The organism is Streptomyces sp. TS71-3 (assembly GCF_018327685.1).
In the GTDB taxonomy this organism is placed as follows: domain Bacteria; phylum Actinomycetota; class Actinomycetes; order Streptomycetales; family Streptomycetaceae; genus Streptomyces.
Genome location: NZ_BNEL01000001.1, coordinates 168150 through 225820, shown reverse-complemented (window position 1 = coordinate 225820; position 57671 = coordinate 168150). Strand labels below are relative to the sequence as shown.

44 protein-coding genes, 1 tRNA gene and 4 pseudogenes (1 of these 49 only partly in view) are annotated in these 57671 nt (G+C 72.7%); 26 read left to right on the top strand and 23 right to left on the bottom strand.

The genetic code is table 11. The features are described from left to right. The 7 genes and pseudogenes from Sm713_RS01055 to ssd form a co-directional block, all read right to left on the bottom strand. Positions 1–180, bottom strand: a pseudogene (locus Sm713_RS01055) (Rv3654c family TadE-like protein) (its annotated part extends 30 nt beyond the left edge of the window); the annotation flags it as partial. A 341-nt stretch (positions 181–521) separates the two neighbouring features. Next, the gene (locus tag Sm713_RS01050) at positions 522–971 is read right to left on the bottom strand and encodes a TadE family type IV pilus minor pilin (RefSeq protein WP_212907822.1); all 450 of its coding nucleotides are present in this window, start codon (positions 969–971) and stop codon (positions 522–524) included. Positions 972–1122: 151 nt separating this feature from the next. Then, complete coding sequence (locus Sm713_RS01045) at positions 1123–1329, bottom strand: DUF4244 domain-containing protein (RefSeq protein WP_249416028.1); 207 nt, start codon at positions 1327–1329, stop codon at positions 1123–1125. A 495-nt stretch (positions 1330–1824) separates the two neighbouring features. Continuing rightward, positions 1825–2724 (bottom strand): type II secretion system F family protein, encoded by a 900-nt coding sequence (locus Sm713_RS01040; protein WP_249416027.1) that lies wholly within the window; start codon positions 2722–2724, stop codon positions 1825–1827. A 13-nt stretch (positions 2725–2737) separates the two neighbouring features. Further along, positions 2738–3703 (bottom strand): type II secretion system F family protein, encoded by a 966-nt coding sequence (locus tag Sm713_RS01035; RefSeq protein WP_212911693.1) that lies wholly within the window; start codon positions 3701–3703, stop codon positions 2738–2740. Positions 3704–3771: 68 nt separating this feature from the next. After that, complete coding sequence (locus Sm713_RS01030) at positions 3772–4935, bottom strand: TadA family conjugal transfer-associated ATPase (RefSeq protein ID WP_212907821.1); 1164 nt, start codon at positions 4933–4935, stop codon at positions 3772–3774. 314 nt (positions 4936–5249) lie between these two features. After that, positions 5250–6356 carry a septum site-determining protein Ssd gene (gene ssd / locus Sm713_RS01025; RefSeq protein ID WP_249416026.1) on the bottom strand — a complete coding sequence of 369 codons (1107 nt, stop codon included), beginning with the start codon at positions 6354–6356 and terminating at the stop codon, positions 5250–5252. A gap of 600 nt (positions 6357–6956) precedes the next feature. On the opposite strand from ssd, the gene Sm713_RS01020 reads away from it, so the two are divergent. After that, the gene (locus Sm713_RS01020; RefSeq protein ID WP_212907820.1) at positions 6957–7790 is read left to right on the top strand and encodes an HAD family phosphatase; all 834 of its coding nucleotides are present in this window, start codon (positions 6957–6959) and stop codon (positions 7788–7790) included. 546 nt (positions 7791–8336) lie between these two features. On the opposite strand, the gene Sm713_RS01015 is transcribed toward Sm713_RS01020, so the two are convergent. Beyond that, a complete protein-coding gene (locus Sm713_RS01015) occupies positions 8337–9233 on the bottom strand; it encodes an oxidoreductase (protein ID WP_212907819.1) in 897 nt (298 codons plus the stop codon). Between the two features lie 115 nt (positions 9234–9348). Between Sm713_RS01015 and Sm713_RS01010 the strand changes: the two are divergent. From Sm713_RS01010 to Sm713_RS40025, 7 genes and pseudogenes are all read left to right on the top strand, one after another. Then, a pseudogene (locus tag Sm713_RS01010) lies at positions 9349–10332 on the top strand (ATP-binding protein); the annotation flags it as partial. A gap of 609 nt (positions 10333–10941) precedes the next feature. Then, positions 10942–13029, top strand: coding sequence for a carbonic anhydrase (locus Sm713_RS01005; RefSeq protein WP_212907818.1), 2088 nt, complete (start codon positions 10942–10944; stop codon positions 13027–13029). Positions 13030–13404: 375 nt separating this feature from the next. Further along, the gene (gene acs, locus Sm713_RS01000) at positions 13405–15402 is read left to right on the top strand and encodes an acetate--CoA ligase (protein WP_212907817.1); all 1998 of its coding nucleotides are present in this window, start codon (positions 13405–13407) and stop codon (positions 15400–15402) included. A gap of 373 nt (positions 15403–15775) precedes the next feature. After that, complete coding sequence (nhaA, locus tag Sm713_RS00995) at positions 15776–17053, top strand: Na+/H+ antiporter NhaA (protein ID WP_212907816.1); 1278 nt, start codon at positions 15776–15778, stop codon at positions 17051–17053. A 386-nt stretch (positions 17054–17439) separates the two neighbouring features. Then, positions 17440–17940 carry a phage holin family protein gene (locus Sm713_RS00990; RefSeq protein ID WP_212907815.1) on the top strand — a complete coding sequence of 167 codons (501 nt, stop codon included), beginning with the start codon at positions 17440–17442 and terminating at the stop codon, positions 17938–17940. After that, positions 17937–18875 (top strand): alpha/beta fold hydrolase, encoded by a 939-nt coding sequence (locus Sm713_RS00985; protein ID WP_212907814.1) that lies wholly within the window; start codon positions 17937–17939, stop codon positions 18873–18875. Before Sm713_RS00990 ends, Sm713_RS00985 begins: the two co-directional genes overlap by 4 nt. Positions 18876–19265: 390 nt before the next feature. Then, on the top strand, positions 19266–19457 hold the full coding sequence (locus tag Sm713_RS40025) for a hypothetical protein (RefSeq protein ID WP_249416025.1): 192 nt from the start codon (positions 19266–19268) through the stop codon (positions 19455–19457). Positions 19458–19554: 97 nt separating this feature from the next. On the opposite strand, the gene Sm713_RS00980 is transcribed toward Sm713_RS40025, so the two are convergent. The 3 genes from Sm713_RS00980 to nth form a co-directional block, all read right to left on the bottom strand. Next, complete coding sequence (locus Sm713_RS00980; protein ID WP_212907813.1) at positions 19555–20754, bottom strand: MarP family serine protease; 1200 nt, start codon at positions 20752–20754, stop codon at positions 19555–19557. Between the two features lie 232 nt (positions 20755–20986). Then, entirely contained in the window at positions 20987–21595 is a 609-nt protein-coding gene (locus Sm713_RS00975; protein ID WP_308293175.1) for a CoA pyrophosphatase, read from the bottom strand. Positions 21596–21819: 224 nt separating this feature from the next. Next, the gene (gene nth, locus Sm713_RS00970; protein WP_212907811.1) at positions 21820–22881 is read right to left on the bottom strand and encodes an endonuclease III; all 1062 of its coding nucleotides are present in this window, start codon (positions 22879–22881) and stop codon (positions 21820–21822) included. A 397-nt stretch (positions 22882–23278) separates the two neighbouring features. Here nth and Sm713_RS00965 point away from each other — a divergent pair, with 397 nt between their 5' ends. Then, positions 23279–23953 carry a Crp/Fnr family transcriptional regulator gene (locus Sm713_RS00965; RefSeq protein ID WP_212907810.1) on the top strand — a complete coding sequence of 225 codons (675 nt, stop codon included), beginning with the start codon at positions 23279–23281 and terminating at the stop codon, positions 23951–23953. 125 nt (positions 23954–24078) lie between these two features. On the opposite strand, the gene Sm713_RS00960 is transcribed toward Sm713_RS00965, so the two are convergent. The 4 genes from Sm713_RS00960 to Sm713_RS00945 all read right to left on the bottom strand — a co-directional run bounded on the left by Sm713_RS00960 (position 24079) and on the right by Sm713_RS00945 (position 26731). After that, positions 24079–24915 (bottom strand): MBL fold metallo-hydrolase, encoded by an 837-nt coding sequence (locus Sm713_RS00960; protein WP_212907809.1) that lies wholly within the window; start codon positions 24913–24915, stop codon positions 24079–24081. Next, positions 24912–25955, bottom strand: coding sequence for an NUDIX hydrolase (locus tag Sm713_RS00955; protein WP_212907808.1), 1044 nt, complete (start codon positions 25953–25955; stop codon positions 24912–24914). Before Sm713_RS00955 ends, Sm713_RS00960 begins: the two co-directional genes overlap by 4 nt. 150 nt (positions 25956–26105) lie before the next feature. Further along, on the bottom strand, positions 26106–26576 hold the full coding sequence (locus tag Sm713_RS00950; protein WP_212907807.1) for a RidA family protein: 471 nt from the start codon (positions 26574–26576) through the stop codon (positions 26106–26108). After that, complete coding sequence (locus Sm713_RS00945; RefSeq protein WP_212907806.1) at positions 26573–26731, bottom strand: DUF4177 domain-containing protein; 159 nt, start codon at positions 26729–26731, stop codon at positions 26573–26575. The genes Sm713_RS00950 and Sm713_RS00945 overlap by 4 nt, the downstream gene beginning before the upstream one ends. A gap of 362 nt (positions 26732–27093) precedes the next feature. Here Sm713_RS00945 and Sm713_RS00940 point away from each other — a divergent pair, with 362 nt between their 5' ends. Together Sm713_RS00940 and Sm713_RS00935 are read left to right on the top strand one after the other, a co-directional pair. Next, positions 27094–28074: an ArsA-related P-loop ATPase gene (locus tag Sm713_RS00940; RefSeq protein ID WP_212907805.1), complete on the top strand. Its 981-nt coding sequence runs from the start codon at positions 27094–27096 to the stop codon at positions 28072–28074. Then, positions 28071–29426 (top strand): ArsA family ATPase, encoded by a 1356-nt coding sequence (locus Sm713_RS00935; protein WP_212907804.1) that lies wholly within the window; start codon positions 28071–28073, stop codon positions 29424–29426. Before Sm713_RS00940 ends, Sm713_RS00935 begins: the two co-directional genes overlap by 4 nt. Before the next feature lie 378 nt (positions 29427–29804). Here the strand turns inward: Sm713_RS00935 and Sm713_RS00930 are convergent, their stop codons facing one another. Then, entirely contained in the window at positions 29805–30158 is a 354-nt protein-coding gene (locus Sm713_RS00930) for a WhiB family transcriptional regulator (protein WP_212911691.1), read from the bottom strand. Positions 30159–30841: 683 nt separating this feature from the next. Between Sm713_RS00930 and Sm713_RS00925 the strand changes: the two genes are divergently transcribed. Continuing rightward, complete coding sequence (locus tag Sm713_RS00925) at positions 30842–33187, top strand: transglycosylase domain-containing protein (RefSeq protein WP_212907803.1); 2346 nt, start codon at positions 30842–30844, stop codon at positions 33185–33187. Between the two features lie 225 nt (positions 33188–33412). Here Sm713_RS00925 and Sm713_RS00920 read toward each other — a convergent pair whose 3' ends face one another. Then, positions 33413–33880 (bottom strand): GatB/YqeY domain-containing protein, encoded by a 468-nt coding sequence (locus Sm713_RS00920; protein ID WP_212907802.1) that lies wholly within the window; start codon positions 33878–33880, stop codon positions 33413–33415. Positions 33881–34204: 324 nt separating this feature from the next. Here Sm713_RS00920 and Sm713_RS00915 point away from each other — a divergent pair, with 324 nt between their 5' ends. From Sm713_RS00915 to Sm713_RS00905, 3 genes are all read left to right on the top strand, one after another. Next, entirely contained in the window at positions 34205–35134 is a 930-nt protein-coding gene (locus tag Sm713_RS00915; RefSeq protein WP_212907801.1) for a metallophosphoesterase, read from the top strand. Between the two features lie 109 nt (positions 35135–35243). Next, a tRNA-Pro gene (locus Sm713_RS00910) sits at positions 35244–35317 on the top strand. Between the two features lie 460 nt (positions 35318–35777). After that, positions 35778–36914: a sorbosone dehydrogenase family protein gene (locus Sm713_RS00905; RefSeq protein WP_212907800.1), complete on the top strand. Its 1137-nt coding sequence runs from the start codon at positions 35778–35780 to the stop codon at positions 36912–36914. Between the two features lie 269 nt (positions 36915–37183). On the opposite strand, the gene Sm713_RS00900 is transcribed toward Sm713_RS00905, so the two are convergent. Beyond that, positions 37184–39445 (bottom strand): glycogen debranching N-terminal domain-containing protein, encoded by a 2262-nt coding sequence (locus Sm713_RS00900; protein WP_212907799.1) that lies wholly within the window; start codon positions 39443–39445, stop codon positions 37184–37186. Positions 39446–39648: 203 nt separating this feature from the next. Here Sm713_RS00900 and Sm713_RS00895 point away from each other — a divergent pair, with 203 nt between their 5' ends. The 4 genes from Sm713_RS00895 (at position 39649) to Sm713_RS00880 (ending at position 44204) form a co-directional block, all read left to right on the top strand. Further along, positions 39649–40722: a LacI family DNA-binding transcriptional regulator gene (locus Sm713_RS00895; RefSeq protein WP_212907798.1), complete on the top strand. Its 1074-nt coding sequence runs from the start codon at positions 39649–39651 to the stop codon at positions 40720–40722. A 135-nt stretch (positions 40723–40857) separates the two neighbouring features. After that, on the top strand, positions 40858–42102 hold the full coding sequence (locus Sm713_RS00890) for an extracellular solute-binding protein (RefSeq protein ID WP_212907797.1): 1245 nt from the start codon (positions 40858–40860) through the stop codon (positions 42100–42102). A gap of 219 nt (positions 42103–42321) precedes the next feature. Then, positions 42322–43308, top strand: a complete 987-nt coding sequence (locus tag Sm713_RS00885) for a carbohydrate ABC transporter permease (RefSeq protein ID WP_212911690.1) — start codon at positions 42322–42324, stop codon at positions 43306–43308. Next, on the top strand, positions 43305–44204 hold the full coding sequence (locus Sm713_RS00880) for a carbohydrate ABC transporter permease (RefSeq protein ID WP_212907796.1): 900 nt from the start codon (positions 43305–43307) through the stop codon (positions 44202–44204). The genes Sm713_RS00885 and Sm713_RS00880 overlap by 4 nt, the downstream gene beginning before the upstream one ends. Positions 44205–44303: 99 nt before the next feature. On the opposite strand, the pseudogene Sm713_RS00875 reads toward Sm713_RS00880, so the two are convergent. Continuing rightward, positions 44304–45035 (bottom strand): annotated as a pseudogene (locus Sm713_RS00875) (ferritin-like domain-containing protein). A gap of 221 nt (positions 45036–45256) precedes the next feature. Between Sm713_RS00875 and Sm713_RS00870 the strand changes: the two are divergent. From Sm713_RS00870 to Sm713_RS00855, 4 genes and pseudogenes are all read left to right on the top strand, one after another. Next, the gene (locus tag Sm713_RS00870) at positions 45257–45763 is read left to right on the top strand and encodes a hypothetical protein (protein WP_212911689.1); all 507 of its coding nucleotides are present in this window, start codon (positions 45257–45259) and stop codon (positions 45761–45763) included. A gap of 165 nt (positions 45764–45928) precedes the next feature. Next, positions 45929–46354: a DUF3592 domain-containing protein gene (locus Sm713_RS00865; RefSeq protein ID WP_212907795.1), complete on the top strand. Its 426-nt coding sequence runs from the start codon at positions 45929–45931 to the stop codon at positions 46352–46354. A gap of 334 nt (positions 46355–46688) precedes the next feature. Further along, the gene (locus Sm713_RS00860) at positions 46689–47690 is read left to right on the top strand and encodes a hypothetical protein (protein WP_249416022.1); all 1002 of its coding nucleotides are present in this window, start codon (positions 46689–46691) and stop codon (positions 47688–47690) included. 66 nt (positions 47691–47756) lie between these two features. Next, positions 47757–48203, top strand: a pseudogene (locus Sm713_RS00855) (YciI family protein); the annotation flags it as partial. Between the two features lie 1436 nt (positions 48204–49639). On the opposite strand, the gene Sm713_RS00850 reads toward Sm713_RS00855, so the two are convergent. Further along, positions 49640–52045, bottom strand: a complete 2406-nt coding sequence (locus Sm713_RS00850) for a SpoIIE family protein phosphatase (protein WP_212907794.1) — start codon at positions 52043–52045, stop codon at positions 49640–49642. Between the two features lie 394 nt (positions 52046–52439). Between Sm713_RS00850 and Sm713_RS00845 the strand changes: the two genes are divergently transcribed. Both Sm713_RS00845 and Sm713_RS00840 read left to right on the top strand, forming a co-directional pair. After that, positions 52440–53297, top strand: a complete 858-nt coding sequence (locus Sm713_RS00845) for an NAD-dependent epimerase/dehydratase family protein (RefSeq protein ID WP_212907793.1) — start codon at positions 52440–52442, stop codon at positions 53295–53297. Positions 53298–53453: 156 nt separating this feature from the next. Beyond that, entirely contained in the window at positions 53454–54329 is an 876-nt protein-coding gene (locus Sm713_RS00840; RefSeq protein ID WP_212907792.1) for a LysR family transcriptional regulator, read from the top strand. A gap of 115 nt (positions 54330–54444) precedes the next feature. On the opposite strand, the gene Sm713_RS00835 is transcribed toward Sm713_RS00840, so the two are convergent. From Sm713_RS00835 to Sm713_RS00825, 3 genes are all read right to left on the bottom strand, one after another. Continuing rightward, on the bottom strand, positions 54445–55275 hold the full coding sequence (locus Sm713_RS00835; protein ID WP_212907791.1) for a bifunctional 2-polyprenyl-6-hydroxyphenol methylase/3-demethylubiquinol 3-O-methyltransferase UbiG: 831 nt from the start codon (positions 55273–55275) through the stop codon (positions 54445–54447). 240 nt (positions 55276–55515) lie between these two features. Beyond that, complete coding sequence (locus Sm713_RS00830) at positions 55516–55995, bottom strand: hypothetical protein (protein WP_212907790.1); 480 nt, start codon at positions 55993–55995, stop codon at positions 55516–55518. A gap of 84 nt (positions 55996–56079) precedes the next feature. Continuing rightward, entirely contained in the window at positions 56080–56757 is a 678-nt protein-coding gene (locus Sm713_RS00825; protein ID WP_212907789.1) for a CGNR zinc finger domain-containing protein, read from the bottom strand. A 155-nt stretch (positions 56758–56912) separates the two neighbouring features. Here Sm713_RS00825 and Sm713_RS00820 point away from each other — a divergent pair, with 155 nt between their 5' ends. Further along, positions 56913–57617, top strand: coding sequence for an SDR family NAD(P)-dependent oxidoreductase (locus tag Sm713_RS00820; RefSeq protein WP_212907788.1), 705 nt, complete (start codon positions 56913–56915; stop codon positions 57615–57617). The last annotated feature ends 54 nt before the right edge of the window (positions 57618–57671 follow it).

Genomic DNA, 57671 nt, shown 5'->3' with positions numbered 1-57671 from the left:
CAACCGGACGCCCTGTGCCCCGGCCACCCGCGCCGCCTTGGCACAGGCCGCCGTGCGGCCCTCGGCCCAGTGGTCGGCGACGGCGAGCGCCGCGAGGTCGGCGGCCCCGCCCGCCCTGTGCCGGGCCAGCACGGTCTGGGCCATGCCCAGCAGCGCGGCGAACACCACGGCGATCGCCATCATCACCGCGACGCTGAACACGGTGGCCGAGCCACGGTCCCGGCGGACGGGGCGGCAGCGGGGGGCTCGGTGGGTCGAAGGTCTGGCGGCGGCGGGCCGCCAGGTGGGCGACGACGGCATGGCGGGGGTGGACGGATCGGCGGAGGTGGACGGATCGGCGTGGGCCCCGGCTCTGCCGGGAGCGGCGGGCCCGTCATCGAGGGCAGCGGGCGGTGCGGGGGCGTTTCCGGGGGCGGGAGCCCTTCCGGGAGCAGGAGCCCTTCCGGGAGCAGGACCCCTCCCGGGAGCAGGACCCCTTCCGGGAGCGCGAGCCCGGACCGTGTGAAGAGCCTGCCACGGGTTCATGACGCACCCGCCCCCACGGTCTCCTCGGCCAGCGCCACGGCCTCCTGGTGCAGGTGCAGGACGAGCGCGCCAGGGCCGGGAGAGTCGGCGTCCACCCGGACGCGCACCAGATCCCCTTCGCGCCGCACGGTCACCTGCGCGCCCTTCGGGGCCGCCTGCTCGGCCGCCGCCACCGCCGCGGCGTCCGGGTCCTGGCGGGCGGCCACCCTCGCCCCGGCCCTGGCCGCGTCCACGCACTGGATCTGCGCGGCCGCGACCAGCAGGGCCCAGACCAGGCCCATCACGAACAGCACCAGCGCGGGCAACACCACCGCGGCCTCCGCGCTCACCGAGCCGGCGTCGGAGCGGCGGGTGACGGTGGGTCGGGAGGGCCCGCTCGGGGCTGCTCCGGTGCGGGCCGTTGCTCCCGTCCGGTCCCTCCCTCCGGTCCCGGCGGCACCTCCCATCCGGCTGGCTCCTCCCGTCCGGACGGCACCTCCCATCCGGGCCGCTCCTCCGGATCCGGCGGCTCCCCGGGGCCACGCCGCGAACCGTTCCGGTGCACATCTGGCAGCCGACGCCGGCCGGGGCCTCTCCCCGGCCGGCGTGGCACGCCCGTCAGAACTGGCCATTGAGCGCCCGTTCCACGACCCCCTGGAGCATTCGGCTCACCGGAGGGCTGGTCACCACCTTGTAGAGCACCCCGGCCAACGCGACCGCCACGATCATGCCCATGGCGTACTCGGCCGTGGTCATCCCCGCGTCCCGCACCGGGATGCGGGCGATCGTGACCCGGTGCAGCAGCCCAACCGTCCGGCGGAGCACGGAGGCGCCCGGTACCGGGCGACGATGCCCCGTGGCACCCGCGCACGCGACATCGGTGCACACCGCGCCGCCGCACCCGCGTCCCGTGGAAGCCACGCGCTTCGAGCCCTCAGGTCGCGTCGAACCGACACGCCTGATCCCGTCTCCCGTGGCGCTCCTCAGCCCGTCCCCTGTGCTGTTCCTCAGGCCCTCCCCCGTGCTGCTCCTCAGCCCGTCCCTCGTGGCGCTCCTCAGTCTCTCCCCCGCGCCACTCCTCAGCCCCTCCCCCGTGCCGCTCCGCACCTCGTGCGCCGTGTCGTCGCTCGTTCCGTGGGCCGTGTGATTGCCCATCTGGTCCCCCGTGTGGTCGTTCACTTCGTTCTCCGTCTCTCCGTGTCGTTCGTCGCGTGCGCCCGTCTCTCCGTGTCGTTCGTCGTGTGCGCCCGTCAGACCCACCTGCGGCTCCGGCCCGCAGGCCGCCCGGCCCCCGTGCGTGCGGTCCCCCGCCCCGACCGCCTAGCGGCCCAACACCCCGCCCAGCAGCCCGCGCGCCAGACCGATGACGACCGGCAGCACGCCGACCGTGATGAACGCGGGCAGGAAGCAGAGCCCCACCGGGGCCGTGATCAGGACGCCCGCATGGCGCGCCACCTCCAGGGCGACCCGGCCCCGTTCCGCTCTGGCCTCGGCGGCGAGTCGGGCGACCGGTGCGGCGGCGGGGGTGCCGGAGTCGCCCGCACGCTCCAGGAGCCGGGCCAGGGGGCCTGCGCCGGGGATCCGGGCCAGCCGCCGCCACGCCTCCGCGGGCTCGCCCCCGAGGCGTATCTCCGCCGCGCCCCACGCCAGGCGTACGCCGACCGGGCCGCCCAAGGACTCCCCCACCACGCGGGCGGCCGTGACGGGATCGGAGCCCGCGGCGATGCAGGCCGCCAAGAGATCGGCCGCCAGGGGGAGTTCGCGTACGGCGCGGGCGGTGTCGAACTCCTCCGACGGTGCCGGTCTGCGCTGCCACCACCACACCGCGCCGCCGCCCAGCACGCCCAGTGCGATCCCGAGAGCCCCGCCCACCAGGAGGTGTGCCGTGCCGATCGCCCCGAGCACCGGGGCCCATCTGCGCACCGCGGTGCGGGCACGCCGGCGTAGTCGCACGGCGTGAGGGCCACCGGGCTCCGCCTTCGCCGTCTGGGGCGTTCCTTCGGGCTCGTTGCCGGGTCGCCGGCCGCCTCGCCCACCCGCGCGCCCACGAGTGCCCGAGCCCGGCTCGCGGCCGGTGTCTGCGGTCCGGCCGAGGAGCGCGGCGGCTCTGCGCAGCTCCCTCTGCCGCTGCCGCCGTGCGCTGATCGCACCGAGGGCCAGCAGGACGCCGGCCACGGCCCACACCACCGCCCCCAGCCTGTGGACAACCTCCCCGTTCATCCTCGTTCCCCCTTCATCCCCGCTCTCCGTTCCGCACGATCCGCAGCGCCCACCACAGACCGGTGCCTTCCAGTACGCCGCCCACCAGCAGGCAGCCAAGGCCGGCGCCCGTGTGCAGCAGGACGTGCAGGGGACGGGCGCCCAGGGCACCGCCCAGCAGGAGCCCGAACACGGGCAGCACCGCGAGCAGCGCCGCCGTCGAGCGGGGTCCCGACAACTGGGCTCGCAGGTCCGCACGCTGGCTCTGCTCGGCTCGGAGAGCCGCCTCCAGGCGGTCGAGTCCGGCCGCCAGGCCCGCGCCGCTGTCCACGGCGACCCGCCAGCAGGCGGCGAGCCCCAGCAGACCTTCCGCTCCCGGATCCCGGGCGGCCGCCGCCAGGGCTCTGGGCACATCGCCGCCGAAGCGCGCGGCGGCCATCAGGGGTGCCTGTGCGGTGGCCAGGCCGCCCGACGCCCGTGCCGCGGCGAGCAGTGCCTCGCCGGGATGCCGCCCGGCCCGTACCTCGCCGGCCAGGGCGCCGCAGAGGGCGATCACGTCGTCGGCCCGTCGATCCCGCGCACGCCGCGCCCTGCGCGCCCTCGCCGCCCGGCGGGCCGGGGGCAGGACCGCCAGGCCGACCAGCAGCGGCAGGAGGGAGCGGCCGAGGGCGGCTACGCAGGCCGCCGCCACGAGGCACACCGTCTCGGGCCGCACCGCGAGGCGCGCCGCGGCGGCCGTCCACCGCCCTGGATCCCGGGCGGAACCGGGCCCGGCTTGTGCGACGGCCCCCCGCCCTCGTACGACGCCATCTGCGAGCTCCCGGAGGCCGAGCCCCCGAAGCCGCCCTGCGTCCGGAGCCGCGCCACCCGCCGGGAACAGCGACCGAACGCGACGCGCCCCTCCGTCCCCCGGGCACAACAGCCATGCGGCGGCGCCGGCACAGGCCATCGCCGCACCGATGCAGAGCAGTCCGATGAGCCGGCCCGCGCCGGACAGCATGAGTGCCGGCGCGGCCGGCGCGCCCGCGGCGGTCTGCCCGGCGACCAGCCCGCCGATCATCCGTACCGTCATGGCCGGCCTCCCCCGCCCCCGAGCAACCGCTCCAGGTGCTGCCAGCCCGTCTCGTAGACGAAGGCCGTGCTGCCCCAGCGGAGCGCCGGGACGGTCACCACGAGCCCTGAGGCGTCCCTCCGCAGGACATGCACTTCGGCGATGCGGCGCCGTCCGCCGCGGTCCCGCACCAGGTGGAGCACCACGGAGAGGGCTGCCGCGAGCTGGCTGTGGAGCGCGGCGCGGTCCAGGCCCGCGGCCGTACCCAGCGCTTCCAGCCGGGCCGGTACGTCGGCCGCGGCGTTGGCGTGCACCGTGCCGCAGCCGCCCTCGTGGCCGGTGTTGAGCGCGGCCAGCAGGTGGACGACCTCCGGGCCGCGGACCTCGCCGACCACGAGCCGGTCGGGCCGCATGCGCAGTGCCTGGCGCACCAGGTCCTGGAGCGTGACGAGCCCGGCCCCCTCCTGGTTGGCGGGTCTGGTCTCCAGGCGGACCACATGGGGGTGGTCGGGCCGCAGCTCCGCCGAGTCCTCGGCCAGCACGATCCGCTCGTCGGGCTCGACGAGGCCGAGGAGGGCGCTGAGCAGCGTCGTCTTCCCGGAGCCGGTGCCGCCGCTGATCAGGAACGACAGCCGGGCGTCGAGCAGGGCGCGCAGGATGCGGTCGCCGCCGGGCGGGACGGTGCCCGCCGCGACCAGCTCGCGCAGGGTGAAGGCGCGGGGCCGGACGACCCGCAGGGACAGGCAGGTGCATCCGACGGCCACCGGAGGAAGCACCGCGTGCAGCCGGGTGCCGTCGGGAAGGCGGGCGTCCACCCAGGGGTGCGCGTCGTCCAGCCTGCGGCCGGCGACCCCCGCCAGGCGCTGCGCGAGGCGGCGCACGGCCGCGGCATCGGTGAAGCGGACGCCGGTCAGTTCCAGGCCGCCGCCCCGGTCGAGCCAGACGCGGTCGGGTGCGGAGACCAGGACGTCCGTGACGGTCGGGTCGGCGAGCAAGGGTTCCAGCGGGCCCGTGCCGACGAGTTCGGAGCGCAGGTGGGTGGTCGCGGCCAGGACGTCGGCGTCGCCCAGGACCCTGCCCTGGGCGCGCAGCGCCTCGGCGACCCGCGCCGGTGTGGGGTCGTGGCCCCGTTCGGCGAGAAACTGGCGCACCCCGTCGAGCAGCCCGCGACCACTCGCCATCGGATCCTCCGGCCTCCGACGGCCGCCCGCGGCCCCCGGAGGCGATACGGGCACGCCATACGCCGAGGAGGACGGCAACGGTGACGGAGGCCGCGGCGGGGCCGGGGGCGGCGGTCCCGCGTCGGCTCCCGGCATCCCGGACCCGACCGTGCTCCACAGCGGCCCCACCACGGGCGCCGGCGCACCCCCACGCCCCTCGGACAGCCTCACCGGCTCCGTGGACAGCACCAGCCGCCTTCCGTACCGCCCGGCACCGGCCCCGTCGCCGCCACCGACACCCGTACCGCCACTGGTCGCAGCACCGCCGCCCCCGTTCATCGCGCACCCCCCGCGTCCGGCAGCCGGTCCCACAGGGCCGTGCAGAAGCGGGCCAGCGGGCCCTTGTGGTCGCGGCCCGGTGGGGCCCCGGCCTGCTGGGCGGACGTCAGGCCGGGGTCCTGGGGCAGTTCGCCCGCGAGGGGGAGGCCGAGGAGGCGGGCCACCTCGTCGGGGGCGAGGGAGCCCGGTGGGCGGCCCGAGGCCGGTGGGCGTACGACGATCCGCAGGTCGCGCAGGACCATGCCGGCCGCGGAGGCCACCTTGCCCGCGGCGGCCACCGCGCGCAGCTCCGCGGGCACCAGCAGCAGCCCCAGGTCGATCTGGGCGAGGGCCTCGGCCACGCCCTCGTCCACCCGCCGGGGCAAATCCACGACGACCGCGCCGCCACGCCGCCGGGCCGCCGCGAGGACCGCGCGCATGGCTTCCGGGGCGACCACGACGGTGTCCCCGCGGTCCCAGCTGAGGAGCCTCAGCGAGTGCAGCTCGGGCAGCGACTCCTCCAGGGCGCCGCCGCCGACCCGGCCCCGGGAGGCGGCCAGGTCGGGCCAGCGCAGGCCCTCGGCCGACTCGCCGCCGAGCAGGACGTCGAGACCGCCGCCGAGTGGATCGGCGTCGACGAGCATGGTGCGGCGTCCTGCACGGGCGGCCGTGACGGCCAGCGCGCAGGCCAGAGTGGAGGCGCCCGCGCCCCCTCGGCCGCCGATCACGCCGACCGTGACAGCGGGCCGGCCCACCCCCTCGGCGACGTCCGCGATGCGGTCGACCAGCCACTGCTCGCCGTCCGGCAGCACCAGCACGTGGTCGGCACCGATCTCGACGCCGCGGCGCCACACCCCCGGATCGTCCTGGTCGCGCCCGACGAGCACCACGCCGCCGCGGCGGGCGGCGCCGCGCAGCCGCGGCACGGCGTCGTCGCCCACCAGGACCAGCGGCGCCTTCTCCCAGCCGCCCCGGCGTCCGGGGACGCCGTGGTGCACCTCCGGGCGTGCGCCCGCCGCCGCGCACAGGCGCAGCAGATCGTCCAGGAGGTCGATGTCCTCGGTGATGATCAGGGGCGCGCGGCCGCTCGTCTCCGCCGTTTCCCCCAGATCGTTGGAGAGCACTCCAACCACTATTTCCAGCCCCCTTCGCCACGCATCCCGCGAGGCCCCCCGCGGGCCCGCGAATGCCCTTCACGCGAAGAACCGGCCACTGGACGGCTAACGGGTGTCGATAAGAACCGGCCAATGGAACCGGTCCCAAACCGAAGCACCCACGAACTTCGCAAGCAGGGCGTGCCGAATCACCGTGCCGCGAACCTGGAAATCGTGTGGATCTTGGTCGATAACTGTGGACGACCGGGCGGATGTGAATATCGTCGTCACCCACACAAGTGACGCGCGGAGACCCCCGACAGCCCTCGGGACGGCGCCTCCAGGGCAGCCCGGAAGTTACGCAGAGTGACGATTCAGGAGAGGGCTGGGCGCGGCACCATCGGCCGCCGCCCGGCTCCGAAGAGCGGGTCCGGAGGGGCAAAAACCCGTCCGGACATGCGACGACCCCCGCCGGGGGGGAGAGCGGGGGTCGTCCCCACGGCCGACTCGGGGGGGGAGGAGTCGGGCCGGGTTAGCACGGTCGCGAACGATCCGTGACTTCCATGGTGTACCCGAGAGCCTTCTCAGGCAAACCCACGCGCCACAGCTTACGCCGAATGGCGGGCGCATATGCTCGGGCTCGTGGAAAACCACTCCTTGCCTCGGACAGCAGCCTTCTTTGACCTGGACAAGACGGTCATTGCGAAGTCGAGCACGCTCACCTTCAGCAAGTCGTTCTACCAAGGCGGACTCATCGGACGCAGGGACGTACTGCGCACCGCCTATGCGCAGTTCGTCTTCCTTGCGGGCGGCGCAGACCATGACCAGATGGAACGCATGCGGGCGTACCTGTCAGCCTTGTGCCGCGGATGGAACGTCCGGCAGGTCAAGGAGATCGTGGCCGAGACCCTGCACGGCCTCATCGATCCGATCATCTACGACGAGGCCGCCTCGCTCATCGAGGAGCACCACTCCGCGGGCCGCGATGTGGTGATCGTCTCCACCTCGGGCGCCGAGGTGGTCGAACCCATCGGCGAGCTGCTGGGCGCGGACCGCGTGGTCGCCACCCGGATGGTGGTGGGCGACGACGGATGTTTCACCGGCGAGATCGAGTACTACGCCTACGGGCCCACGAAGGCCGAGGCGATCAGGGAGCTGGCCGAGTCCGAGGGGTACGACCTGTCACGCTGCCACGCCTACAGCGACTCGGCGACGGACCTGCCGATGCTGGAGGCCGTCGGGCACCCCTGCGCCGTCAACCCCGACCGGGCGCTGCGGCGGGAGGCCTTGGCTCGACAGTGGCCGATTCTCGACTTCCACCGCCCGGTCCGGCTCAAGCAGCGGCTGCCCTCGCTGTCCGTGCCGCCGCGGCCCGCGCTCATGGCCGCGGCGGCGGTCGGAGCGGCGGCGGCGACGGCGGGACTCGTCTGGTACGCCAGCCGGCGGCGCGCCGCGACGGCCTGACGCGACGCCACGGCGCCCTGCCGTCGGACCTGCGCCGGTGCGACGACGGGGCGCGCAGGGCGCACACGGCGCACACCGGCGAAGAGGTGCCAGTCCCGATCACCCCGAACGAAGAGGCACGGGCCCGATCGATCCGATCGAAGAGGCGCGAGTCCCGATCGATCCGATCGAAGAGGCGCAGGCCCGATCCCCTCAGGCACAGAAATGCGGCGGTACGACAACTACTCGTACCGCCGCTGGCACGGACACGTGGTTACCATGCGTCCTTTTTTAGCGCCCACCGAGTCGGAACCAGGTCCCGTTGCCCGGTGCGGCTGGCCCGTATTCGACGGGTCGGCGTTGCGTGGGTGCCATGTGCCCGTGCTCGGTCCGTGGGGCCGGTGCGTGTCGAGGTGATCCTCTCGGATGTCCCTGGTCTCGCGGGCCGTCAATTCCTTTGTACTCCTGCGCCCCGTGCGGCGAAACCCCCTCCGCATGGTCTTTACTTTTAGGTTCAAATAAGACAAGTGGGGCAGGTCCCTCGACCGGCCATGGGCGGCGCCTCGCTCAGGCGGCACCTCGTTGCAGGGCCTCGCAGACCGCCGTCGACTCCCGGGCGCCCAACTCGACCGCACGCCCGCAGTGGGCGATCCAGGCCGCCATCCCCTGCGGCGTTCCGGAGACGTAGCCCTGGAGGGCGGTCAGATACGCCTCGCGACCCTGCTCCTGGTGACCCACCTCGGCCGGGCAGACCGACTTGGGGTCGAGGCCGCTGCCCACCAGGACGATGCGTTCCGCCGCGCGCGCGACCAGCCCGTTGCGGGAGGTGAAGGGCCGCAGCGCCAGCAGCTCTCCGTGCACCACAGCCGCCGTCACCAGGGCCGGCGCCGAGCCGCCCGCGACGATCAGAGCGGCCAGGCCGTCGAGACGTACGGCGACCTCGTCCGCGTCCGGCAGGGGCAGCTCGCCGAGCTCCTCCTCGACGCGCTCCCCCGCCCGGCGGGGGCGTCCGACGTCGTCCCCGTTTCCCACGGGGGCCTCCCCGCGGGGTGCGAGCGCTCCTCCGCCGGGCGCACCGGCCGCCCCGCTCCCCGCCGCGGCCAGCAGATGGAGGCGGGCCATCACCCGCAGCGGCGACTGGCGCCAGATGGAGAGCAGTTGGCCCGCCTCGGCGGTCAGCCGGAGGGCCGCGCCGACGGTGGGGGCCGGGTCGGCGGCGTCCGCGCCCCGGAAGTCGGTGCGCCTGCGGACCTCTTCGAGCGCCCAGTCGGCGCCGGAGAGCGCGGCCGAGGCACGCGCGCCCCTCAGCGCCGCCTCCGAGGAGATCTCCGGGCTGCGGCGCCGCATGACCCGGTGACCGTAGACACCGTCAACGGCACGCCGTACGGACTCCACGGCGTCCCCGACTCCGGGCAGCTCGCCGAGCGCGGCGAGCGGATCTGCGGACGCACCTGTCGTACTCATGAGTACGACCCTACGCACCCGGGAGAGCGGCCCCACGATGGAGTGGCTTCCCGGCACGATGGAGTGGCTTCGCGACCCAGGATGACCACGAAAGAGAGCCGAACGACTACTCTACGTGAATGTGAAGATCGCTTTCGTGGGAAAGGGCGGCAGCGGCAAGACCACTCTGTCCTCCCTGTTCATCCGCCACCTCGCCGCCACCGGCGCCCCCGTCGTGGCCGTGGACGCCGACATCAACCAGCACCTGGGCACGGCGCTGGGTCTCAGCGAGGACGCGGCCGCTGCGCTGCCCGCCATGGGGGCCGGACTGCCCCTGATCAAGGACTACCTGCGCGGCTCCAACCCGCGGATCGGCTCGGCCGACGCCATGATCAAGACGACTCCGCCGGGCAGCGGGTCGAAGCTGCTGCGGGTCCGCGAGGACAACCCCGTCTACGACGCGTGCGCGCGCCCGGTGGAACTCGACGGCGGCGCGGTGCGCCTGATGGTCACGGGCCCGTTCGCGGACGCGGACCTCGGCGTGGCCTGCTACCACTCCAAGACGGGCGCCGTGGAGCTCTGCCTGAACCACCTCGTGGACGGGCCCGGCGAGTACGTCGTCGTCGACATGACGGCGGGCTCCGACTCGTTCGCGTCGGGGATGTTCACCCGCTTCGACATGACGTTCCTGGTCGCCGAGCCCACCCGCAAGGGCGTGTCCGTGTACCGCCAGTACAAGGAGTACGCGCAGGACTTCGGCGTCACCCTGAGGGTCGTCGGCAACAAGGTGCAGGGCCGGGACGACATCGACTTCCTGGCGGACGCGGCCGGTGACGACCTGTTGACGACCTTCGGACACTCCACCTGGGTGCGCACCCTGGAGAAGGGGCGCCCGCCCCGCTTCGAGACCCTGGAGGGCGCCAACCAGCGCGCCCTGGGGACGCTCAAGGCAGCCGCCGACGCCACCTACGCGACGCGCGACTGGGAGCGCTACACGCGCCAGATGGTGCACTTCCACCTGAAGAACGCCCAGAGCTGGGGGAACGAGCGGACGGGCACGGACCTCGCCCGCCAGGTCGACCCGGGGTTCGTCCTGCGGGAGTCCTCCGCGGCCGCCGCCGAAGCCGCGTCCCTCCCCGACGCCGCGTCCCCGTCCGACGCCGCGTCCCCGTCCGACGCCGCGTCCCCGTCCGACGCCGCGTCCCCGTCCGACGCCGCATCCACGGCGGATGCCGCATGCGCCGCTGAGGTCGAGGTCGAAGCCGCGCCCGCCGCCGGCGCCGAGGCCGTGCAACCGGCCTGACCGTCCCGCACGCGCGCGCCGGGGCGCCGGTTGCGGAGCCCCGGCCGTGCCCGGCCCCGGCCCCGGCTCCGGCCCGCGGCGCTCCGGGCAACGCGGCGTGCAACCGGTCGTGAACGGCATGAACGAGCACGGACGGACGCGTGGGCGCGCTCGCCAGCCCGAGGCTGCCCGACGCAGCGAGACGCAGCGAGACGCAGCGAGACGCAGCGAGACGCAGCGAGACGCACATCACACATATCACCCCTACGGGTGGATCGTTGCCCCGAATGCCTGAATCATCCTGACGCCATCTTTACCCTGTATTACGGTTCGTTTACCGAGAGTTGAGCAAGCTCAGCGTCGCCGCATGCCGTGAACTCCGTCCGGCTGCGGTCAGGCCGATCACCCGACCGTCTCACGACCGCGCCGCTTCTCAGGAGACGAACCATGTCAGCCTGCACGTCCTCTCGCGCTGCCGACCCGGCACCCACAGCGCGTCCGCACAAGCCTCATGGTCTGCCCGTCGTCTTTCTGATCGCGCTGCCGCTCTGCCTGGGGATCGCGCTGGCTGCCGGGGCCCCGCTGCCGGCGGGGCTGGTGGCCGCGGCGGGCGGCGGGCTGATCGCGGGGTGGCTGGGGGGCTCGCCCCTGTGGGCGAGTGCGGTCGCGGCGGGATTCGCCGTGGTCTCGGCCGAGTTCGTCGAGCGCCACGGGTGGCGAGCGGCCTGCGTCACGGTCGCGCTCGCCATGGTCATCCAGCTCATCCGCGCCTGCCTCCCGGCGGCACGCCCCGCCGGCGCACCACCCCGGCTCGCCCCGGGCGGCCGCGCGCCCGCCGCCGTCCGGGGCGGCACCGCCACCGGCTCACTCGCGACCACACCGCCCGCCGGCCCCTCGCCCACCGCACCCCGGGAGGACACCCGCCCGGCGCGGGCGGGCGGGGGACACCCCACACGGGCCCGTATCGCCCGCCTCGCACGCCGACTCGTGTCCTGGCGGGACATCAGGGGCACCCGGCCGGTGCTCGGTTCCGGACGCCCGGGGTGGCCCGGGCGCGCCCGGCGGGCAGGCGGGGCGATGCCGGCCGTGTGCACCGGGGCGGCCATGGTGGGCGCGCTCGCCGGCCCCGGGCTGCCCGGCGCGCTGCCGGAATCGTGGGACAGCCAGGTCCTGGCGGGGTTCCCGGACGGACCGGTGGCCGCCACCGTGGCCGGCGTACTCACCCTCACCCTGGTGTGCGCCCTCCCGTCGCCGGGCGTCGCGGGAGTCGCGTTCCGCGCCCCTGGCGCCGTCCGCCGCCCCGACGCGTTCCTGTGGGCCGTGACCGCGCTGGCCGTGCTCCTGCTGGGCGTGCTGCCGGGGGTGGTCGTGGTCCTGGTGACGGTGGCCGCACTCGGCCTGTACGGGCGCCTGCGGTACCGCGGTGCACGTCAGGGCGGTACCGGAGGGCTCGCCGTGGAGACGGCCGCGGGGCTCCTCGCGCCGGGCGAGCGGCCCGGCCGCACACCGGGCCCGGGCCACCGCTCCTGGGCCCGGGCCGGCGGCCTCTTCCCCGTCACCCAGCCGGCGGCACCCTCCCCGGGGCACCTCCCCGCCGAACCCGGCGCCCTGACCGGTACGGACGACTCCGGAAGCCGGGACGGCTCCGGGGCCCGCCCGGAGATGCGCTTCGCCGGGCACCTCGGCCTCCGTGCCGTACCGCAGGCCCAGGCCCAGGCCCAGGCACATACCCAGACGCCGGCGCAGTCGCAGTCGCAGTCACAGTCGCAGGCCCAGACGGCCGGCCGGCCGAGTGCGCTGCACCAACTCACCACCGGCATCAGTTCCTTCCAGCGGCACACCGCGCCCCTGGTGCGCGACGAGCTGGCCCGGCTGGCGCGGGAGGGGCAGCGGCCCACCCAGCTCTTCCTGACCTGCGCCGACTCGCGCCTCGTGACCTCGATGATCACCTCCAGCGGTCCCGGCGACCTCTTCGTCGTACGGAACATCGGCAACCTCGTCCCCCCGCCCGGCGAGGAGCACGGCGACCACTCCGTGGCCGCCGCCATCGAGTACGCGGTGGACGTGCTGAAGGTGCGCTCCATCACCGTGTGCGGCCACTCGGGATGCGGCGCGATGCAGGCACTGCTCGCCGCGGCCGAGGAAGGTGGCCCCCCGCCCCGCACGCCCCCGGTCACCCCTGGCCCCGATCTCCCCGCACCCGTGGAGACCCCCCTGAAGCGCTGGCTGCGGCACGGGCGGCCGGGCCTGGAGTGGATGCGGGGCGCGCAGGCGCCGCCCGTACGGCTCGGTGGACGGCCGCCCGCCGACGCGGTCGAGCAGCTGTGCCTGACGAACGTGCTGCAACAGCTCGCCCACCTGCGCACCCACGAGGCCGTCGCGCGCGGCCTGGCCGCCGAAGAACTCGACCTGCACGGGATGTACTTCCACGTCGGCGAGGCCCAGGCCTACCTGCTGGCCGACGACGGCACTCCGGCCTTCACGCAGGTGGCCCCGGCGGCACACGCGGACCCGGCCGGGGATCCGTCGCAATAAGCCCGCCGGAATCCCACGGCAGCCGCAAGGCAGTCCCACGCGAGCCCCCGCAGACCCCCCACCGAGCCCCTACCGAACCTCCCACGGAACCCCCACCGAGGCCCCCACCGGATCCCGCGGAACCCCGCAGGACCTCCTACGGAAGCCCCACCGAGCCCCTCACCGGACCTCCCGCGGAACCCCCACCGGACCTCCCACCGAACCCTCACCGGACCCCCCGCCGAACCCCTCGCGGAAGCGTCACATCATCCCTCCCCTCCGCCCGCCCCCACGGGGCCTACGCTGGCCGCAGGATCAGTGGGCCCAGGCACCGGCAACAGGTCTAAACCAGTTGTCGGCCAGCTCTTGTCACCAGGGGTACGCGTCTGATGAGCTGTGGCCTGGGACACAACGGACACCCTGGGAAAGGGAGATGTCGTGAGCAACGAAAGCCTGGCCAACCTCTTGAAGGAGGAGCGTCGTTTCGCGCCCCCCGCGGACCTGGCCGCGAACGCCAATGTCACCGCGGAGGCGTATGAACAGGCCAAGGCTGACAGGCTCGGCTTCTGGGCCGAGCAGGCCCGCCGGCTGACCTGGGCCACCGAGCCCACCGAGACCCTGGACTGGTCGAACCCGCCCTTCGCGAAGTGGTTCGCGGACGGCAAGCTCAACGTCGCCTACAACTGCGTGGACCGCCACGTCGAGGCGGGCCACGGCGACCGGGTGGCGATCCACTTCGAGGGCGAGCCCGGCGACGGCCGGGCGATCACCTACGCCGAACTCAAGGACGAGGTGTCCCGGGCGGCCAACGCCCTCACCGAACTGGGCGTCGCCAAGGGCGACCGGGTCGCCGTCTACCTGCCGATGATCCCCGAGGCGGTCGTGGCGATGCTGGCCTGCGCCCGGATCGGCGCGGCCCACTCCGTCGTCTTCGGCGGCTTCTCCGCGGACGCGATCGCGACCCGGATCGACGACGCCGACGCCAAGCTCGTGATCACCGCCGACGGCGGCTACCGCCGCGGCAAGCCGTCGGCGCTCAAGCCGGCCGTGGACGACGCCGTCTCCCGCACCCAGAGCGTCGAGAAGGTCCTGGTGGTACGCCGCACCGGGCAGGACGTGGCCTGGAACGCGGACCGCGACGTCTGGTGGCACGAGATCACCGAGCGGCAGTCGGCGGAGCACACCCCCGAGGCGTTCGACGCCGAGCACCCGCTCTACATCCTCTACACCTCCGGCACCACCGGAAAGCCCAAGGGCATCCTGCACACGTCCGGCGGCTACCTCACCCAGGCGTCCTACACCACCCACGCCGTCTTCGACCTCAAGCCGGAGACGGACGTCTACTGGTGCACGGCCGACATCGGCTGGGTCACCGGCCACTCGTACATCGTCTACGGCCCGCTCTCGAACGGCGCCACCCAGGTGATCTACGAGGGCACCCCGGACACCCCGCACCAGGGCCGCTTCTGGGAGATCGTGCAGAAGTACGGCGTCACGATCCTCTACACCGCGCCGACCGCGATCCGCACGTTCATGAAGTGGGGCGACGACATCCCCGCCAAGTTCGACCTCAGCAGCCTGCGGGTGCTGGGCTCGGTCGGGGAGCCGATCAACCCCGAGGCGTGGATCTGGTACCGCAAGCACATCGGCGGCGACCGCTGCCCGATCGTGGACACCTGGTGGCAGACCGAGACCGGCGCGATGATGATCTCCCCGCTGCCCGGCGTGACGGAGGCCAAGCCCGGCTCCGCGCAGCGCCCGCTGCCCGGCATCTCCGCCACGGTCGTCGACGACGAGGCCAACGAGGTGCCGAACGGCGGCGGTGGCTACCTCGTCCTCACCGAGCCCTGGCCGTCCATGCTCCGCACCATCTGGGGCGACGACCAGCGCTTCCTGGACACGTACTGGTCGCGGTTCCCGGAGCGGTACTTCGCGGGCGACGGCGCCAAGAAGGACGACGACGGCGACGTCTGGCTGCTCGGCCGCGTCGATGACGTGATGCTCGTCTCCGGCCACAACATCTCCACCACGGAGGTGGAGTCCGCGCTGGTCTCGCACCCGTCGGTCGCCGAGGCCGCGGTCGTCGGCGCGGCGGACGAGACGACGGGCCAGGCCATCGTCGCCTTCGTCATCCTGCGCGGCACGGCAAGCGAGGACGCGAGCCTCGTCGGCGCGCTCAGGGACCACGTCGGCAAGACGCTGGGCGCGATCGCCAAGCCGAAGCGGATCCTGCCGGTGGCGGAGCTGCCGAAGACCCGCTCCGGGAAGATCATGCGCCGGCTGCTCCGGGACGTCGCGGAGAACCGCGCGCTCGGGGACGTCACGACGCTGACCGACTCGTCGGTGATGGACCTCATCCAGTCGAAGCTGCCGTCGGCGCCCAGCGAGGACTGAGCGCCGGGAGATCCGCAGCCGCCAGCGCCCCGGGGCCCGGGCCCACCCCGGTCCCGGGGCGCCCGGGTTCCGGGCGGGCCGTTCCCCCGGACCTCGCCTGCCCGGGACTCACGCGCACGGGGGCGCCCGAGCCCAGGCACCCGGCAGCCCGCAGCCGTCAGCCGTCAGCCGTCAGCCGTCAGCGCCCGAGGCTCAGGCAGCCGACCGCGCCCGAGGCCCACGCACCCGCCGGCACCCGGGACCCACGCACCCGCTGACGCCCCAGGACTGCCGGAGCCCTCGGCGCGGCCGAGCACCCCCACCCCCGGAAAACCCCTAAAGTGGCACAGACCTCCAGAAGGTCACCCCATCCGCCCGGTCCGGGAGGACCGCCGTGCCGCTCCCGCGCCCCCGGACCCCGCGCCCCAAGGTCCTCGCCCGCCTCTCGCTCCCCGAGCGCACCTTCGTCGCCGACGCCCTGCGCGCCGAGACCGTCGGCGGCATCCTGCTCCTGCTCGCCGCCGTCGCCGCCCTGATCTGGGCGAACACCCCCGTCAAGGCGAGCTACGCGACCGTGCGCACCACGCACGTGGGCCCGGCCGCCCTCGGCCTGGACCTCACCCTCCAGCACTGGTCCGCGGACGGCCTGCTGGCGGTCTTCTTCTTCGTCGCCGGCATCGAGCTCAAACGCGAACTCGTCGCGGGCGACCTGCGCGACCCCAGGGCCGCCGCCCTGCCCGTCGTCGCGGCGCTCTGCGGGGTGCTGACGCCCGCCGCCGTCTACGCCGTCGTCAACGTCGCGGGTGGCGGCTCCCAGTCCGGCTGGGCGGTGCCCACCGCCACGGACATCGCCTTCGCGCTCGCCGTCCTCGCGGTGGCCGGCACCTCGCTGCCGTCCGCGCTGCGCGCGTTCCTGCTGACGCTCGCCGTCGTCGACGACCTCGTCGCGATCCTGATCATCGCCATCTTCTTCACCGGTGGCGTGAACCTCCCCGCGCTCGGCGGAGCCGCGGCCTGCCTCCTGCTGTTCTGGCTGCTGCTGCGGCGCACCCGGGTGCACGGCTGGTACGTCTACGTGCCGCTGGCGCTGGTGACATGGGGCCTGATGGCGAACAGCGGGGTGCACGCGACCGTCGCCGGGATCGCCCTCGGGCTGGTCCAGCGCTGCCACCGGGAGCCGGGCGAGAACCGTTCGCCAGGGGAGCGCCTGGAGCATCTGGTGCGGCCGCTCTCCGCGGGGTTCGCCGTGCCGCTCTTCGCGCTCCTCAACGCCGGAGTGGAGGTCTCCGACGCGGTGCTCACCGACGTGTTCACGCGCCCGGAGACGCTGGGCGTGGTGCTCGGCCTGGTGGTCGGCAAGGCGCTCGGGGTGTTCGGCGGGACGTGGCTGACGGCCCGTTTCACGCGGGCGCAGCTCAGCGAGGACCTGGTCTGGCCGGACGTCTTGGCGGTGGCGGTGGTCGCGGGCGTCGGCTTCACCGTCGCCCTGCTCATCGGCGAGCTCGCCTTCACCGGCGACGCCGCCCTCACCGACGAGGTCAAGGCCGCCGTCCTCGTGGGCTCGCTCGTCGCGGCCGTCCTCGCGACGGTGCTGCTGCGGTTCCGCGACGCCGCGTACCGCAGGCTCTGCGAGGCCGAGGAGCTCGACACCGGCCAGAACGCCCGCCCCTGATGCGTGATGAGCGCCGTGAGCGCCGTGAGCGCCACAGGCGACGAGAGAAGCGGGACAGGGGGACAGGCGGGAGTAGCGAGAGAGGCGGGAGAAGCGGGACAGGGGGGACAGTCGGGAGAAGCGGAAGAAGCGGAAGAAGCGGGAGAACCGGTAGAAGCGGTGGAAGCGCGAGAACCGGTAGAAGCGGGAGAGGCAGAAGAGGCGGAACGGACTCCGCGGAGGGCGTGCGGGCGGGGAGCCCGGGGAACGGCGGCCGGGTGGAGGCCGTGCGACTGCGCGGTCAGGGAGCGACGGAGACTTGCCGAAGAGGCGGGCGGGTCACACGGCGGGGCCGCCCGTCGGGCATGATCTGAGGCCAGGTACGACGATGCAGTAGGGAGAACGCGATGAGTGCATCCGCACCCGACGAGCCCGTCGGCGCCGAGCGCGGCCTGGGCGCGCTGGTGGCGACGGCGACCAGCGAGCTGTCCGCCCTGATGCACGACGAGATCGCCCTGGCCAAGGCGCAGTTGCGGCAGGACGTCAAGCGCGGGGTGGCCAGCGGGGGCGCGTACACGGTTGCAGCAGTGGTGCTGCTCTTCTCCCTGCCCATGCTGAACTTCGCGCTCGCCTACGGCATCCGGGCCTGGAGCGGCTGGCACCTGTCGGTCTGCTTCCTGCTGTCGTTCGCGGCCAACGTGGTGGTGGCGGGCCTGCTGGCGCTGATCGGGACGGTGTTCATGAAGAAGGCGCGGGGCCGCGACCGGCGCAGGCCCATCGCGTCCGCCAAGGAGACCGCCGCGGTCCTCGGGAACGTCAAACCGCATCCGCGCTCCGTGCCCCAGGCGCGGGACGCCGGCCGCCCGGCACTCGAGGACGGGAAGACTGTGGCACGCTCGTCTTCATGACCGACCCCGCCACACCCCCGGCCACGCCGCCCGCCACGGTCCGCATCGACGGCCCCTGGACCCACCGCGACGTGGCCGCGAACGGCGCGCGCTTCCACATCGCGGAGCTGGGCGACGGGCCGCTGGTGATGATGCTGCACGGCTTCCCGCAGTTCTGGTGGGCCTGGCGGCACCAGCTCGTCGCGCTCGCCGACGCCGGCTTCCGCGCGGTGGCGATGGACCTGCGGGGCGTGGGCGGCAGCGACCGCACGCCCCGCGGCTACGACCCGGCGAACCTCGCCCTGGACATCACGGGCGTCGTACGGTCCCTGGGCGAGCCCGACGCGGCCCTGGTCGGCCACGACCTGGGCGGCTTCCTGGCGTGGACGGCGGCCGTGATGCGGCCCAAGCTGGTGCGCCGGCTGGCCGTCTCGTCCATGCCGCATCCGCGCCGCTGGCGTTCCGCGATGGTCTCCGACGCCCGGCAGACCACGGCGAGTTCCCACATCTGGGGGTTCCAGCGGCCCTGGGTTCCCGAGCGGCAGCTCGTGGCGGACGAGGGCGCGCTGGTGGGGCGGCTGATCCGCGAGTGGTCGGGGCCCAAGCCGCCCGACGACGACGTGGTGGACGTCTACCGGCGCGCGATGTGCATCCCGTCGACGGCGCACTGCTCGATAGAGCCGTACCGGTGGATGGTGCGGTCGCTGGCGCGGCCCGACGGCTTCCAGTTCAACCGGCGGATGAAACGCCCCGTACGGGTGCCGACGCTGCACCTGCACGGCTCCCTGGACCCGGTGATGCGGACGCGGAGCGCGGCGGGTTCCGGCGAGTACGTGGAAGCGCCGTACCGCTGGCGGCTCTTCGACGGGCTCGGCCACTTCCCCCACGAGGAGGATCCGATGGGGTTCTCGGCGGAGCTGGTGGGGTGGTTGCGGGATTCCGAGCCGGACCGCTAGGTCGTGTCCAGCGGATCTTCGTGGGCCCGCGACGCCTGGTACCGCACCTCGCCGCGTTGTCGGAGTCATCCGAGTACGCCCCGTACGAGGACGATCCTCCGCCTTGCGATGCACGGCACCAGACGCCGCAGGCTGATCCACGAAGATCCGCTGGACACGACCTAGGTCGTGTCCAGCGGGCGACGGGGCCGGTGGCGGTCCCTCCGCCTCAGGTCTCGCCTCAGGTCTCGCCTCAGGTCTCGCCTCAGGTCTCGCCTCAGGCCTGTAGGACGCAAGTACCCGGCCCTCCGTGCCGGACCGATGGGTGGTCGTGCCATGTGCCGGGTGCATAGGCCGATTGGGGGGTGCGGGCGCGGTTACCGACCTTGAGGTCCGGGCAGACGTCCGGGTATGGGCTGGAGGCACGACTACAGTGACGTAGCACGCAATCGCCGCTCGGCCACTCCGCTGAACGCGCTCCGCGGAGACGGCCCCTCGGTGGAGGGCCATCGACCCTCCCCCGACGACATCGGGATTCCCCGCATTCTGCGGCGCCGGGCCCGCTGGGTGTCGGCACGGCTGCGGCACCCCCGCGGAGCCTGAGCACGCGCCTCGCCCGACGACCGGGACGGTAGGAGCTGCCCCCACGACACGGCCCCGCGCCCTTTTTGGGGTACCGGTGCGGGCGTGGGCCCGGTCGTTACAGGGCGCAGCCCTGGCTGTCGACCTGCTGGTTCGCCGTGCGTCCCGTCGTGGCGTCCTGGCGGATCTCGTCCGCGGTGAGGGCGTAACCGGTGTCGGGGTCGTCGAGCGACTTGGCGAAGACCACGCCGTAGACCTTGCCGTCGGGGGTGAGCAGCGGGCCGCCAGAGTTCCCCTGGCGCACGGTCGCGTACAGGGAGTACACATCCCGGCGGACGGTGCCGCGATGGTAGATGTCCGGGCCGTTCGCCGCGATCCGGCCGCGGACGCGCGCGGAGCGGACGTCGTAGCCGCCGTTCTCGGGGAAGCCGGCGACGATCGCGCTGCTGCCGCTGTCGGCGTCGGTCTGGGAGAACTGGAGCGAGGGCGCGTCGAGACCTGGGACGTCGAGGACGGCGATGTCACGGCGCCAGTCGTAGAGGACGACCTTGGCGTCCAGCAGCCGGCCCTGGCCGCCCATCTGCACCGTGGGCTCGTCCACCCCGCCGACGACGTGGGCGTTGGTCATCACCCGGCGCGGGGCGAACACGAAGCCGCTGCCTTCGAGGACCTTGCCGCAGCTCGGCGCGGTGCCGACCACCTTCACGATGGAACGTCTCGCCTGGGTGGCGACGGGGCTGCCCGCCAGCGCCGGGTCCGGCGGCTGCACCTCGTGGATGGGTTCGGTGGAGAACGGGCTGAAGACCTGCGGGAAGCCGTTCTGCGCGAGCACGGAGGAGAAGTCGGCGAACCAGGTGTTCGCCTCCGCGGGCAGCGCCCGGGACACCCCGAGCAGCACCTTCGAGTCGCGCACCTCCTTGCCCAGCGTCGGCAGCGTGGTGCCGGCGAGGGCCGAGCCGATCAGCCAGGCGACCAGCAGCATCGCGAGCGTGTTCACCAGCGCGCCGCCCGTCGCGTCGAGGGCGCGGGCGGGGGTCCAGGTGATGTGCCGGCGGAGTTTGTTGCCGAGGTGGGTGGTGAAGGCCTGGCCCACGGAGGCGCAGACGATCACCAGCACCACGGCGATCACGGCCACCGTGGTGCTCACCTGGGAGTCCTCCGTCATCCTGTCCCAGAGCACCGGGAGGGAGTAGACGGCGATGAGACCGCCGCCGAGGAACCCGATCACCGACAGGATGCCGACGACGAAGCCCTGCCGGTAGCCGATCCACGCGAACCACACGGCGGCGGCCAGCAGCAGGTAGTCCAGTACGTTCACCGTGTGCTGCCCCGCCTTGCCTCGCCGCTGGTCGTGCCGTGCCCGGGGGCACGGTCGAAGCCGCCGCCGGCCCGGCCGGCCATGCGCTCCTCACCGCTCACTGCCTGCTGCTCCCTGCTGCCCGCCGCACCGCTTCACGGCTCGCTTCCGTCCCGCGCCCGCTGCGCGGCCCGTTCCCGCTGTGTACCGCTTTCGCGACTCACTTCCGCTGTGCGCCCGCCGGCCCACCTTGTCATGCGTGCCAGTCGAGCGGGACCAGCTTCTCGGTGTCCCAGGGCCGCTCCCAGCCGGCGTAGTGCAGAATCCGGTCGATCACTCCGGCCGTGAAGCCCCAGACCAGAGCAGATTCGACGATAAACGCAGGACCCTTGTGTCCCCGTGGATGAACCGCCATGGCGCGGTGTTCCGGATCCGTGAGATCCGCCACGGGAACGGTGAAGACCCGTGCAGTCTCGCCCGGGTCCACCACGTCGACGGGGCTGGGATCGCGCCACCAGCCGAGCACGGGGGTGACGACGAACCCGCTCACCGGGATGTAGAGCTTCGGGAGCACGCCGAAGAGCTGCACACCACGGGGGTCGAGCCCGGTCTCCTCCTGCGCCTCCCGCAGGGCCGCGCGCAGCGGTCCCACGGTGCCCGGATCGCCGTCTTCCGGGTCGAGGGCGCCGCCCGGGAACGACGGCTGGCCGGCGTGCGAGCGCAGCGAGCTGGCGCGCTCCATCAGCAGCAGCTCGGGCCCGCGCTCGCCCTCCCCGAAGAGGATCAGCACCGCGGACTGCCGGCCCCCGCCGTCCTCGGGCGGCAGGAAACGGCTGAGCTGCGCCGGCTCGACCGTCCGCATGGCGTGCAGCACGGGGTCGAGCCAGTGCGGCAGGCCGTCGGTACTGATCACGACTGCCTCTGTCCCGTTCCCGTTCCCGTTCCCGGACCCGGAGGCAGACCCGTGTCCGTGTCCGGATCCAGATCCAGATCCGGAACCGGCTCGCGATCCGCCTCCAGCCCCGTCCAAGCCCGTCTCCCGCCCCCTGTGCGACGGCCCGGCCTGGGCCGTCTCATGGCCGCTCGTCATGCGGCGCCCAGCGGCAGCGCAGGCTTGCCGCCCGCCTCCAGGTACGCCGCCGGCGGCTTCAGGCGCTGGCCGGGCATGCCGCCCTTCTCGTACTTGAGGAGCTTCTTCGCCTTCTCCGGGTCCGTCTCGCCCTCGCCGTACGCGGGGCAGAGCGGGGCGATCGGGCAGGCGCCGCAGGCGGGCTTGCGGGAGTGGCAGATACGGCGGCCGTGGAAGATCACGTGGTGCGACAGCATCGTCCAGTCGCTCTTGGGGAAGAGCGCGCCGACGGCCGCCTCGACCTTGTCCGGGTCGGTATCGTCGGTCCACTTCCAGCGCCGCACCAGCCGGCCGAAGTGCGTGTCCACGGTGATGCCCGGCACCCCGAAGGCATTGCCGAGCACCACGAACGCGGTCTTGCGGCCGACCCCGGGGAGCTTGACGAGCTCCTCCAGCGTGCCCGGGACCTCGCCGTCGAACCGGTCCCGCAGGGCGGTGGCGATACCTATGATCGACTTCGTCTTCGCCCGGAAGAAGCCGGTCGGCCTGATCAGCTCCTCGACCTGCTCCGGGTTGGCCGCGGCCAGGTCCTCGGGGGTGGGGAAGGCGGCGAAGAGACCGGGCGTGGTCTGGTTGACCCGCAGGTCGGTGGTCTGGGCGGAGAGCACCGTGGCGAGCAGGAGCTGGTAGGGGTTCTCGAAGTCCAGCTCAGGGTGTGCGTACGGATACACCTCGGCGAGGGCGCGGTCGATCCGGCGTGCGCGCCGCACCAGAGCCGTGTGCGACTCGGCTCCCACCCCGGCGTCGGCGGGCTTGGCCGCCTTCGCGCCTTTAGCCTCGCTCGTGGCGTTCTTGGCGGCTTTGGCGGTCTTAGCGGCCTTGGCTGTCTTAGCGGCCCCGGCTGTCTTAGCCGTCTTAGCTGCCTTGGCGGTCTTGGCCGTCTTGGCCGTCTTGGCCGCTTTCACGGGGTTCGCCGCCCCCGCGGGCTTCCCCGAGGCATCGTTCCCGGAGGCGCCACTCGCGGACGCGCCGTTTCCGGAGCCGGCGTCCGCCGCCTGTGATGTGTTGTCCGATTTCACCGTTGCCCTGCCTCCGCCTCCGCCCCCGCCTCCGCCCGCGGTGCCGGATTCACCTTGCGTTCCGGTTCCGTGCCCCACCCGCCGTGGAGTGTGGCGGGAGTATGTTCGCCCACAGCGGAATCGTGCGCACACCCACCAGCCCGACCTCTACGGCCCGTGCTCTCACCGGGCTCTCACCGGCTGTTTGGACACCCGGCCAGCCTAAAGCCACCCACCGACATCCGCCCCGGCCCTCGAAGATCAGCCCCCAATTGGCCCCCTCCCGCACAGCACACCGCGCAGGTGCGGCAGACTTGTGACTGATCACACTGTTTGGACCGTCCAGCACAATGGGGAGCACGAACCCCTGATGCCGATCCCGACCTACCACTGACGTAGGTCTACAAGGAGTGAACTCGTGGACGACGTTCTGCGGCGCGCCCCGCTCTTCGCCGCGCTCGATGACGAGCAGGCCGCGGAGCTGCGCGCTTCCATGAGCGAGACCACCCTCGCGCGCGGCGACGCGCTCTTCCACGAGGGCGACCCGGGCGACCGTCTCTACGTGGTCACCGAAGGCAAGGTCAAGCTGCACCGCACGTCCCCCGACGGCCGCGAGAACATGCTGGCCGTCCTCGGCCCCGGTGAGCTGATCGGCGAGCTGTCGCTGTTCGACCCGGGCCCGCGCACCGCCACCGCCTCGGCCCTCACCGAGGTGAAGCTGCTCGGCCTCGGCCACAGCGACCTCCTCCCCTGGCTGAACGCCCGCCCGGAGGTGGCCTCCGCCCTGCTGCGCGCCGTCGCACGGCGGCTGCGGAAGACCAACGACCAGATGTCCGACCTGGTCTTCTCGGACGTGCCGGGGCGGGTCGCGCGGGCGCTGCTCGACCTGTCGCGCCGCTTCGGCGTGCAGTCCGAGGAGGGCATCCACGTGGTGCACGACCTCACCCAGGAGGAGCTGGCCCAGCTCGTCGGCGCCTCCCGCGAGACGGTCAACAAGGCCCTGGCGGACTTCGCCGGCCGCGGCTGGCTGCGGCTGGAGGCCCGTGCGGTGATCCTGCTGGACGTCGAGCGGCTGGCCAAGCGGTCTCGCTGACGGCGTTGGGCTGAGCACGTCGGGGCGCACCGCACGCGGCGCCCGGGCCCTGGGGACGTGACGTTCCCCGGGCCTGGGGAATCCTGAGGGGCCGAGCGGCTGAGCGGCTGAAGGACCGAGGGACGCTACGACAGCAGCCCGTGCTCCCCCAGGTACTCCAGCTGCGCCCGCACCGAGAGCTCGGCGGCCGGCCACAGGGAGCGGTCCACGTCCGCGTAGACGTGGGCGACCACCTCCGAGGGCGTCCGGTAGCCGTTCTCGACGGCGGTCTCGACCTGTGCGAGGCGGCTGGCGCGGTGGGCGAGGTAGAACTCGACGGCACCCTGGGCGTCGTCCAGGACGGGCCCGTGGCCGGGCAGCACGACGTCCACACCGTCGTCGACGGTCAGCGAGCGCAGCCTGCGCAGCGAGTCCAGGTAGTCGCCGAGGCGGCCGTCCGGGTGCGCGACGACCGTGGTGCCGCGCCCGAGGACCGTGTCCCCGGTGAGCACCGCACGGTCGGCGGGCAGGTGGAAGCAGAGCGAGTCGGCCGTGTGCCCGGGCGTGGGCACGACCCACAGCTCCAGGCCGCCGGTCTGGATGACGTCTCCCGTGCCGAGCCCCTCGTCGCCGAGCCGCAGCGCCGGATCGAGCGCACGCACCTTGGTGCCCGTCAGCTCGGCGAACCGCGCCGCGCCCGCCGAGTGGTCGGGGTGTCCGTGGGTGAGCAGCGTCAGGGCGACACGCTTGCCCGCCTCCTCCGCGGCCCGCATGACGCTGCGCAGATGGGCGTCGTCGAGCGGTCCGGGGTCGATCACCACGGCGAGTTCGGAGTCGGGCTCGAAGACGATCCAGGTGTTGGTGCCGTCCAGCGTCATCGGGGACGGGTTCGGCGCCAGCACGTTGACCGTCCGTGCCGTGGCGGCCCCGGACCGCGCCGCGCCGCCACGCGGCTGGCCCGGCAGGGCCGCGGCGGCGGTCATACGGCACCCTCCCCGGGGACGTGCGCGGGAATCCGCTTCGTGAACTCGTCGTGGCCCGGCCAGCTCAGCACCACTTCACCGTCCTCCAGACGGGCGCGGGCCAGAACGGGGGTCAGGTCCCGCCCGGACGCGGCCGCGAGGACGTCCGCCGCGGTGCCGTGGCCGGTCAGCTCGCGCAGGGCGGTGATGGTCGGCGGGAGCATCAACAGCTCGCCGGCGTCGTAGCGCGCGGCCGCCTCGGCGGGGCTGATCCAGACGGTGCGGTCGGCCTCGCTGGACGTGCGGGCCGTGCGCTGGCCCGCGGGCAGGGCGGCGACGAAGAACCAGGTGTCGTACCTGCGTGGTTCGAACTCGGGCGTGATCCACCGCGCCCACGCTCCGAGCAGGTCCGAGCGGAGCAGCAGGCCGCGGCGCTCCAGGAACTCGGCGAACGACAGCTCGTGGGCGACCAGGGCCGCGCGGTCCGCCTCCCAGTCGGCTCCCGTGGTGTCGCCGACCACGGCGTCCGGGGTGGGGCCGGCGAGCAGCACGCCCGCCTCCTCGAACGTCTCGCGGACGGCCGCGCACACGATGGCCTGTGCCGCGGCCTCGTCGACGCCCAGCCGCTCCGCCCACCGCGCGCGCGACGGGCCCGCCCAGCCGACCAGCACGTCGTCGTCGCGCGGGTCGACGCCCCCGCCCGGGTAGGCGTAGGCGCCTCCCGCGAACGGCATGGTGGTGCGGCGGCGGAGCATGTGGACGGTGAGGCCGGTGGTGGCTTCCCTCGTGGGCGCTTCCCCGGCGAGGGCGTCCCCGGTGGGGCCATCGGCTGCCGGGGCCTCCGGCGAGGGCGCGCCCGCTGTGGGAGCCTCCGCCCAGGGCGCCTCCGCTGCCGTGGTCTCCGCCGAAGCCGCGTCCGGCGCCTCCGCGTCGGGCGCCTCCGCGTCCTTCAGCAGCATGACCGTGGCGGCCCGGCGCGGCGTGCTGATGGCCAGGTCGCCGCTCGCCAGGGCCCGGATGCGCCCTGACCACTCCGGTGGGTAGAACTGCCCAGAAGCCATGCTCGGAGGCTAACCCGGTCACGCCCGAATGTTCGACCCCGGTCTCGATAACGCCCGGAGTGGCCGCCTGTCCTGCCTCCGACCGTGCGACGCCCTACGCAGGACGCCGAGTGCGTGCCGTCCGGGGATCGGCCCGGTGACCCGGCCGGCTCAGTCCTCGGTCAGCTCGATCTGGATCTCCACCTCCACCGGTGCGTCCAGCGGCAGCACGGCCACGCCCACGGCGCTGCGCGCGTGCACGCCCTTCTCGCCGAGGACGTCGCCCAGCAGTTCGCTGGCGCCGTTGACCACGCCGGGCTGGCCCGTGAAGTCGGGGGCGGAGGCGACGAAGCCGACCACCTTCACGACGCGCGCGATGCGGTCGAGGTCCCCGGTGACGGTCTTGACCGCCGCCAGTGCGTTCAGCGCGCAGGTGGCCGCCAGTTCCCTGGCCTGCTCCGCGGTGACCTCGGCGCCGACCTTCCCGGTGGCCGGCAGCTTGCCGTCCACCATGGGGAGCTGGCCGGCCGTGTAGACGTAGGCGCCGGACCTGGCGGCGGGCTGGTACGCGGCGAGCGGCGGCACGACCTCGGGCAGCGTCAGCCCGAGCTCGGCGAGCCGCGCCTCCACCGCGCCGCTCACGCTGCCTTCTCCCGCTTCAGATAGGCCACCAGCTGCTCCTGGTTGGGGCCGGGCACCACCTGGACGAGCTCCCAGCCGTCCTCGCCCCAGGTGTCCAGGATCTGCTTGGTGGCATGGACGAGCAGCGGCACGGTTGCGTATTCCCACTTGGTCATGGGGCGACTGTATCCGCTGCGTCCGACGGCCCGTGCCCGCCTGTGGACAACGCCCGCGGGCACCGGAAGCCGGCGCCTCCACAACGCTCCCGGGCGTCCGAAGCCGGCGCCTTCCCCACCAGCCCGGCACCTTCCGCACCCGGCACCTTCCGCGCCCGGCGGCCCCGCGCACCGGGCGGCGCTCCGGGCGCGGGGCCGAGGCCCGGCACATGCTCACCCGCCGGCGGGCGGGGTCTCCACCCGGCGCGCGGGGAAATATGCGCGCCGGGTTCCGGCTCCGTACCCCCGCATACCGTCCGGGTTGTCCACAGGAAAGGCGGCCACCTGCGTACGCCGGCACGGCACTGGTTAGGCTCGAATACGTGAGCAGGCTCCAGGTCGTCAGCGGCAAGGGCGGTACCGGCAAGACCACGGTCGCCGCGGCCCTCGCGCTCGCCCTCGCCACGGAGGGCCGGCGCACCCTCCTGGTCGAGGTGGAGGGCCGCCAGGGAATCGCGCAGCTCTTCGAGACGGAGGCGCTGCCGTACGAGGAGCGGAAGATCGCCGTCGCTCCGGGTGGCGGCGAGGTGTTCGCGCTGGCCATCGACCCCGAGCTGGCCCTGCTGGACTACCTCCAGATGTTCTACAAGCTGGGCGGCGCGGGCCGCGCCCTGAAGAAGCTCGGCGCGATCGACTTCGCCACCACCATCGCCCCCGGGCTGCGCGACGTGCTCCTCACGGGCAAGGCGTGCGAGGCGGTCCGCCGCAAGGACAAGCAGGGCCGCTTCGCGTACGACTACGTGGTCATGGACGCGCCGCCCACCGGCCGCCTGACCCGCTTCCTGAACGTGAACGACGAGGTGGCGGGCCTGGCCAGGATCGGGCCGATACACAATCAGGCGCAGGCCGTGATGCGCGTCCTGAAGTCGTCGGAGACGGCCGTGCACATGGTGACGCTCCTGGAGGAGATGCCCGTCCAGGAGACCGCGGACGGCATCGCGGAGCTGCACGCGGCCCGCCTGCCGACCGGCCGGATCATCGTGAACATGGTCCGTCCCGCGCTCCTCGACGAGCCGTCGCTCGCCCTGGTGCGGGAGGGTGTCCCGCGCACATCGGTCGCGAAGTCGCTGTCGGCGGCGGGCCTGGGCGGCGCACGCCGGGGTGGCGGCGCGGAGCGACTGGTCACGCCGCTGCTCGGCCAGGCCGGCGAGTACGCGGCACGCCACGCGCTGGAGCGCGACCAGCGCACCGTCCTGGCCGAGCTCGGCCTGCCGCTGCACGAGCTGCCCCTGTTCGCGGAGGGCATGGACTTGGCCGGCCTCTTCGAGCTCGCCACCCAACTGCGGAGGCAGGGGATCTCATGACGCCGCGCACGCAGGGAGCACCGTCCGGAGCGGAAGCGTCCGAAGGGGCGCCGGCGGGCGGGGAGCCGCCCGGGGCCGCTCTCGCCTCCGCCCGGGTCCTGGAGGTCGACCCGCTGCTGGACGATCCGCAGACGCGCATCGTGGTGTGCTGCGGCTCGGGCGGCGTCGGCAAGACGACCACGGCCGCCGCGCTGGGGCTGCGGGCGGCGGAGCGCGGCCGCAGGGTGGTGGTGCTCACCATCGACCCGGCACGCCGGCTGGCGCAGTCGATGGGCATCGACTCGCTGGACAACACCCCGCGGCGGGTGAAGGGCATCGACGAGGCCGCGGGCGGCGAGCTGCACGCGATGATGCTCGACATGAAGCGCACCTTCGACGAGATCGTCGAGGCGCACGCGGATCCCGAGCGGGCCCGCGCGATCCTGGAGAACCCGTTCTACCAGTCCCTGTCGGCCGGTTTCGCCGGCACGCAGGAGTACATGGCGATGGAGAAGCTGGGCCAGCTGCGGGCCCGCGACGAGTGGGACCTGATCGTCGTCGACACCCCGCCGTCCCGCTCCGCGCTGGACTTCCTGGACGCCCCCAAGCGGCTGGGCTCGTTCCTGGACGGCAAGCTGATCCGGCTGCTGATGGCGCCAGCCAAGGTGGGCGGCCGGGCCGGGATGAAGTTCCTGAACGTCGGGATGTCGATGATGACGGGCGCCCTGGGCAAGCTGCTGGGCGGCCAGTTGCTGCGGGACGTGCAGACGTTCGTGGCGGCGATGGACACCATGTTCGGCGGTTTCCGCACGCGCGCGGACGCCACGTACCGGCTGCTTCAGGCGCCCGGCACGGCGTTCCTGGTGGTGGCGGCGCCGGAGCGGGACGCGCTGCGTGAGGCCGCGTACTTCGTGGAGCGCCTGGCCGCGGAACGAATGCCGCTCGCGGGCCTGGTGCTGAACCGCGTGCACGGCAGTGGCGCCGCCCATCTGTCCGTGGAGCGCGCGGCGGCGGCCGCGGAGGCCCTGGACGACGAAACGTATTCGCAAAACCCGGGCCAGAACGGCATAGCGGATCAGCCGGAAGGGAAAGCTGAGGATCGTACCTCCGGCGTCACTTCCGGGTCCGGCTCCCCCTCCGGCTCTTCCCGCCCCCATGGCGCCCGCGACCAGCAGGCCGTGGACCGGCTGACGTCGGGGTTGCTGAGGCTGCATGCCGAGCGCATGCGGCTGCTGGCGCGCGAGCAGCGCACCCGTGACCGTTTCCAGGCCCTGCACCCCGAGGTGCCGGTGGCGGAAGTGGCCGCCCTGCCCGGCGATGTGCACGACCTCACGGGCCTGCGCGCGATCGGCGACCGGCTGACGGCCGAGTAGCGGGCCATGGCCGTGGGCGTCGCTCCGGCGCCGGAGGGCCGGTAGGTCCGCGTGCGGCTCGACTGCCGAGCCGGTAGGGCGCGGGCTGACGGGCTGGCCGACGGCCCGTACTGCCCCAGACGCGGGCAGCCCAAGGGAAGACAGGTGCCCGGGACCGCGTCCCGGAGCACGCCCGGAAGCGCCTCCCGTGCGACGTCACGTTCGGACCCCGGGCGGGACGCCAAGGTCACGCCTTCAGATCCCCGAGTCCTCGTACGAAGGCACAAGACAGAAGGCACAAGACAGAAGGCACAGGGCACAGGGCACACGGCACAGTTCACAAGGCACACAGCAGGCCCCGCGATCCCGGCGCCCGTGGGGAGTGGCGCCGGGCGCCGCTCAGCCGACGGCCGCGTACCTCTCGTAGACGCGCTCGTAAGTTTCGTCCTCCGGCTCAAGAGGCAGGATGCCCGCGCCACGCTCGTACTCCGTGCGCGCGGTCTCCAGGAGCCTCCGCCATGAAGTGACAGTGGGTCGCCTGCGCAGCAGTGCTCGCCGCTCTCGTTCCGTCATTCCCCCCCAGACGCCGAACTCGACGCGGTTGTCCAGCGCGTCGGCCAGGCATTCGGTGCGTACCGGGCAACCGGTACATACCGCCTTGGCCCTGTTCTGCGCCGCTCCTTGCACAAACAGTTCATCCGGATCGGTGGTGCGACAGGCAGCCTGCGCACTCCAGTCGGTAACCCAGCCCATACCGGCGCCGTCCTCTCCCGAATCGAGGCTCCCCCACGGCGGCAGCGGCATATTCACCGCAGCCAGTTGAGGACGTTACGGAAGGTGGGCAGAGCGCAACACCCCCCTCGGGCCCAATCTTGAATGGCCCGAACGGACTATGCGTACGCGGCAGATCACCCAACGGAGTGAGCCGAGGACATATATGATCATCCTGACAAAACAGGGCAGTTCGGCCGGGCGCCATCGATCATGGGCCAGGACATACGGCGCAATCAGCTACAAACCTGGACACGGACGCTCGGTCGAGTACCACTGAACTCCACGGCACCCAGGCGGGGGTGGCCTGGTCATCCGGGAGGGGTCGGAGGCGAATGAACGAGGGAACGAGAGGCGGCGCCGGAGTCCCGATCGGGTTCGGGGACGGCGAAGTGTGATGCGCCACACCGCTGCTGTGACAGTTGAGAGCAGCTTAGGCCAACGGATATCGGCCTGTCCGGCGAATCCGAACGCCGGTGCCCCCAGGGACGGTAGAAGCCGGAGGCTCCGAGGTGGCAGAGGCGTCGCGGAAGCCGGTGTCCGGCAGGGCGGGACCCCCGGGCCACCGGCCGGAACGGGCCCCGGCATCACGATCCGGCCCCCGAACCCCTCAGGAGGGGACTGCTCACTCGGAGCGCACCGTTCCACGGACTAGGCTTGTTCCCATGGCAAACATGCGCTCGGGCGGGGGCGGTGGCCCGTCGCCGGTCCAACAGGCCGCGAAATTTCTCGGTGTCAGTGTGCTGGCCGGTGCCGTGCTGGCCGGCATCACGCTGCCCGCGGCCGGCGCGCTGGGCCTGGCGGCGAAGGGTTCGGTCAAGTCGTTCGACGACATCCCGGCCAACCTGAAGCGGCCGCCGCTCAGCCAGCGCACCACCATCCTGGACGCCAACGGTGGCCAGATCGCGGCGGTCTACTCGCGCGACCGCACCGTCGTCCCGCTGAAGGACGTCTCGCCGTCCATGCAGAAGGCGATCGTGGCCATCGAGGACGCGCGCTTCTACCAGCACGGCGCGATCGACCTCAAGGGCGTGCTGCGCGCGCTGAACAAGAACGCGCAGAGCGGCGGCGTCTCCCAGGGCGCGTCCACCCTGACCCAGCAGTACGTGAAGAACGTCTTCGTGGAGGAGGCGGGCGACGACCCCACGAAGGTCGCGCAGGCCACCCAGCAGACCCTCGGCCGCAAGATCAAGGAGCTGAAGTACGCGATCCAGGTCGAGGAGAAGCTCGGCAAGAAGCGCATCCTGGAGAACTACATGAACATCACGTTCTTCGGTGAGCAGGCCTACGGCATCGAGGCCGCGGCCCAGCGCTACTTCTCCAAGCACGCCAAGGACCTCGATCTGGAGCAGTCCGCGCTGCTGGCCGGAATCGTCCAGTCGCCGAGCCGCTACGACCCGGTGAGCTACCCGGACGAGGCCACCAAGCGGCGCAACACCGTGCTCCAGCGCATGGCCGACACCCACAGCATCACCCAGGCGCAGGCGGACGCGGCCGGGAAGAAGCCGCTGGGCCTGAAGGTCAGCAAGCCGGACAACGGCTGCATCACCGCCGTCAAGGGCGCCGGCTTCTTCTGCGACTACGTGCGCGACGTGTTCCTCTCCGACCCGGTCTTCGGCAAGACCAAGGAGGACCGCGCGCAGACCTGGAACCGCGGTGGCCTGACGATCCGCACCACGCTCGACCCGAAGGCCCAGCAGAGCGTCGAGGACTCGATCAAGAAGCACGTCTACGCCTCCGACGAGGTGGCCAGCGCCGTCACCCTCGTCCAGCCCGGCACGGGCAGGATCCTCGGCATGGGCCAGTCCAGGCCGTACGGCCTCTCGGGCAACGACACCCAGATCAACCTCTCCGCCGACCACGACATGGGCGGCGGCGCCGGCTACCAGCCCGGTTCGACGTTCAAGCCGATCGTGGCCGCGGCGGCGATCGAGGGCGGCACACCGCCGACGAAGAGCTACCCGTCGCCGTACAAGATGCCCTACCCCAGCCCGGTGGCGGCCTGCGACGGCAAGCAGTACACGAACCCCAAGGGCGTCACGCTCACGAACGAGAACGAGTCCGAGAAGGGCCCGATGGGCATGAAGGAGGCGACCGCGAAGTCGGTCAACACCTACTACGTGCAGCTCATCGCCGACATCGGCATCTGCCCGGTGATCCAGATGGCGGACAAGATGGGCGTCAGGCGGGCCGACGGCAGGGCGATGGACCAGAACCCGACGATCGCGCTGGGCACCCAGGAGATGTCGCCGCTGACGATGGCGAGCGCGTACGCGACGTTCGCGTCGCGGGGCATGTACTGCACCCCCGTCGCCATCGAGTCGATCACGGGCCCGGGCAACAAGTCGATGCCGGTGCCGAAGTCGACGTGCACGCGCGCGATGTCCGAGAAGACCGCGGACACCGTCACCACGCTCCTCAAGGGCGTGGTCGAGGACGGCACGGGTACGGAGGCGGGTCTGGACGACCGGCCGAGCGCGGGCAAGACGGGTACGACGGACGAGCGGTACGCCGCCTGGTTCGTCGGCTACACGCCGAACATGGCCGGCGCGGTCTGGGTCGGCGACCCCGCACACAAGCGGAAGATGATCGACATCACCATCGGCGGCGTCCCCCACGACAAGGTCTTCGGCGCCGACACACCCGGCCCGATCTGGAAGGACGCGGTGGGCGGCGCCCTCCAGGGCAAGCCCGTCGAGAACTTCAACCTGATCAACATCCCGGACAGCCACGACAAGGACAAGGGCAAGCACCCGGGCGACGGCAAGCCGGGCCGCGGCGGCCAGAGCAACCCGCCGCCAGGCTTCATCGGCGGCCTGGTGGGCGGCGGCGACGGCAACGGCGGCACGGACGCGGGGGCCAACGGCGGTGTGGCCAACGGGGGCGCCGCGAACGGCGGGGGGGTCGACGGAGGCTTCACCACCGGCGGCACGAACGGTGGCGCGGCCGACGGCGGCGGAAACGGGGGGCTTCCCGGAGGGATGGGCCCCGGGGGGTGGCCACAAGGCTGAGGACGCCCGTGGGCCGGCGGCGTGAGCGACGGCGGCCCACGGGCGCGAACCGCGCGCAAAAGTCCGCCCGGCGGCCGGCCCCGATCGGGGTGGCTGCCGGGCGGTCGTGTTTCAGGCCCTACCGGCGGGGAGCTGTCAGCCCTCCGCCCTCCGCCCTCCGCAACGAACCGTCGGTCGCGGCCTCGACGGCGGCGTGACCTGGCAGCCGCTCCGGGCCGTCGCCCGTCAGCCCGCCGCAAGGAGCCGCTTGACGATGGCCGCGACCCGGCCGCCCTCGGCGCGGCCGGCCACCTTGGGGTTCACGATCTTCATGACCTGGCCCATGGCACGCGGCCCCTCGGCCCCCGCGCCCTTCGCCTCGGCGACCGCCGCGGCCACGAGCTGCTCCAGGTCGTCGTCGGAGAGCTGCTTGGGCAGGTACCCGGCGAGCACCTCGCCCTCGGCCCGCTCCCGCTCGGCCTGCTCGGCGCGCCCGCCGTTCGCGAAGGCCTCGGCGGCCTCGCGCCGTTTCTTGGCCTCGCGCGTGATCACCTTCTGCACCTCGTCATCGGAGAGCTCGCGCGCGGTCTTCCCGGCGACCTCCTCGTTGGTGATCGCCGAGAGGGTCAGCCGGAGCGTCGAGGAGCGCAGCTCGTCGCGCTCCTTGATCGCCGCGGTGAGGTCTTCCTGAAGCTTCGACTTGAGCGTGGTCATGGCGTGATTCTCTCAGGTACGGGGTGGGGGTGGCCGAAGGATTTCCGGGCCGCTGGTTACCCGAGAGTAGAGCGGTGCTGCGCGGCCGTGCCGGCGGCGGGACGGCCGGGCGCCCGGGGCGGGACGGCGTGCGCAGCCGGTGGCGCCAGGACGGCGTGCGCAGTCGGCGGCCTCGGGAGGGCGAGTGCGGCCGGCGACGGGACGACCACGTACCGCCGTGGCCGCAGGACGGCCAAGTACCGCCGGGGTCACGGGAGCCGGTCGTCACGGGCCGCTCCCCCACGGGATGCCGAACGACCGCGTGACGTCTGACACGATGGGCGCATGCGCGCGCTATACGGAGTACCCCTGGGAATCACGGCGGTGGGCGCCGCCGGCCTGCTCTACTCGGTGGGCGTCGAAGCCCGCTCGTTCCGGTTGCGGAGGATCACCGTGCCGGTCCTGCCGCCCGGGATGAGCCCGCTGCGCGTTCTCCAGGTGTCCGACGTCCACATGGTGTGCGGGCAGGGCAAGAAGCGCCGCTGGTTGCAGTCCCTGGCGGGCCTCCGCCCGGACTTCGTGATCAACACGGGGGACAACCTCTCCGACCCGGACGGCGTCCCCGAGGCCCTGGACGCCCTGGGCCCACTGATGGAGTACCCGGGTGCGTACGTCTTCGGCTCGAACGACTACTACGGTCCGAAGCTGCGCAACCCCGCTAAGTACCTGATCGAGAAGGCACAGGGCAAGTACGGCCTGAACGGCAACCCGCCGGCGGTGGGCGCCGTGCACAACCCGTGGGAGGGCCTGCGGGACGCCTTCGACGCGGCGGGCTGGCTGAACCTGACGAACACCAGGGGCTCGCTGAAGATCGAGGGCATGGAGATCGGCCTCACGGGCCTGGACGACCCCCACATCAAACGCGACCGCTACGCACACGTTGCGGGCGGCCCGGCGAGCGGCGCGGACTTCTCGATGGCCATAGTCCACGCCCCCTACCTGCGGGTCCTGGACTCCTTCACGGCGGACGGCTACCCGTTGATCCTCGCGGGCCACACGCACGGCGGCCAGCTCCGCATCCCCTTCTACGGCGCCCTGGTCACCAACTGCGACCTGGACACGGACCGCGCCAGGGGCCTGTCCGCCCACGAGTCCGCCGGCAACCGCGCCTACCTCCACGTCTCCGCGGGCTGCGGCACCAACCGCTACACCCCGGTCCGCTTCGCCTGCCCCCCGGAGGCAACCCTGCTCACCCTGGTGGAACGCCCGGCCTGAGCGAACGCACCCCAACGGGCACCCCGTGCGCCACCCCACCAAAACCGGATTTCGTCCAGGGCCCCCGGTGGGCTAAAGTAAACGACGTCGCCGCGACAGCGTCGGCACTCGGGGTGTAGCGCAGCTTGGCAGCGCGCTTCGTTCGGGACGAAGAGGCCGTGGGTTCAAATCCCGCCACCCCGACACAGGTCAGAGGGCCCAGTGTGTAAGTTGCACTGGGCCTTTTGCGCGCCCCGGGGCGGGGCGAACAGAGGCCCCGGCTCAGGCCGTGTCACCGGCAGCTCCCCGCCACTCCCCGGATATCCACCGCAGCAGTCGCGCCCTTACCCCCGGTGTGATGCGGCTATAGCAACCTGTACCGAACCGTCGTCCTCATAGCCAAGGCACCGCTCGCCCATGAGCCCCCGGGAAAGCGCCCACCCCCTCCCCCACCGCCCCGCGCAGGACCGCAGCGGAAGCCGGAACAGGCCAAGCGAATGGGCGGTATTGGTCTAGGCCAAGGCGTCCATGTCTCGGTATCCTCTCCGTGGCCAGCGGCGCACGATCCCCCCACCCAGGTTGCGTGCTGGTGCGGGCGATGCCCGACGACTCTGCCCCAAGCAGCCTGGTGACCTGCCCATTCGCCGCCTCCAGGAGGGTCACGGTGAAAGTTCACACCAGAAGCTCGGCGATCATCGGCACCATCTGCCTCGTCGCCTCCCTTGCCTTGACCACGGCATCCGCCGAGGAGCCCGCCACCCCGCGTCCGGCAGCGGGGGTCGCGCTCACCGAAGTAGCCACCGCCCAGAATCCGACCGCCGGCACCCCGGGGCCCGGTGACACGGTCTGGATAGCCGAACGCGCGGGCACCGTGCGGGTTCTGGGTGATCAGGGGCTCGGTGAGCCCGTCCTCGACATCTCCGGTGAGACCACCACCGACGGCGAACGCGGCCTGCTGGGCATCGCGTTCGACCACGACTTCGCGCACTTCTACATCTCGTTCACGAACCTCGAAGGCACCAGCACCCTCGACGAGTTCGCCGTGCAGGACGGCAAGATCCAGCCGGAGACGCGGCGCACCGTCCTCACCCAGACGCAGCCGTTCGAGAACCACAACGGCGGCGACATCACCTTCGGGCCCGACGGCTACCTCTACATCGGGCTCGGCGACGGCGGCTCGGGTGGCGATCCTCAGAAGAACGGGCAGAACCTCGGCACGCTGCTCGGCAAGCTGCTGCGGATCGACCCCAGCGGCGCCAAGCCGTACGCGATCCCGGCGGACAATCCTTTCGTGGGCGACCCGAACGCGAAGGGCGAGATCTGGGCGTACGGGCTGCGCAACCCGTGGCGGTTCTCCTTCGACGCGGGCACGGGCGACCTGCTCATCGGCGACGTCGGCCAGGACGCCTGGGAGGAGATCGACTGGGCCCCCGCCGGGAGCAAGGGCGGCGAGAACTACGGCTGGTCCCAGATGGAGGGCACCCATCCCTTCCGGGGCGGCACTGAGCCCGCGAACCACGTGCCGCCGATCCACGAGTACGACCGAACCGGGCTGGGCTGCTCCGTGACCGGCGGGTACGTCTACCGCGGCGACGCGATCCCGGACCTCAAGGGGCAGTACCTGTTCAGCGACTACTGCGACGGCACCATCCGCACGCTGAAGATCGAGGACGGCAAGGTGACCGGCGAGGGCGACCTCGGGGTCAGCGGCGGCGAGGTCATCTCGTTCGTGCAGGACGGCCACGGCGAGCTGTACACGCTCGATCTCGGTGGCAGCATCTCCCGCATCGACCCCGCGTAACCGTCACCACTCCTGACGGCACGGCATGGCACGGCACGGCACGGCACCACATTGCACGGCACGGCACGGTACGACATGGCACGGCACGAAAGGGCCCGGCACGGTACGGCACGGCCGATCGTCCGGGCACGCCACCCGAATCGGACCCTACCTGTCCATACGGGTAGGTTCCTCCCGCTACTCCGGCGCGGATCGTGAACGCAGATCAGGAGGCCCGGTGCGTACGTTGCACCGGGCCTTCCGCGCGTCCTGAGGCACCCGGCCCCGGCTCAGGCCGTGATCACCGTCAGCTCCCCCGGCGCCGTCACGCTCACCGTCCCGTCCGCCGCGACCGCCACGTCCAGGCGGCCTCCGCCGACCTGGAGGCCCTCCACCGTCAGCGGGGCGTAGGCCCGGGCGAACGTGGGGGCCACCGTGATCCTGCCGCCCGGCACGTCCGCGTCCAGGCCCAGGGCCGCGCTGAGGACCATGACCGACGAAGCGGCCGCCCACGCCTGGGGCCGGCAGGACGCGGGGTAGGGCGCCGGGTGCGGGCCCGCCTCGGCGCCGTGGCCCGCGAAGAGTTCCGGGAGCCGGGCGGCGAAGGCCGTCGACGCGGTCAGCAGGCCCGCCGCCAGCGGTGCCGCAGCGTCCGCGTGGCCCGCCCTCGCCAGGCCGTGCACGGCGATGGCCGTGTCGTGCGGCCATATCGAACCGATGTGGTAGCCGTACGGGTTGAAGCCCACCGAGTCGCTGCTGAGCGTGCGCAGCCCGTGGCCCGCGTCCAGGTCGGGCCCGGTCAGCCGGGCCGCGAGCAGCGCGCTCTCCTCCCCGTTCAGCAGGCCCGTGCCGAGGAGGTGGCCGAAGCCGGACGTCACCGAGTCCACCGGCCTTCCGTCGCGGTCCAGGGCGACCGCCGGGTACGGGCCCCGCGCGTCCTCGACCCAGAAACGTTCGCGGAAGCGGGTCGCCAGCCGCTGTGCCCACTCGTCCCACGCGTCCGCGCCCGGCCGGCCGAACGCCCGCAGCAGCGCGGCCCCGCCTCGCGCGGCCTCGTAGGCGTACGCCTGGACCTCGCACAGCGCGATGGGCGGGTCGGCGAGGCGGCCGTCGCGGTGGCGGATGCCGTCCCCGGAGTCCTTCCAGCCCTGGTTGGCCAGGCCGCGGCCGGTCCCGTCGACGTACTTGAGGAAGCCGTCGCCGCCCGCGGCTCCGTGGTCGCGCATCCAGGCGAGGGCGGACTCGGCGTGCGGCAGCAGCCGTTCGACCTCGTCATGGGCCATGCCCCAGCGCCATGCGTCGTGCAGCAGGCAGATCCACAGGGGTGTGGCGTCCACCGTGCCGTAGTACACCGGCGGGAGGGTCGACGCCTCCCCGAACTCCTGCGTGCCGCGGCGTACCTCGTGCAGGATCTTGCCGGGCTGCTCCTCCGTGGCCGGGTCGGTCACCGCGCCCTGCCGGCGGGCGAGCGTGCGCAGCGTGCCGGCCGCGAGGTCGGTGCCGAGCGGGAGCATCATGCGGGCGGCCCAGAGCGAGTCGCGGCCGAAGAGCGTCAGGTACCACGGGGCGCCGCCGGACAGGAACTGGTCCACACCGCCCCCGGCCTCCGAGCCTCCCGCGTGCTCCGCCGGGCCCGTCTCCGCACCACGCCCCGCGGCACCACGCCCCGCGGCACCACGCCCCGCGGCACCACGCCCCGCGCCCCGCTCACCCGAGCGCGGGTCCGTCAGGCGCAGGCGGTCCATGTCGGCGAGCGACTGGTCCAGCCACGTCTCGAAGCGGCGGTCCGTGCTGCGCAGGACCGGGGTGCGCCACGGTACGGCGCTCGCGGGGGCCGCGGGGAACTGGTCGCCGTCCGCGTGCGCCGCGGTGCAGCGCAGCGTCGCGGTCCACGTGGCGCCCGGCGCCAGCTCGACGTCGTACGACAGCCGGCCCTCCGCGACCTCCAGCGTGTCCGGCGCGGGTTCGCTGACCAGGCGGACGTCGAACCCGTCGGCCGACCACGCCAGGCCGGCGTTGCCCCCTTCGTCCCCTTCACCCCTCTCACCCTCTCCGTCTCCGCTGGCCGGGACGGCGGCCGGGAAGCGCCCCGTCTTCACCGCCTCCATCGAGGCGAGGTCCGTACCCGCCACGACCACCAGCCCGAAGCGGACGTGCTGCGTGCCGGCGTTGACCACCTCCAGCACCTCCGCCAGCCGGCCCGCGGCCACGCTCCGGCGGCGGTACAGCGCGACCGCCGGATCCGGCGTGACCTCGCCGAGCCCCCGCAGCACCGACCGGAAGTCAGCGCCGTCGGCCGCCCGGAGCCCACCGCCGAGCGGCGCCAGGGGGACTCCGTCCACGGCGACGCTCAGCCGGGACAGCGCCCTGCGATCGCCGTGGTAGAAGCCGTCCACGCCGTCGCCGATCTGACCGTCCGCGTGCGAGACCACGAAGCTCGGCGCGTACAGCGTGACGACCGCGTCGTGCAGGAACGGCTGTAGGCCACTGGCCGAGGAAGGCGCGGCCGTGACCGATCCGTTGGCGTCCTGGGCCTTGACAGTGGTGTCCAAAGAAGTAGAACCTCTCAGCGTTAGATCGTTCCAAAGACAGTAAATGCCACTTCAGAGGGATGGCAAGCCAATTTGGAGCGATAAAATCAACCGCACGGCGTCCCATAGGCGTTACGCACCACAGACAGCACGACGCGTCACAAGCAGCACGCACCACACACCACACGCACCACACGCACCCCGCATGACACATCGGAGACCGCATGGCCCGCCCCAGCACCAACTCCGCCGCCAAGGGCGCCCCCGTGACCCTCGCCGTGGTCGCCCGGCGGGCCGGCGTCTCCCCGCAGACCGTGTCGAACGCGATCAACGCGCCGGAGCTGCTGCGCCCCGAGACCCTGGAGCGGGTCCGCCGCACCATCGACGAGCTGGGCTACCGCCCCAGCCGTGCCGCGCAGACGCTGCGCACCCGCTCCAGCAGGCTGATCGGCTACGGCATCCTGCCCGCCCAGCCCAGCCACCCGGTCCTCGACCGGTTCCTGCACGCCCTGTCCCAGGCGGCCGACGAGGCCGGGTACCGCATCCTGCTGTTCGCCCGCCCGTCCGGCGGCCCGAGCCTCGCGGGGTACGAGGAGCTGCTCGGCCAGCACGAGGTGGACGGCTTCGTGCTCAGCGGCACCGAGCGCCAGGACCCGCGCCAGGCGTGGCTCGCCAAGCGCGGCGTGCCCTTCGTGGGCTTCGGGCGGATGTGGTCGGGGCGGCAGATCGGCGACTGGGTCGACGTGGACGGTGCCTCGGGCACGGACGCCGCCGTGGAGCACCTGGCCGCGCTCGGGCACACCAGGATCGCGTTCCTGGGCTGGCCGCGCGGTGCGGGCGTCGCCGATGACCGCGCGCTGGGCTGGCAGCGGGCCATGCGGCGGCACGGGTTGCCCACCCGCGGGCGGCGGGCGGAGAGCGTGGACGACATCGAGGCGGCCCGCACCGCGGTGAAGCCGCTGCTGGACGCGGGCGCCACCGCGGTGGTCGCGGCCAGCGACATCCTGGCGCTCGGCTGCTACCACGCGCTGCGCGAGCGGGGCGCGGAGCCGGGCCGCGACGTCGCCGTGGTCGGCTTCGACGACTCGCCGACCGCCGGGATCCTCTCGCCCGCCCTGACCTCCGTCGGCCAGCCGCTGGAGGCGGTCGGCCGCGAGTGCGTGCGGCTGCTGCTCGCCCGGATCGCCGCGCCCGACGCGCCGCCCGAGCGGGTCCTGCTCGAACCCTCCCTGAACGTCCGCGACAGCGCCCCCGCACCGGGCGGCGGCACCGCGGTCGCCGGCACGGCCCCCGCATAGCCGCCGGCACCACGCTCCACACCCGCCGGCGTCCGCCGGCCCCTCACACCCCACCCCCCTCCTCCACCACCCCGGGCCCCCGCGCCACACCACCGGGGCCGAAGCATCCACCACCCCCGACCCACGGAGGACTCCATGAAGACCCGCACGGCCACCGCCGCCCTCGTCACGTGTGCGGCACTGCTGGCCGCCACCGGCTGCTCGTCGAGTTTCGGCGACGACAAGAAGACCGAGCAGGACTCCGGCTCCCACCAGCACCTGAACGTGCTGATAGCCAGCTCGGGCGATGCCGAGACCAAGGCCGTCACGGATGCTGCGGCCGCTTACGCGAAGCAGTCCGGCAACACCGTCACGGTGCAGAACGCCAAGGACATCAACCAGCAGCTCGCCCAGTCCTTCGCCGGGCACAAGCCGCCGGACGTCTTCTACGTCGACTCCAGCCAGTTCGCGAACTACGCCAAGGGCGGCTCCCTGTACGCCTACGGCGACCGGATCAAGGACGCCGACGCGTTCGCCCCCCAGCTCCGCAGCTCCTTCACCTACAACGGCAAGCTGGTGTGCCTGCCCAAGGACACCTCCGCCCTCGCGCTGGCCATCAACACGGACGTGTGGAAGAAGGCCGGTCTGACCGCGAAGGACTACCCGACCACCTGGGACCAGCTGAAGAAGGTCGCGGACAAGCTGACCAAGGGAGGCGTCACCGGCCTGGTCGTCAACGACGACTACGCGCGCCTCGGCGCCTTCATGAAGCAGGCCGGCGGCTGGATCACCGACGCGGAGCAGACGAAGATGACCGCCGACACCCCCCAGAACGCCCAGGGCCTCGCCTACGTCAAGTCCCTGCTGGCCTCCGGCTCGATGAAGTACTCCAAGGACGTCGACGCGCGCTGGGGCGGGGAGGCCCTCGGCACGGGCAAGGCCGCCATGACCATCGAGGGGAACTGGCTCGACGGCGGCATGAAGGTCGACTACCCGAAGGTCAAGTACGACGTGGCGCCGCTGCCCGCGGGGCCGGCCGGCAAGGGCACGCTGGCCTTCAGCCAGTGCTGGGGCGTGGGCACCGACAGCCCCCACCGGGCGGCGGACCTGGACCTGGTGAAGTTCCTCTCCTCCAGCTCCCAGCAGCTCGCGTTCGCCAAGGAGTTCGGCGTGATGCCCTCACGCACCGCACCGCTGGCCGAGTACGCGAAGCAGCAGCCGTCCGCGAAGGTGTGGGCGGACGCCAGCTCCTACGCGCAGGGTCCGGTGACCCTGCCCGGCTTCGACAAGGTGCTCGGGCAGTTCAACACCGAGCTCCAGGGGCTGCGCACCGGCGACCCGAAGAAGATCCTCGCCGACCTGCAGCGCAACGGCGAGCAGGCCCTCGCGAAGGGCAACTGAGCCGCCATGTCCCTGCGTACCACCCGCTGGGCGCCGCGCCTTGCCTCGCGCGGCGTCCCGCCCGGCCCCCGCACGGCGGACCCGGCCGGGAGCCCCCGGGCGGCCGGCTCACCGGGCGCACCTGACGCGCCCGGTGGGTCCGGTCCCGCCGCGGGCCGCGCACCGCGCGGGGGGTCCCACCGCGGTGAGGGCGTCTGGGGATGGCTGTTCGTCAGCCCCATGGTGCTGGTCCTCGGCCTGTTCTTCGTGCTTCCGATCCTGATGGCGCTGTGGGTGAGCCTGCTGCACTGGGACGGGCAGTCCAACCCGTTCAGCGGGCAGGCGGACTTCGCGGGCCTGGACAACTACCGGGCGCTGCTCACCCAGGACGGCCTCGACCGCACGCTGTTCGCGACGTCGCTGCGCAACAACGCCTACTACGTGCTGCTGACCGTGCCCCTGCAGACCGGGCTCGCGCTGGGCCTCGCGCTCGTCGTCAACCAGCGGCTGCTGCGGGGCAGGGGCGCGCTGCGGACCGCCTTCTTCTTCCCCTCCGTCACCAGCTCGATCGCGGTCTCCACGATCTTCCTCTTCCTGTTCCAGGGCAGCGGCGTCGTCAACACGTTGCTGTCCTGGGTGGGGGTGAAGGGCCCGAACTGGTTCTCGGACCCGCGCGGGGTGCTGTCGCTGCTGCTCGGCGCCGTGGGAATCGTCGATCCGGAGCATCCGGCGGGCGCCCTCGCGTCCCACTCCTTCATGGGACTGTCCTGGTACGAGTGGCTGTCGGGGCCGTCCGTCGCGATGTGCACGGTCATCCTGCTCGCCGTGTGGACGACCTCCGGGACCTTCATGCTGATCTTCCTGGCGGCGCTCCAGGACATCCCGCGCGAGCTGGAGGAGTCGGCGGCGCTGGAGGGCGTGAACCGGTTCCAGATGCTGCGGTACGTGACGCTGCCCGCGCTGCGCCACGTGCTCTTCCTCGTCCTCACCCTAGGCCTGATCTCCACCTGGATGGTCTTCGACCAGGTGTACGTCATGAGCCAGGGCGCCCCCGGCAACACCACCCTGACGCCGGCGTTCCTGTCGTACACGACCGCCTTCAACGACTCCGACTTCGGGCAGGGCGCGGCCATCGCGTTCGTCCTGTTCGCGCTGATCCTGGCCATGACCGCCCTGCAGCGCCTCGTGCTGCGGGAGCGCAACCCCCGCCCCCGGAGGAATCGATGAAGGACAGGTCCGCGGGTGCCGGGGCGTCGGGGCATCCGGTGCTCGGCCGTTTCCCGCTGCCCGTGCGGATACTCGGATACGTGCTGGTGGCGGCCTTCGGGCTGGTGTTCGTGCTGCCGTTCGTCATCGAGCTGGTGACGGGGTTCAAGACGGATCCGGACGCCGCCGCGCACCCCCTCGGGCTGATCCCCACCACGTGGACGTTCGAGGCCTACCGGCGGCTGTTCGGGCTGAGCCAGGCCGGAGGCGGGGTGCCGTTCCTGCACTGGCTGGGCAACTCGGCGTTCATCGCGGTCGTCGTCACGGTCGGGCGGGTGTTCCTCGACTCGATGGCGGGCTACGCGCTGGCCCGGCTGCGCTTCCCGGGCCGGCGGCTGCTGTTCGGCCTCGTGATCGCGCTGATCGCGGTGCCCGGGGTGACCCTGCTGATCCCGAAGTTCCTGGTGCTGAACACCTTCGGTCTGTTCGACACGTACACCGGCATGATCCTGCCGCTGCTGGTGGACGCGGCGGGCGTGTTCATCATGAAGCAGTTCTTCGAGTCGGTCCCCCGGGAGGTGGAGGAGGCCGCGCGGGTGGACGGCGCCGGGGTGTTCCGGACGTTCTGGTCCGTGGTCCTCCCGATGGCCAGGCCGGGCCTGATCACCCTGACCATCCTGTCGTTCCAGAGTTCGTGGAACGAGTTCACCCACTTCCTCGTCTCCACCCAGTCGAGCCAGTACGAGACGCTGACCACCGGTCTCGCACGGTTCGTCGCGGGCGGGCTGGCCGGCGGCACCCAGTACCCGCTGAAGCTGGCGGCGGCCCTGCTGTCGACGCTGCCGGTGGCCGTCCTGTTCTTCTTCTTCCAGCGCCACTTCGTGCGCGGGGCCAGCTCGGGGGCCGTCAAGGAGTGAGGGGGCCTGGGCGGGCCCCCTCCACCGCGAGGCCCGCCGATGAGTGCCCGGTCGGTCCCGGCCAGGGCATGCCGGGTGGGCACTGTGGACGGTCCCCTGTCAGCCCGCGCTCGTCCACGCGTCCGGCCGGGGCGCGAGCACCGCGGAGGCGACCGCGCCGGACGAGCCGGCGACGTCGGCCACGAACCGCAGGCGCCCGATGCCGAGTCGCCGCAGCGCCGGGCCGTGGTCGACCGCGACGAGCATTGAGGCCGCGAGCACGAGGAGCCGCCAGGCGGCCATGACCGGGCGGCGGGCGGCACGGGGCAGCTCGGCCAGTCAGGCGTGCAGGCGCTCGCAGTGGAACGGGATGTGGCGCTCCTCGTCGGACAGGATCCGCCCCGCCACATCCGACGTGAGCGAGTCGTCGGTACCGTCGCGCAGGGCCCGGTAATAGCGCAGTGCGACCACTTCCGCGATCATCAGCACCAGCAGTTCCATCCGCAGGCCCATGAGACGCCGCAGCCGTACGAAGGCGGTGTCGCTCCAGTGGCCCGTCAGCGTCGGCATGCCACCCGCGGCCAGCAGCCGGGCGAGCAGCCGGGCGTGGTTGTGCTCCTCGGCCACGAAGAGCCGCACCGCCCGCGCGTAGTCGGCGTCGCCGGCCTCGTCCGCCTTGCCGATGAGGTTGGCCCCGTCACCGTCCTCACCGATCTGGAAGCGCTGGACGCTGGCCCACACCGCCGGATCCAGCGCCGCGCTCCGCCCCCAGTCCGGGTCACCCTGCGCACGCCTGCGCTCGCGCTCGTCCTCGAACCCTCTCGTCCACTTGGCGAAGCCGTCCGTGTGCACCCGGTCTCCCCTCCCCGGGACACGGCCACCGTGCCCCGGGAGGGACGACGCCGGTGGGCACGGGACCGTTCCGGGGGTGCGGGCAGTGAGGTACGCACGGTGGCGCATTGCGCGGCGGTGTCTTGCGCAGTGGTGATCCACGTCGGCGAAAAAAGCCGCGCAGTTCCGATCGGCAGCACAACCAAAGCCTCCGCTGAGGAGTCGTACGCGCCGTGATCACCATGCCCGCACGGCGCCTCCGCCTCGGCGCCTCGATGCTCACCGTGGTTCTGGCGTCCTTGTTGCTCTCCTGCTCCGGCAGTCCGGACACCGCTGTGAACGACAGTGAGTCGCCCTCCCACGGCGTCGTCCACAAGGCGGCGTCGGCGCCCGCGACCGAGCAGCCGATCCCTTCGAGCACGGCGGAACCGGAACCCGCTGTGGAGAAGGTCCGCGACGCGTTCGCCGGGCTCCAGGCCACCTACAACGACGGGTGCACGACCGAGGGGAACTGCGAGTACTTCCTGGGGCGGGTGCTCGACGAGCTCACCGGCCTCGACGAGTCGATGAAGGTCGATCCCCAGGGCCCCGGGCACTTCGAGGAACCCCTCGCATGGATCGCGGCACTGCGGGCCGAACTGGGCGACGACAGCTCCTTCGCGAACCTCAAGAGGCATCAGGGCCTGCTCACCGGAACCCGGGACAAGATCAACGCCTGGATGCAGGGGCACCCGGAGGACTACCGGTAAGAAAGGACTACCGGTAGGAGAGGACCGAGACCGTGTCCCCCGTGGTGAGGCGGATGTTGGACCGTCATGGCCTCTTCGGCGTCTCCGCACGGCCCGGCCTTGCACCAGGAACCGCCTCCGGTCGATGCAGCGTCCACGCCTGCGACAGGCGGCACCCGGGGAGTCGTGCACAGCACGGAAGGGGAGGCAGCGGTGTGGGTTGCGATGTCGCTGCTGGCAGGTCTCACCCTCCTCGGGTTCGGCATCCATGAGGCCGTGGTCCAGCACCGCCTCCAGCGCGAGGGGATCCCCGTCAGGGGCCTGGTGGTCCGCCACCGCGTGCAACACTCCGGACGAGATGGTGGCCCCGTCCACTTCGCGGTGGTCGAATTCGTTGACGCGCAGGGTGGTCGGCACACGTTCCAGGCCGGGTCATCCGGAGTCAAGGGTCTTCCCGTGGGCGGAGAGGTCCCGGTGCGCTACCTTCCCCAGACCCCGAGGGGCGCGCGAATCGACCTTCGCAGGAGACGGATCGGGGAGGTCGCGGCTCGTTTCGCGGGCGGCACCCTGTTCACGGCCATCGGGATCTGGCTGCTCGTCACCGGTCGTTGAGCCTGTTCCCCGTACCGCCACGATCTCAGCGGCCTCGACGTAACCGTCGACCGTGGTGGCCTCCTGGTGTTCTGCCGGCTGTTGACGGACTGGCGGCTGCTGACGGACTGGCGGCTGCTGACGGACCGGCCGCTCGCGGCTGGGCACTCCCTGGTCGTCGAGATCGGCACGATCCTGGACGGCGCGTGGATTCGACGAGGGCAATCGGCGAACGCAACCGTCGGCTCGGGGAGCGGCTGCCGACCGACCGCGCGCCCTGGCAGCACGGGCTTTGCCATCGGGAACCGTGGCCGGACCGGGCGCGTCTGTCTCCGGGAGCGTGGAAGGGACATCCATGAGCATCGACTCACCCCGCCCGTCCGGGCCGCCGCCCGCGAGCGGTGGGCCACGCCCCACGGGCGACCCGCCACTGCCGTACACGCCGCTGTGGCGACGCCTGCGGGAGGACGAATGGCCGCCGCCGGGTGAGGTGTTGAGGGGTCGGCGGGAGCAGGTGCACCCCCGGGTGGTGCTGGTGCTGGTCTTCCCGCTCCTGTGGTGGCTGACCGTGCCGCTGCTGGTCACCTACCAACTGGCCCGCACGGCCCGCCGCATGGCACGTCGGGTCTTTCCCGTACACCCGGCAGGCTGGGTCGAGGATCCCGAGGTGTCCCGGGCGCAGCAGGTGCGGGCCTGGCTGGCCCTCGTCATCTCGGTGGCGCTGCTGGCCGCGTTCGGAGGCTGGCAGGACCTGCCGGGGCAGTTCCTGCAACAGCTGCTGTTCGCACCCTGGTTGGCGCTGTTGAGCGCCGTGGTGGTGGTGGCGCTGCTCTTCTGGGCGGCCCGGCCCGACACGCGTCGGGCCATGCGGACGCAGCTGTGGCCGGCAGGCAGGTCGGCCCTGTGGTACTTCGGCGCCTGGACGCTGGTGCCGATCATCCTCACGGCGGCGGGCCCGGTGATGGGGCTGCTGCCCAGCAGCGTCAACGGCCTGTTCGGGCTGCTGCTCTGGATGTCCGTGATGTTCGTGTGCTGGGCGCCGTTCTGGTGGGTGATCTTCTTCCTCTCCTTCGCCACCGGTCCGGCGCTGCGCCACGCCTTCAACCTGTCCGCCGTCCACGCGGTGCTTCCCGCGCTCGTCACCACCGCCCTGGTCTGGGTGTTCGCCTTCCTCCGCCTGTCGTCGGACGGGCTGGGGCCGGGCCCGGTGCCGCTCGCGGTCTGCGTGTTCCTCGGGGGCCCGGTGTCGGTGACGGCACTGGCCTGGTGGGAGATCCACCGGCTGCGGCGGCTGCACGGGGTTCGGTGGCGGGGTCAGCGCCGCGGAGCTGCACGTCGTGTCCGGCCGGACACATGAGACCGGACACACGAGACCGGACACATGAGAGAGGACAACCGGCAGGAACGGGGCGATCCTTGGGCCGTGGAGTTCCTCTGCTACCACCGCGACCGGACCGGCTCACTGGCGCTGCGCTACGAGCTGTCGGAGAAGCACTGGTCCTACATGGACCGGTACGCGGAGGCGATGATCGCCCGAGGTCCGACCTTCGCCGACGACGGTGAGACGCTCACCGGCAGCGTGCACATCGTCGACCTGCCCGGTCCCGCCGCCGCCCGCGCGTTCGCCTTCGACGAGCCCAACTACCAGGCCGGCGCCTACCGGGACGTGCTGCTGCGGCGGTGGCGCAACACGCTGGGGCGCACCATGTGGGAGTTCCCCGGCGGCCGGACCGGCGGCAACCGGTATCTGGTGCTCGGCCTCGGCACCGGGCAGGCCGCCGACCTCGCGGTCCCGGCCGGCCGGGACGAGCTGATCGCCTACGGGCCGCTGCTGTCCGACGACGGTGACGCCTGGCTGGGCACGGCCGCGCACGCAGGCCGCCGAGCGCACGCCACCCGTCTCCCCCGGCACCTTCGACCTGCTCACCGCCTTCGCCGACCCCCTGGTCCCCGCGCTGCAACCGGACATCGCCGCTCTGTCCGCGCTGCCGTCCGCCGAGCTGAGGGCGTTCGCGGACGAGCTGGTGAACGTGCGCGCCGAACAGCTCAGGGACGCACAGGGGGTCAGGGGCAGGGGGGCCAGGGGCAGGGGGGCCAGGGGCATCCCCGTCCGGCGAGGGCGCCGAGGGCCGCGAGGGCATCCCGGGCGCCGAGGACATCGCGGCCGCCGCCCAGTCGCTCAACTCGGCGATCGTCGCCCTGCGCACCCTCGACGCGAGTGCCGCGGTGCCGCCCGTCGGCATGCTCAACCTGGAGCGCATCGAGATGGTGCCGAGCGGCATCGAACGCGGCGAGCTCGTCTCCACGGTCCCGCTCGCGCCCGGCGAGGAGACCGCGGTCGTCCACAAGGAGTGGTCGGTCACCTCGAAGGAGTTCACGACGATCGTCACCGACTCCCTGGAGGAGGTGAGCGAGACCGGGGTCACCGACAACACCGACATCTCGCAGTCGACGCCGTCCCAGAGCCAGCACTCCAACCAGTTCAACATCACCGGCACGGTGCAGGGCGGCATCCCCATCATCTCGGGGTCGAGCACGACCGGGTTCACCGCGCAGGACTCGAAGTCCGCGTCGGCGACCGAAAGCGTCAAGCACGCGCGGGCCACCACGTCGAAGGCGTCCTCGCGCTCGCGGCAGGAGCACAAGGTCACCATCTCCACGAAGACGGAGACGGGCACCGAGGAGACCTCCACGCGGACCCTGAAGAACACCACGCCCCAGCCGGTGCGCGTCGACTACTTCAGCCTGATGCGGAAGTGGCGGGTCCGGCTGTACCGCTACGGGCTCCGCCTCACCCACGACATCGTCGTCCCGGAACCGGGCGCCGCCCTGCGCCGGGCGTACGCCGAACTCGCCGAGCTCCGCGCCCAGCAGACGTCCTTCGAGTTCCCGGTCAAGCCGTCCGACATCACCACCACCCTCGTCGACGCGAACGGCGTACCGGTCGAGCCGGGACAGCCGGGCACGCCCAAGTACAAGTGGCTGGAGGACCAGTACGGCACGACCGTCAAGCCCTATCCGGGGGATCTGCCGCCCGCCACCCACAGCGCGCACGCGGGGACGGGCGGCGGCTGGTACTTCCTCGACCTCGAATTCGACGTCCCCACCTCGGCCCGGATCCGCGAGATGTTCCTCGACGCGCACATCGGGAAGCAGGACGGGGACGACAACAAGGTCAACTTCGACGTGCTCGGCGCGGAGATCCGGGCGGACTGGAACAACATCCCCGGCGCCCTGGTCATCCGCAGCCACCGGCTGCTGGAGGCCGGCTTCGAGACGGGGCCGCCTTCGAGTCGGAGGCCGGCCTCAGCGTGCGGCGCGTGTGCGGGCCACCAGGAGTGCCACGTCGTCCTCCGGTGGCGAGTCCGCCGTCATCAGGGCGATGACGCGGGCGCACAGGGAGTCGAGATCGGCCGGTGGCCGCTCCAGTGCCGCGAGCAGCCGGTCGAGTCCGGCGTCGATGTCCATGCGGCGGGACTCGACGAGACCGTCGGTGTACAGGGCGAGCAGGCTGCCCTCGGGGAGTTCGAGGTCGACGGACTCGTACGGGCCCGTGCTGATCCCGATGGGCGGGCCCACGGGTGTGTCGACGATGCTCGCGCGGCCGTCGGGTGTCACCAGCATCGGCGGAGGGTGGCCGGCACGGGCCACGGTGCACACGTGCTCGGCCGGGTCGTAGACGGCGTACAGGCAGCTCGCACCGGAGATCGACGGAAAGTCGGTGGTCCAGGTGCCGGACTGCGCGAGCTGGACGGTGACGTCGTTGAGGTGGTCGAGCAGGGCCGCGGGGCGCTGGTCGAGGACGGCGAGGGTGTGGACCGCCGTGCGCAGGCGTCCCATGGTGGCGGCGGCGTGGATGCCGTGCCCCACGACGTCGCCCATGACCAGGGCGATCCTGCCGCCCGGCAGCTCGATGGTGTCCATCCAGTCCCCGCCGACGCCCTCGTGCCGGTCGGAGGGCAGGTAGCGGCTGGCCAGGTCCACCGCGCTGCCGCCCGAGAGCCTTTCCGGCAGGAGGCTGCGCTGCAGGGTGAGGGCCGCCGCGCGCTCGCGGGTGTACCGGTGCGCGTTGTCGAGGCTCAGCGACGCCTGGATGGCGAGTTCCTCCGCCAGCAGCAGGTCGCTCTGGGAGAAGGGGGCCACGTTGTCGTTGCGGGCGAAGACGGCGATGCCGAGGACCTTGCCGCGTGCCCTGAGCGGGATCGTCATCATCGAGTGGATGCCCGTTTCGAGGACGCGTTGCCGCCGGACGGCATCGTGGTCCAGCCACGTGCCGCGGCCCACTTCGAGGATGGGGCTGAGCAGGGACCGGCCCTCGCGCAGCACGCCGAGGTACGGGGAGGTGGGCGGCACGTACACCACGTCGCCCACCGAGAAGGGCGCCTCGGGCACCCCTTCGTGGGCGGAGGCCACGCCCGCGCGCCGGAACACGGGGATGCCGAACTCGCCCTCCGACATCCGCTCCAGCGGCTCCCCGCCGAGCGGCACCGACTCGGCCAGGTCCACGGCGACGTAGTCGGCGAGGACGGGGACGGCCGTGTCGGCGAGTTCCTGCGCGGTCGTCTTCACGTCGAGGGTGGTGCCGATGCGGTGGGCCGCGCGCCCGAGCAGGGCCAGCCGGTCGCGCTCCCATCCCTGGGTGATGTCCAGGGCGATGCTGACGAGGCCCACCGGAGTGCCGTCGCCCGACGCGAGGGGCACCAGGGAGGCGGAGAACACGGCCTCCCGGCCGTCCTCGGGCGACACCCACCGCACCACGTGGTCGGCGACCGGCTCCCCCGACCCCAGCGCCTCCCGCATCACCGGCTCGGAGACGGTCCGGTCGAAGCCCCGCAGGACCAGTCGTGGCGACGGCCCCGAGGCGCGCGTGTCCAGGAGCCCCGCCACTTGGCGCGCGGCGCGGTTCGCCCACACCAGCCGCATGTCGGTGTCCCACACCGTCACCGACAGCGGGCAGAGGTCGAGGAGCGCTTCCGCTCCCTTCTCCGACTCCTGCGGTCCCGGCTCCTGCGATCGTGGCTCCTCCGGTCCTGGCTCCTCCCGCGGCTCTGCCCCCGCCTCCGGCTCTGACTCCTCCGGTCCTGATTCCTCGGGCCCTGACTCCTCCCCCGGCCCCGCCCCGGCCTCCGGTCCTGACTCCTTCCCCGGCTCTGCCCCTGCCTCCGACTCCCGCTCCGCCTCTGACCCGCCCGCGTCCGCCGTGGGCGCCGCCTCCGCGCTGTCCGCCGGCCCCATGGCGGCGACGAGCCGGCACCGCTCGCCGTCCGCGCCGGTGAGCCCGATGATCTCCACGGCCACCCGGAGGACGCCGCCGTCGCGGTGCCTGAGCTCCACCGCGGCGCGCGCGGTGCTCCGGGCACCGCGCCGGCTTATGGCCCCCGGTGTCGGGGACCAGGAGACCGGCCGGTCAGGGGCGGCCAGGAGCCGCGTCACCGGTTCCCCGACGACGTCCTCGGCACGGTGGCCGAGCAGTCGCCGGCAGCCCGTTCCCCACGCCAGGACCGTCCCGTCGGAGCCGACCAGCGCGACGGCGGGCGGGGTGCCCTCGGACCTGCCGTGCGTGAAATCGACGGTTACCCGCCTCTTCTTTGCAACGGCGTTGGCCGCGGCATTGCCAGTGGAATTTCCGGCGGCGTTGCCAGCGATATTCGCAACGGTTTTCGCGGCGGTCTTCGCAGCGGTCTTCCCAGCCGTTTCAGGGGTGCTCGTCATCCCGATACCCTCCGTGGCCCCATTTCACCCGGCACACTCGGGGCCGTTGAACACACCCCCCAAGACTAACGAGATCCACGCGCCTGGAAAACGCATCAGCGGACTAATCATCAGGCATCGCCGAACCTCTCGCCGGCGTCGGGCGACAGGCCTCGCACGCACCCGTCGACCACGAAGAACTTCGAGGCCAGGCCGGTGGTGGCAGCCCCGCTGCGACCAGTCCTCATGCCGAAGCGGCATCACAGGGGGCGGAACAGGTCTTGGACGCGGGTGCGCGGCAGATCCCAGGATGGAGCAGCAGAGAAAAGCTCTCCCGGCGGCTCCGGAACGCCCCGGAAAAACTCCGGCCGACTCCGGAAGTCTCCGGAGGGAAAGAACGGAAGGGAATCACCGTATGAAGGTCTTCGTCACCGGCGGCTCCGGTTACATCGGCAAAGCCGTGATCAGTTCGCTGTTCGGGCACGGCCACACGGTCAGGGCCCTGGCCCGCAGCGAGCAGGCGGCTCAGGCCGTCCAGGCGCTGGGCGCGGAGCCCGTGCGCGGCGGCCTCACCGACCTGGACGTGCTGAACGAGGCCGCCGCGCACGCCGAAGCCGTCATCCACCTCGCGCAGGCCGAGACGGGCGAGGAGGATCTCGCGGCGGCCACCGCGATGCAGGACGGCATCGGCGCCGGCACGTACGTCCACACCGGCGGCACCTGGGTCTACGGCGACACGGACGGTGTCGTGGACGAGGACGCGCCGTGGAACCCGCCCGCCCTGGTCGCCTGGCGCCACCCGGTGGAGGACGCCGTCCTCGGCCGCGCCGCACGCGGCGGCCGGCCCGTCGTCATCCGAGCCGGCCTCGTGTACGGGGGAGGAAAAGGCCTCATCGACGTCTTCTTCACCCGGCCCGGCGTCGAGGCCGGCGCCGTCGCCCACATCGGCGGCGGCTCGCAGCACTGGGCCCTCGTCCACGTCGACGACCTCGCCGAGCTGTACACGGCCGCCCTGCACGCGCGTGCCGGATCCGTCTACGCGGGCGTCGGCGGCGTGAACCCGACGGCCAAGGAGGTCGCCGAGGCCGTCAGCCACGGCGCGGGCCTTGAGGGCAGGACCAGGTCCCTCACGATGGAGCAGGCACGGGAGCAGATGGGCCCCGTCGCCGACGCCTTCGCCCTCGACCAGCAGCTCACGCCGGCCCGCGCGGGCGCCGAGCTCGGCTGGGTACCCGCACACACCGACCCGCTGTCCGTCTTCGCGCAGGGGTGAGCGCCGCGCCTCGCCGCGTGCCGCCCGGGTACGGGCCCCCGGCGGGGCACACCGGCAGGGCACAGCAGCGGGGTACACCGCCGGAGTACAAGGAGTACACCGGCGGAGTACAAAGGGAAGGGAAGCGGATGCGCGACGTCTGGATGTGGCAGCGGCATGGATGTTGACCTGCGGAAACTGCGCTATTTCGTGGCGGTCGCCGAGGAGCTGCACTTCGGTCGCGCCGCGGAGCGGCTGCACATCGCCCAGCCGGCCCTGACCCGTCAGGTACGCGCGCTGGAGGGCGAGTTGGGCGTGCGGCTCCTGCGCCGTGACCGCCGGGGCAGCGTCCTGACCGACGCCGGGGCGCAACTGCTCGACGAGGCGAGGCCGCTTCTCGCGGCGTCCGCGGCGATGGTGCGCCGGGTGACCGCGGCCGCCGCGGAGAGGCCGACGTTCACGATCGGCTTCATGCCCGGCATCACCGTCACCCCCGCGGTACGCGCGCTCACGGCGAAGCACCCCGCGTTGAGCGTCCGGCTGTTGCGAACGGGCTGGAACGACCAGGTCGAGGTCCTGCGCGACGGCCGGGCCGACGTCAGCATCGTCCGCCTGCCCGCCGACCAGAGCGGCCTGCACGTCCAGCCCCTGTTCGCGGAGCCCCGCCTCGCCGTGCTGCCCGCCGACCACCGGCTGGCGGGAAAGTCCGCCGTCACGGTCGGCGATCTGGCCGATGACCATCTGCTCCAGGACCCGGACGCGGTACCGGAGTGGCGTGACGTGGCCCGCGAGCTGCGCACCGGCGAGCGCGCCGAGGTCCCGCCCATCGACAGCGTGGAGGAGAAGCTGGAGCTGGTCGCGGCGGGTGCGGGGATCTGCGTCCTGCCGCTGTCCACCGCCGCGTTCTACACCCGCCGCGACGTCGTCGCCGTCCCCGTCGACGGCCTGGGACCGGGCCAGGTCTGCCTGGCCTGGACCGCCACGCGCCGCTCCCCGCTCATCCGCGACTTCGCCGACCTGGCCGATTCCCTGGTACCGCCGGACGCGGGGTGAGGCCCCACGCGGCGTGGCGCCGGTATCTCGCAGAAAGGCCCCGCCCCACTCCGGGCACGTCACTCCGGGCACCTCACTCCGCGCGATTCACTTCACCCAACTCACTCCACCCGACTCACCCCAGGCGCGCTCCGGCCCGCAGGACGCTCAGGTAACGGCGTGGCACCCGGTCGCCCATCCGCGTGCGGATCCGCTCGGCGATGGCGTCGAGCAGGGGATCACGGACCTCGCGGTCGAGCCTCCGGTACAGCGACGTCGAGCGGAGGAGATCGGTGAAGCCCTCCGCGTCGAACCACTGGACGGCCGGATACCAGCGCACCGTCGTCGGGCCGAACAGCCCTCCGGGGCCCTCGACCAGTCCCCAGCCCCCGCCGGTGGCGCGCACGTCGTCCTCCAGCGGCGGATGGCCCCAGCCCGGGTTCCCCGGCGAGAACCGCTCGTGGAGGTCGGCCGTCTCGGCGTAGACCTCCGGCTCTCCGGGTCTGCGGACGACGACGTTGCCGAGCAGCGCCATCCAGCCTCCGGGGCGCAGCACGTCGTGCGCGCGCCGCCAGCCGATCGACGGGTCGACCCAGTGCCACGACGAGGCGGCCACGAGGACGTCGAAGCGCCGGCCGCGGTCGTCCCACTCCTCGAACGTCGACGTCTCGACGCCGACGTCGCGGAAGGCCGCGGTCCGCCGGCGGGCCAGTGCGGCCATGTCCGCGCCCGGCTCGACGGCGGTCACCGTGCATCCGAGCGCTGCCAGGGACCGCGTCGCCTGGCCGGTCCCGGGGCCCACCTCCAGCACCGGCGAGCCCGCGCCGATGCCGGTGAGGGCGGCCAGGTCCCCGAACAGCTCGTCGGGGTATCCCGGCCTGACCCGGTCGTAGAGCTCCGGTATCTCGTTGAACACCCGCCCGAGGCCGGGCGGATTCGGGCGGGCCGTCCTCGGATCGTCGGTCACGAGCGCACAAGCTAGGGGGCTCGTCCGAGCGGACGCCACTGGTTTACGGGCGGCGGTGACCGCGCCCGCGCGCCGGTGACAGGCCCTCGTCGAACCGCGGACCCGGCGGCCCCCGCCCCCGGGCTCCCCGTCCCGGGGCTGCCCGCCTCCGGGCTCCCCGCCCCCGGGCTGCCCGCCCCCGGACTTCCTGTCCCCGGACTTCCTGTCCCGGGGCTGCCCGTCCCGGCGCTCCCTCGCCCCTCACAGATGGCTGGTCTCGTCGACGATCCTGGTGTGCCACCAGGCTCTTCCGGGGTTCCTGGTCGCGGTGGGATCGGGCAGGGTCCGGCGCCACAGCCGTTCGTCCAGGTCCGCGAGGAGTTCTTCCAACTCGGCGCGGGCACGGCGGGGAAGCGTCGGCACGACCAGTTCGAGGACGTCCCGCGCCACGGTCACGTTCACTTCGAGTTCGCAGCCGAAGCAGCCGCAGCGGGATCTGAGCACGTACAGGTGCCGGCCCCGGCGCCCGAGGAATCGGCGATATGACCAGAGTGCCGCCGCTGTGGCACCCGGCCATATGCCCGACTCGTCTCCCCAGCGGAGTGTCTCCGCCCGGTGGACGGCGGAGACGGTCCTGGGGAACAGGCGGTCGACGCGGGTCGGCCAGGGGATCTGGCGGTAGAGGCCGTGCGGCGGTTTCCACTGCTCGATGCGCAGGGTTCGGGGCCGTCTACGCGGCATGGACCTTTCGGGTCGTCATCATGCCTGGATCCTGGCACGGGTGGACCCGGGCCGTCGAGGGTCCTACGCCCCTCCCTGAGGGTCCTACGCCCTTCCCCGGCTGTCCGCCGCCTCCTGCGCGCCCGCCGGCTCCCCGCCCCGGCCGGGGCCCCCGTCCGCCGTGGTCCGCTGCTTCTTCCGGTCGCGCGCAGCTCGGAGGTTCGCGATGTTGCCGCAGGTGCGGACGTTGTGCCAGACGCCGCTGCTGTTGCGGGACGTGTCGTAGAAGGCGGAGCGGCAGCCGGATTCGCGGCACAGTTTGAGGCGCGCCCACTCGCCGCTCTGCTGGGCGAGCAGGATCTCCGACCACACGGCTGATTCGAGCCACCCGAGGCCCGTACCGGACGGCATCAGCCCCACCCGCCCCTGGGGGTCGGAGACGAGGACCACCGGGGCGCGCCCCGTGAGGCCGGCGAACGGGCCCGGGGCGCCGGCGGGCCGTTCGTCGAAGGGCACCGCGAGCATCTCGACCACCAGCGCCCTGAGGTCCCGCAGGGCCTCCACGTCGGCGTCCGAGAGGGACACCTGCGGAGCGTCGGCCCCCCTGCTCTCGGCCCACTGCCGAGCGGCCCCGGCCAGCCACTCCTGCGCCGGCGCGCGGTCGGCGAGCAGGTCGGCGCCGGGACCGCGCTCCACGGCGTGGGTGTTGATCAGTTCCTGTACGAGGGCGAGGCCGGCCGGAGCGGTCCGGGCCTCGAACCTTTCCGTCGCGATCCAAGACATAAGGAACAGCATATTTGACTCAGTCGCCGAGTGACGTCATGCTCAACAGAAGCTAAGAGATCTTAGCTTCTGTTGAACGACGAGGGGTGCGAGCCTCATCACCGAGGGCGCGAGCCCCATCACCGAGGGCGCAAGCCCTACCAAGGAGTACGAGCATGACTACCGTCAGTGGTGCGACCGCCCTCGTCACCGGGGGCCAGCGCGGGCTGGGCAGGGAGATCACCCAGGAACTGCTGCGCGCGGGCGCGGCGAAGGTGTACGTCACGTCCCGGACGCCGATCGCGGAGAGTGACCAGAGGATCGTGCCGCTGGCGTTCGAGCTGGGGGACCCGAGGGCGGCCGGCGAGCTCGCGCGGGCCGCCGCCGACGTTCAGATCGTGGTGAACAACGCCGGCATCATGACGTTCGGCCCCCTCCTCCAGGACAGCCAGGAGGAGGTCGAGCGGGTCTTCGGGATCGTGGCCTTCGGGCCCCTGCGGGTCGCCAAGGCGTTCGCCCCCGTGCTGGCGGCGGGCGGCGGCGGTGCGCTCGTCATCCTCCACTCGCTGACGGCGTGGATCGCCGGCTTCCCCGGCTCGGGCACCCACGGCGCGGCGAAGGCGGCCCTGATCTCCATGACCAACACCATGCGGGCGGAACTGTCCGCGCAGGGCACCCAGGTCCTCGGCGTCCAACTCAGCCTGACGGACACCGATCTCGTCCGGAACCTCCCCGGCGCCAAGAACGACCCCGCCAAGGTGGCCGCGGACATCGTCAACGCCCTCGCCTCCGGCGAGACCGAACTCCTCGCCGACGACTCCAGTCGCCACTTCAAGAGCGCCCTGTCCGGCCCCGTCGAGGGTCTGATCGTGTCCGGCTGAGGCAGGCTGACGCCGACGGGCGACAGGGGACGAGGAGAGTCGAGGAGGGTCGAG

What these genes read in the sequence shown, in the direction of transcription:
- Sm713_RS01020 (WP_212907820.1), top strand. Translation starts at nt 6,957, where the DNA reads ATGCTCGGGCTCGTGGAAAACCACTCCTTGCCTCGGACAGCAGCCTTC.
- Sm713_RS00885 (WP_212911690.1), top strand. Translation starts at nt 42,322, where the DNA reads ATGGTGCTGGTCCTCGGCCTGTTCTTCGTGCTTCCGATCCTGATGGCG.
- Sm713_RS00845 (WP_212907793.1), top strand. Translation starts at nt 52,440, where the DNA reads ATGAAGGTCTTCGTCACCGGCGGCTCCGGTTACATCGGCAAAGCCGTG.
- Sm713_RS00955 (WP_212907808.1), bottom strand. Translation starts at nt 25,955, where the DNA reads ATGGCTTCTGGGCAGTTCTACCCACCGGAGTGGTCAGGGCGCATCCGG.
- Sm713_RS00985 (WP_212907814.1), top strand. Translation starts at nt 17,937, where the DNA reads ATGACCGACCCCGCCACACCCCCGGCCACGCCGCCCGCCACGGTCCGC.
- Sm713_RS00925 (WP_212907803.1), top strand. Translation starts at nt 30,842, where the DNA reads ATGGCAAACATGCGCTCGGGCGGGGGCGGTGGCCCGTCGCCGGTCCAA.
- Sm713_RS00880 (WP_212907796.1), top strand. Translation starts at nt 43,305, where the DNA reads ATGAAGGACAGGTCCGCGGGTGCCGGGGCGTCGGGGCATCCGGTGCTC.
- Sm713_RS00850 (WP_212907794.1), bottom strand. Translation starts at nt 52,045, where the DNA reads ATGACGAGCACCCCTGAAACGGCTGGGAAGACCGCTGCGAAGACCGCC.
- Sm713_RS01035 (WP_212911693.1), bottom strand. Translation starts at nt 3,703, where the DNA reads ATGCTGTCCGGCGCGGGCCGGCTCATCGGACTGCTCTGCATCGGTGCG.
- Sm713_RS01040 (WP_249416027.1), bottom strand. Translation starts at nt 2,724, where the DNA reads ATGAACGGGGAGGTTGTCCACAGGCTGGGGGCGGTGGTGTGGGCCGTG.
- Sm713_RS00990 (WP_212907815.1), top strand. Translation starts at nt 17,440, where the DNA reads ATGAGTGCATCCGCACCCGACGAGCCCGTCGGCGCCGAGCGCGGCCTG.
- Sm713_RS00825 (WP_212907789.1), bottom strand. Translation starts at nt 56,757, where the DNA reads ATGTCTTGGATCGCGACGGAAAGGTTCGAGGCCCGGACCGCTCCGGCC.
- Sm713_RS00915 (WP_212907801.1), top strand. Translation starts at nt 34,205, where the DNA reads ATGCGCGCGCTATACGGAGTACCCCTGGGAATCACGGCGGTGGGCGCC.
- Sm713_RS01030 (WP_212907821.1), bottom strand. Translation starts at nt 4,935, where the DNA reads ATGGCGAGTGGTCGCGGGCTGCTCGACGGGGTGCGCCAGTTTCTCGCC.
- Sm713_RS40025 (WP_249416025.1), top strand. Translation starts at nt 19,266, where the DNA reads ATGGGCTGGAGGCACGACTACAGTGACGTAGCACGCAATCGCCGCTCG.
- Sm713_RS00960 (WP_212907809.1), bottom strand. Translation starts at nt 24,915, where the DNA reads ATGACCGCCGCCGCGGCCCTGCCGGGCCAGCCGCGTGGCGGCGCGGCG.
- Sm713_RS00975 (WP_308293175.1), bottom strand. Translation starts at nt 21,595, where the DNA reads ATGCGGACGGTCGAGCCGGCGCAGCTCAGCCGTTTCCTGCCGCCCGAG.
- Sm713_RS00895 (WP_212907798.1), top strand. Translation starts at nt 39,649, where the DNA reads ATGGCCCGCCCCAGCACCAACTCCGCCGCCAAGGGCGCCCCCGTGACC.
- Sm713_RS00830 (WP_212907790.1), bottom strand. Translation starts at nt 55,995, where the DNA reads ATGCCGCGTAGACGGCCCCGAACCCTGCGCATCGAGCAGTGGAAACCG.
- Sm713_RS00920 (WP_212907802.1), bottom strand. Translation starts at nt 33,880, where the DNA reads ATGACCACGCTCAAGTCGAAGCTTCAGGAAGACCTCACCGCGGCGATC.
- Sm713_RS00860 (WP_249416022.1), top strand. Translation starts at nt 46,689, where the DNA reads ATGAGCATCGACTCACCCCGCCCGTCCGGGCCGCCGCCCGCGAGCGGT.
- Sm713_RS00890 (WP_212907797.1), top strand. Translation starts at nt 40,858, where the DNA reads ATGAAGACCCGCACGGCCACCGCCGCCCTCGTCACGTGTGCGGCACTG.
- Sm713_RS00870 (WP_212911689.1), top strand. Translation starts at nt 45,257, where the DNA reads ATGCCCGCACGGCGCCTCCGCCTCGGCGCCTCGATGCTCACCGTGGTT.
- Sm713_RS00930 (WP_212911691.1), bottom strand. Translation starts at nt 30,158, where the DNA reads ATGGGCTGGGTTACCGACTGGAGTGCGCAGGCTGCCTGTCGCACCACC.
- Sm713_RS01015 (WP_212907819.1), bottom strand. Translation starts at nt 9,233, where the DNA reads ATGAGTACGACAGGTGCGTCCGCAGATCCGCTCGCCGCGCTCGGCGAG.
- Sm713_RS01050 (WP_212907822.1), bottom strand. Translation starts at nt 971, where the DNA reads ATGGGAGGTGCCGCCGGGACCGGAGGGAGGGACCGGACGGGAGCAACG.
- Sm713_RS00840 (WP_212907792.1), top strand. Translation starts at nt 53,454, where the DNA reads ATGGATGTTGACCTGCGGAAACTGCGCTATTTCGTGGCGGTCGCCGAG.
- Sm713_RS00945 (WP_212907806.1), bottom strand. Translation starts at nt 26,731, where the DNA reads ATGACCAAGTGGGAATACGCAACCGTGCCGCTGCTCGTCCATGCCACC.
- Sm713_RS00935 (WP_212907804.1), top strand. Translation starts at nt 28,071, where the DNA reads ATGACGCCGCGCACGCAGGGAGCACCGTCCGGAGCGGAAGCGTCCGAA.
- Sm713_RS00820 (WP_212907788.1), top strand. Translation starts at nt 56,913, where the DNA reads ATGACTACCGTCAGTGGTGCGACCGCCCTCGTCACCGGGGGCCAGCGC.
- Sm713_RS01005 (WP_212907818.1), top strand. Translation starts at nt 10,942, where the DNA reads ATGTCAGCCTGCACGTCCTCTCGCGCTGCCGACCCGGCACCCACAGCG.